Origin of the sequence: Corticimicrobacter sp. (assembly GCF_040137905.1) — a bacterium.
In the GTDB taxonomy this organism is placed as follows: Bacteria; Pseudomonadota; Gammaproteobacteria; order Burkholderiales; family Burkholderiaceae_B; genus Corticimicrobacter.
This window is the reverse complement of the sequence record NZ_JBEFDG010000038.1, coordinates 1-42,071: the sequence shown is the minus strand read 5'-3', so window position 1 is coordinate 42,071 and position 42,071 is coordinate 1. Positions and strand designations below refer to the sequence as shown.

Genomic DNA, 42,071 nt, shown 5'->3' with positions numbered 1-42,071 from the left:
TATTCGACACGGCTACGACGCTGTGGGATGCGTTGACCCGGATTGCGCGTGTAGGCCGTGCCATGCCGATGTATTACGCGGGCGTGATCGACTTCATCCGCAACGAGCCGAAGTCAGTCAAAACCCAGATGTACACGCCGGGGAACATTGTCACGTCTACGTTTTCGATTGACTACGCCTTTCCGCCGCACGACAGCCCGGATCACGTCATCGTGGAGTTCGTCAACGAGGAAACGTGGCAGCCAGATGAGGTGCTGTGCGCACTGCCGGATAGCTTGAAGATGAGGCCTTTCCGGCTGCAACTGCCTGGCGTGACGAATCGGGAACAGGCGTGGCGTGAAGGTATTTCTCTGGCTGCGCAGAACCGGGATCAGCGCCGGTTTGTGTCGTTTCAGACTGAGTTGGAAGGCATGATCCCGCGCTATGCAGATCTGGTCGAGATCAGCCACGATGTGCCCAAATGGGGCCTGTCGGGGTTCATTGAATCCTACGATCCGGATACCAAGACCCTTGTCACGTCCGAGCCGCTGGAGTGGTGGGCTGGCGAGAATCACTACATCAACTTGCGCAAGCGTGATGGTTCGCCGGATGGTCCGTACCGGGTTGTCGCTGGTGGCCATGATCGGGAAATGGTGATCGAAGACGCCATCGACGGTCATTCAGTGTTTGTTTCGGATGGCCAGGGCGAGGAATTCACCCTGTATCAGTTCGGGCCTGGTGAGCGCCGTGCGTTGCTGGCGCAGGTGGTGGCGGCCACGCCGGACGAAGAAGGTCATGTCGCTATCGAGTTCGTGAACTATGCGCCATCGGTGCATTCTGCAGAACACGGCGGGGTGGTGCCACCACCCACGCCGCCATCGCTGCTGCCGTCGAATCCGAACGCGCCGGTTGTGGACAGCGTGACTGTATATGCAGCCGCAGTGCCTGGCCAGCAGGTCGTGTCTGCCACGCCGGCACGAGGTGCCGACCGCTATGAGTTTCGGGCCAGCGAGGACGCTGGCGCAACCTGGATTGACCTGGGTACGCACTTGTCCTCGACGATCACCAGCACGCTGCAGGCAGGCGTGTGGCGCGTCCAGGCCCGTGGAATCGGAACGATGCAGGGGCCGTGGGCAACATGGCAGGGCATTGTGTCTGCCACGATGGTGCCGCCGCCTGCGCTGGAGTCGCTGACAGCCTCACCGGAAATCATGGCGATTCGCTTGGACTGGACGCTGCCTGCTGCACCCTGGATTCGATCTGTGGAGATATGGTATTCGACTGATGACGACTTCCTGAATGCATCGCTGCTGGGCGAGTTCAGGCCTACTCAGCGGTCGCACACCCTGTACGGACTTGGGTATGGTACGCAGATGTGGTTCTGGGCGCGGATTAGGGATGAAGCGGATCAGGCTGGTCCGTGGTATCCGGACGTGACGGGGCCCGGCGTGTCGGGTACATCCTCGACTGATGCCACCGCATTGCTCGAATACCTGTCTGGCAAGATCAATGAGGGATCTCTCGCTCCAGGTCTTGCTGAGCAGATCGCCGAGAAAGCGGCAGAAGGGATTGCTGAGGAGATCGTTGGCGACCTGACTGGCGACGATGTGCTTGATGAAAAATGGTATGCCGGTGACGACGATGAGCAGGGTGTGTTTGTCGGAACAGTCACGACGACGAGTGCGACCAACGAGGGTGACTACTACCAGGCCAAACGCACGACGAGCTTGATTGCGCAAGTCGATGACTCGCTTGCTGTAATCCGCGAGGTGCAGATTGTCCAGGCGAGCGAGACATCAGCGCTGGCCAATCAGGTGACGACCCTGGCAGCGCAGGTCGGGCCGCTTGAGGCTGTCGTGCAAGAGTCGATAGAGACGGTTGCCGAACTTGATGGCGCTCTGCGTGCGACTTACCAGATGAAGGCACAGGTTCGTGCTGCCGATGGCCGGGTTGCATGGGTGGGTTCGGCAATGGGAGCTGCGATCAACGCAGATGGCACGGTGCGCAGCGAGATCATTCTTGCTGCTGATCTGATCGCACTCGCAGCAACGGCAGAGGGGCCGCTGGTCTATCCGTTTATCTTCGATACCGTCCAACAGACTGCCGTTTTGAATGCTGCAATTATTGGCAACGGCACCGTCTCGTTCTTGAAAGTCGGTGATGACGTTCAATCGACAGACTACATCCCCGGTCAGCGCGGATGGCGGCTCGCAAAGGGAGGGGCTATCGAGTTCAACGGGCCTGTCGCAGGAGGAGGTCGCTTGACGATGAGCAATCAACTGATTCAGGTATTTGATCCAAACAATGTGTTGCGTGTGCGGCTGGGGATTTGGTGATGGCGCAAGGATTGCAGGTTTTTGATGCGCAGGGCAACCCTATCCTTGATACGTCAAATACGGTTTTGCGTGTGCTTGGGAATATCTCCGTGACATCGAGCGGGAGTATGGCCGTCTCTTTGCCACCGTTTAGCCGTTTTTTTTCGTACATGATGCCGACATTTGCAGGGTCGTACCCGGAAGGCAGCTTCCCTCCCTCTTCGACAGTTGGGTTTCAGGGCGGCGTTATGTCTTGGGATGTGCTTAATATAGGACGCGCCTCCCTGGCCAATTATCGACTCAATATTTTTTATGGATGCTACTGATGCCTGCCGGATTTGAGTCGCTAAACGATGGTAACTACTGGCTGATCGACGGGGCTACCCCGAACATGGTTTTTTTGCTGAAAGGGACGGCAACGGACTCTGTGACTTTTCAATCGCCGTCTTATCCTGTTGTTTTTGTTCGGCCTTCCGCCGGGCATCTCATGGGATTGGTTGATAGCGGTGGAGGGGCCTACACGTATTTGTGCAAGGGATCATTCCAGTACTGGGTTTTTGCGAATAAAACCAACCCAAACTCTCAGAACTACGGACTTCAAGTGTTTGGGCCGGGCGGGGGGCTGCTATACGGATCTTTCGAGCGCCCCTTGAAGATTCATTCTCTCAGTACATATTCCCGTGGGCGGATTCCAAAACCTGGAGCGTGGCATCCGGAGGATACCTACCAGCGGGCATTTGGGACCCCTGTTGCCAGTGTTGTAGTGCCGGACTCTGCCGGGCGGGTACTGGCTTATGCGCCAAACTCATGCATGCTTCGAGAGGTTTTTGTTTCGGAAAACAACTCATACACATGGGGTCGTTGGTGGGCGTACATGGAGACATTTACCGCAACGAGCAATGGGTACCAGATAGGTGAGACGCGACTATTCAAGGGTACGCTCGCGTCTTATACCGAGGCCACAGCCTATGAGGGCGCTCGCGCCTACTGGGGCTGCACTCAGCAGCCCAGCCCGGTTGATGAGTGGTATGGGCAGGGTCCTACGCCTACACGGCTGTCTAATCAAGCGAGTGTTTTGGTCGCCGATGTGACCGGCTTGTGAAAATCATCTTCCCGCCTTGAGCGGGATTTTTTATGCCTGGAGAAATTATGTCGCAGCAAATCAAAAATGAAATCACCCAACTGCTGAGCCGCAATGTCGGCAACCGGCTGACCGAAGATTTGATCATCGGATTGTCAGTGAAGATTGGGTCGATTATCGAACCGCCGTTGCGTGATCTTGAGCGCTTGCGCCAAGAGCAGCAGCAACCGCAGGAGCAGGCCAATGGCTGATCTTGATCTGTACAAAGTGGATCTAAACACCCCACAGCCGGGCGGGCGTGTCGGCGAATCGCCGAGGGCTGCATTTACGAAGTACAACGATGCGTTGGATGCCCTGCGTAGCGTAGTTGAGCACGTTGGCGCATCTGCACCGCCCAATCCGGTTGCGTACATGCAATGGCTTGATACGTCTGTCAGTCCAGCTATGATCCGTCGCCGCAACGCTGCGAATACGGATTGGGTTGCGATTATGCCTGCATTGCAGGCATTGGGTACGGCTGCGTTTGCTAATCTGACAACGAGCGTGACGGATACTACGGCGGGACGAGTGATCAGGGTAGGCGACTTCGGGATTGGTGGGCGGGCTGCAGTGATCCCTGGCGCAAACTTTGATACCATTTCTGCTGTAGCCGGTTTTTTTGGTATTCCCGCAAATGCCAATTCCCCGTTCGGGGCTTCTGCCAACGTTGTTAATTTTGGCGGTTTTAATGACTACGAAGCACAACTCGGAATTGTTCTGGCTCAAAAAATTGCAATGATTCGCCAGAAAATCGGCGGGGTATGGGCGGACCCGTATGAGCTTTTCCATACAGCTAACTGCACCGTCACTGGAAACGCAAACGGGGTGTCCTACCGATTTCCGAATGGCTTGCAGATTTGCTTTTCAGTATTGCCTGCGGTCGTAGCAACTACGGCGCAGGGAGCACTCTTTGCATCGCTTAACCAAACTTGGGATTTCCCCCAATCTTTTATTGCCGCCCCTGCGACTAGCGCCGTTTCTGGAACGATCAACGGATGGGCGAACGGGACGGGTCAGACCACAACTTCTGCGAATTTTCGACGGTGGAGCATTACCTCTCACAACGTCGAAATGCCGATCCTAGTGTCAGCTACTGGACGATACAAATGATCCTCACACTTACCCCCCGTGGTCAGTCTATTGATGAGGCCAACCCGCTGCCCGCGCTACATCTTGATCGCCAGGGGCAAACTCTCGTCATCAACGGGCAGGCCTTCGACTTCTCGGTCATCCCCAACGGTGCGACGCTCCCGGACGGTCAAGCCGCAACGGGATGCCCCTTTATAGCTGGCGACATTGAGCGCGACGACGCGGGCAAGCTGCGTATCTCGCTCGTACTGCCACATGCCGAAGGCAACCTCGCGCCACAGGAGGCGCGTTTCCCGCAGCCGATAATCGACCCGGCAGACGGTCCGGTACCGCTGCCTGAAACCGCCTGGCCACCGCCAGCGCCGGACATTCCCGAATCTGAACAGGAGGAACCCCGTGAGCAAGATTGATCTGTCCGGACTGCGTACCGCAGAGCAGAAAGCAGCGGAGTCCGCACGCATTGAGCAGCAGCGCATCAATGCCGAGGCCCGCGCCTACCTCGCATCGACAGACTGGTATGTGACACGCTGGCGCGAGACAGGGCAGGAGGTACCGCCCGATATCGCGACAGAGCGCCAAGCTGCGCGAGATCGCGTGATCGACATCGACTGACCGGCCCAGAGCCGGTTTTTTTACGCCCCTTCGGGGGCTTTTCTATTTGGAGGCAGCCATGCCCCGAAGGACATCAATCATGCAGGACGATGCGATCCACGCACCGCTGGCAACGGGTTCTGCAGCGCTCATCTACGGGTGGACGCTGCAGGAGGTCGTGCTGATCTTGTGGGCGATTTACGTGATCGTGCTGATCACGATCAAGGTGCCGGACTTTGCTGCGGCGGTGGCGCGTATCCGTGCGTGCCTGGTGCGTCAGTGGGAAAAACTGAAGAGGTGGAAAGATGGACCTGAAAACTAAGGTGGCAGGCGGCGTCATGGCCGCAGCAGTCGCTCTGGTTGCGACATGGGAAGGGCGGTCGCTTGTTGCATACGTCGATCCGGTGGGCATTCCGACGATCTGCGAGGGCTACACACATGGCGTCAAGCTGGGTGACGTGGCCACGCCGGCGCAGTGCGACGATCTGACGCGGCAGGAGGTCAGCCAGGCGCTGGCAGTCGTGGATGCGTCCGTCGCGGATACGCTGCCAGACGGCACCAGGGTTGCGCTGGCGAGCTTCATCTACAACGTGGGAGCAGGGGCATACCAGCGATCAACGCTGCTGCGTAAGCTGCGTGCAGGCGACATCGAGGGTGCATGCCGGGAGCTGCCGCGCTGGTCATATGCGGGCGGCAAAAAGCTGCTAGGCCTGGAGCGCAGGCGCAACGCGGAGATGCAGCTATGTCTATCGGATCTGTCGTGATACCCGCGTGGCTGCGATACGGGGCTGTCGCATTGCTTGCCGCTGGCGCTGCCTGGACAGCCCAGGGCTGGCGCTACGGTGAGCGAATTGCGCTGATCGAACGTGATCAAGCGCAGGCACAAGCAAACACGGCTCGGGCATCTCTGGATCAACTGCTGGCCGATATCGACACTGTGGCTGCCGCTGGTCGGCGTGCCGCCGCTGTCGGGCCGTCACTGACAGCAGAAATCAACAAACTCACTGGAGCGCTGAAAAATGCACCGCCTTTGCCTGACGGCTGCCGCCCTGATCCTGTCCGGGTGCGCAGCCTCACCGACGCAGTACGTGCCGCGAATCGTGCCGCCGCTGGACAGCAGCCTGGCGCAGCCATGCCCGCAGATCACTGACCCGCCACAAGATCCTGATGACTACGACGCATGGCAGGCCTGGGTGCAGGATCAGGTGCTTGTGGCGTATGGAGTGTGTGCTGCCCGGCACAGGGAGATAGCGAAAGTGTTGCCTGTATCGAGGGAATAGCGTCTCGGGCGACTATGATGGATGGGAAAGGCTAAGGCTGCCTTCCATTTGGTAATCAAAAGATCCTTTTCCATCTTGGTTGTCCTGTCTCCAATAGCCCTCAATAACCAAGTCGGTATCAATTTTTTCTGCTGTGATTTCTACAAATATCAGGCGGTCAAATTGATCTTGACGCGGCACGTCATCAAGATAGCCTCCGTTACCAAGATACACACCGGGCTTGTCTCTTTTGGCATGCATTCCCCCGGAAAATTTGTACCCATCTTTGCTGCCTGTGAACTCAATAATAATTATGTCACTGTGGAGAATGCACTTGTGGACAATATACGTCCACTCATTCCTTGAGCCAGACTCATCGATGTACCAAGTGTGTATGAGGCCGCTGTAGAGTTGACGGTTCATGATTTTTTTGGCGTTATGGTTGTTTAGCTTGCCTTATGCGCCATAGCGCGGCGTTTAGTTCTGCTTGGCTAAATAAGCTAGAAAATTCTGGCAATAGCATTATTCCTTCCATGGTAAGGTCTATCCTGCCTTTTCTGGCCCAGTGTTTTAGTCCTGATTGTATCTCTCCGCTGGTTACCAGTTTTTTTGCCACTGAAACGGCATCGCTAGACGAAAGCATTGTCCTTATTGCGATTGGGTTGTAGCCTAGGTTAATCGACTCTTCAATGGCTGCGTTTATTTTTTGATAAAAAGAATTGCGCGGCATTTTCACCCCTTTTTTTGATTTTAAAAAATGATATTTTATATTTTTTATTAAGGAATGCATAGAGGGTTATCGATTTATTTTATTATGTTTCAGCGCAACCCAGAGTGGTATTCCTATTCCATCAGCAAGTTTGATTGCTGCGTATAGAGTCGGGCTTGAACGTGTTCCATTTTCCAGCGCTGAGATATAGGATTGTGACAGACCAGCTTTGCGTGCAAGAGCAGCACCCGTGAGGTGTTGGCGTTGACGTTCTTGTTTCAACCACTCTCCGAACCTCACGGATGCCTCCAGGTCTAGTTATTCGGCGGGCCAGTATAGGTTGGGGGGAGAAGGGCGGTCGGCAACTGATCGTATCTGGCGCAGCATTTCTGTGACCAGTTCAGGAGGGGCTTGGCCACCAGATACCTCATTCGCAATTGCAGCAGCGCCAAGCAGGCGTAGCCTGGCGACGCAGATGGCGTGCAGATCAGCAGTCGGCATGTCTGATTTCATCGCTGCAGCAAGCCAGGCTGCATGGGCGGGGCTATCGAGGGTTTGGTCTTGCTCTGTGATGCGATCCATGATGTGCAATCCAAAGATTGCATCCGAGCATGCCGGGCTCTGGCCTGCAATACGCCGACGCAAAAAAAGCCCGCACAGAGGCGGGCAGGAAAAGGCAAAGACAACATTTCGCCAACAATGTATGATTCAGCCCTTGTGGTTGCTGGTTTTTATAGGGGTTCGAGTCCCCTCCCTCGCACCATTTAATCTCAATAAAATCAATGACTTAAATTATACGCCTGGTGTGGAAGGCCTGTTCTGGTGCGCGCCCTGGAAATAAGTCGGGCTATTTTGCCGGATGTGGCCTATGCTGTGCCGTGGTCACGGCGTTTTGCTGAGACTGCCCATTGACCAATGGAGGTCGTTATGGACAAGAAAGGTAAAGCACCCAAAAAGGCCCGGCCTCAACCCGCTGAGTCTGCTTTGAATGGCGCGGCAGGGTGGCCTGCCCGGCCAGCCAACGAAGGCATCAAAAGAGCAAGCGCAGCTCATGATCGGAAGCCCGTCGGGAGAGGTGCTTCAAGAGGCCGGTAATAGTCTATGGGGGGATGGCAGTGCGTATCATTCAAATCGCCTTGTTCGCCGGATGCGCTTTGGTACTCAGTGCCTGCGCTCAGATCCATCCTCCCGAAACCCTCGGCGAACGCGCCGAAACGCCTGAATGCATCCACTATCGCAACATGATGACGGCACCGATGCCGCCTGCTGCAATGGAAAGACTGCGGCAGGCCTGCCGTGAGTCGGGTCCGGATATTCGGGCGCATGCCGAGCGCACGCTGATCATCATGTACGACGGCACCCGGCAGGACAGCGCTCAGCAAGTGCTGGCTGCGGCAGAACAGTACGGTGCCGAAGTGCTTTATCAACTGAACGTCGTCAAGGCGATTGCGTTACGCATGCCGGAGGGACAGGATGTGGATCAGGCCATGGCGCATTTCCGGCAATTGCCAGGTGTGCTGTCCGTCGAGCGCGATCAGGTGATGCAAGTGCAGCCTGTACCGGCTGGCCCGGCGTCCTGAGCGATGTCATAGGGCAAGGGGGCGCTCAGCCTGCCTGGCAACGCTCGCGGCAGGCGCAACCGGCGTGAAATGACAGCGCCACGTTCGCATTGTATGATTGCGCCCCGCTTTTCCATGCGGCTGCAAAACGTACCCGTCCTGCCTGCGGCCGTATGTCTCTTCAATACGGCATATCCATGAAATCTCTCGAAATCCTCATCGAACGCATCATCCTGTCCAGCCGCTGGCTGCTGGTGGCGTTCTACATTGGCCTGGTGGCGGCGCTGGCGCTCTATGCCTTCTCGTTTGCCCTCAAGTTCGTCAAGGTGGCGCAGAATGTATTCAGCTACGACGAAGCTGACATGATCCTGGCCATGCTGGGGTTGATCGATGCGGCACTGGTGGCCAGCCTGATTGTCATGGTCATGATCTCGGGCTACGAAAATTTCGTCAGCCGCTTCGACAATACCAATGCCGACGTATCCTTTCTCGGCAAGCTGGATGCCGGCAGCCTGAAGATCAAGGTGGCGTCGTCGATCGTGGCGATTTCCTCGATTCACCTGCTGCAGATTTTCCTCAATGCCAACCAGTACGATAACGTCAAGCTGATGTGGTACACGCTGATTCACCTGACTTTCGTGGTGTCGGCCGTGATGCTGGGCTTTCTCGAGCGTCTCATGTCCAAGGACAAGGCCGAGCAGGGCGCAAAACTCTGATTGGGACAAATCCCAGATACACGCACGGCGGCTTGCCCTACACTGGCGACGATGGCCGAGGCCCGGTAGGTCTCGGTTGCTGCGGATGCCCCGTCCGCAGATTTCACACGACAGGAGCAGACGCAATGATCGGAACCCGATTTTTTCTTTTTGCTGGGCTGGCCATGACGGCAGGCGTGGTCCAGGCGGCCAATCCCGCCTGCGATATGAAGGCTGCCGAAGTCGAAGCCCAGATTGCCCATGCGCGCCAGAATGGCAATGAGCATCGCCAGCGTGGCCTTGAACGGGCGCTGGCCAATCTGCGAGCCAATTGCACCGATGCAGGCCTGATCCGCGATATTCAGGAAGATATCGATGACCAGCGCGAAGATATTCGTGAGCTTGAGGAAGACCTGGCCGAAAAGCGGGCCGAGGGCCGCCAGGACAAGGTGGCGCGAATCGAGCGCAAGCTTGAGGAAGAACGGGCCGAACTGGGTGATCTGGAGGGTGAGCTGCAATACCTCCAGGGGATTGCAGCCAAGCCATGACAAGTGCCACTCCCATGATCGCGTTGCATCGTCACCACGGACATTGCCTGTGTGGTGCCGTCAAGCTGACACTGGATATTGAACGGCCTACCCTGAGCGCATGCCATTGCAGCATGTGCCGCCGCTGGGGTGGTGGCCCGCTGCTGTCGGTTGACAGTCATGGCGCGCCGGTCCTGGAGGGCGAGGAGCACATCACCCTCTATGCCTCTTCGGCGTGGGCCGAGCGGGGATTTTGCAATCGCTGTGGCAGCCATCTGTTCTACCGCCTGCTCAATGGCAACTGGTATTCGGTATCGCCGGGACTGTTTGATGACAGTGCCACCTGGCCGTTCGAATTGCAGGTGTTCGTCGATGACAGGCCTGATAACTATGCCTTTGCCAACAAGACCCTGGAGATGACAGGTGAGCAAGTGGTCGCCCTGTTCGCGAAATAGCGGCGAATAGCAGCGGGAGTTGCATGGCAATTGACCAAGAAAATGGCCCGGCAAAAGCCGGGCCATTCTTGTGTCGTGTTCTATCTGCAGACATGCGACCAACAGGCCGCACTTTTTGCGTCAGGTCAGACGTAGGTGTTGACGTTGCGCCCCAGACTGCCTTCGGTGGCCAGAGAGGGCATGGACTTCATGATGTCCGTGACGATCTGCGTTTGCAGGTCCAGGGTTTTGCGCAGCATCAGCGTTTGAACTTCCTGCTGTGTGCTGGCGGCGTTGAGAGTCTGTGCGGCGTTGACAGTTGAATCGATCGACATGCTCATGTACGGCTCCTCATGGGTCGGTTCTGCTACCCGCTCATTCTATGCGCCACCGCGAGGGGATGCAAGGCAGCGTTGCAGCCATCAGCCAGAGTGTTGTATCGGATTATTGCCGGATCTGGCTGGTCGGACTGTTGTCCTGCTGCTGGCCGTAGCGTTGCTGCATATAGCGGATCAGCTCTTTTTCCAGCGAGGCAATCAGATGGGCGGATGCAGCATGCGGGTCCTTGGAAGACGATGTGGCCAGGGCAGAGTCTGTGCGATTGCGATAGGCGTGCATGATGTGTTCCCGTCAAAATATATGACATATTGTATGGAGTCTCCTTACATCCTGGCGAGTCAAGGAGTGCAAAGTGCCATCCCACTCTCAGGTAACATGACGGCCGCTGGCTTGCATTTCGCAGGCCATGATTCTTTCTGTGGCGGAACCTCATTCATGACCAACCCCAAGCAAGGGCAGCAACGCGTCTTCATCGGGCTGCTGATTCTGGTGTCGCTGGCTTTTGTCTGGCTGCTGCTGCCTTTCTATGGTGCCATTTTCTGGGGCGTGATCCTGGCCTTGATCTTCCTGCCGCTGCATCGCTGGCTGATGGCGAAGCTCAATGGCCGGGCGACGCTGTCGGCGCTGCTGACGCTGCTGCTGGTGCTGTTCCTGGTCATCATGCCGCTGAGCGGCATTGCGGCTTCGCTGATCAACGAAGTCATCAATCTGTATCAGCAGATCAAATCGGGCGACCTCAATTTCGGCCTGTATTTCGAGCAGGCCGTCGCGGCCTTGCCGCCGTCGGCGCATCGCCTGCTGGGCATGCTGGGGATAGACGGCATTGCCGAGCTACAGGCCAAGTTCTCTGCACTGATCACCGGTGCCAGCCAGTTCCTGGCCACCCAGGCACTGAATGTCGGGCAGAACACGGTGGATTTCATCATCAGCTTCTGCATCATGCTGTACCTGCTCTTTTTCCTGTTGCGCGATGGCGTGGCGCTGTCCGACCGCATCCGCAAGGCCATTCCCCTGGATGAGCATCAGAAGCAGCACCTGCTGCTCAAGTTCACCACGGTGGTGCGCGCCACCGTCAAGGGCAACGTTGCAGTGGCAGCGGTGCAGGGTGCCCTGGGCGGCCTGATCTTCTGGGTGCTGGGCGTCAACGGGGCGTTGCTCTGGGGGGTGATCATGGGTTTCCTGTCGCTGCTGCCGGCAGTGGGGGCCGCCTTGATCTGGGCACCGGTCGCCATCTATTTCCTGCTGACGGGGGCCTATTTCGATGGCATCGTGCTGGCGCTCTTCGGTGCGCTGGTGATCGGCATGGTGGACAACGTGCTGCGTCCGATCCTGGTCGGCAAGGATACCCGCCTGCCTGATTACATGATCCTGATCTCGACGCTGGGCGGGATGACCCTCTTCGGGATCAATGGCTTTGTGATCGGGCCGCTCATCGCAGCGCTCTTTGTTGCGGCCTGGGACCTGTTCTCCGGGCGTGAGGAAGAGCCCCGGTGACTTTTTCCGGTAGAATAACTCGTTTGCACATCTCAGATCTTCCAATCTACTCACTAACGGAATAGGTTTTACATGCAACCCGTGGTTGAAACTCTCTCCGGCCTCGAGCGCCGTGTCGAACTGTCGATTGCCCTGGCCGATATCGAAAAAGAAGTTCAGGCTGAACTGAAGCGCGCTGCGCGCAAGGCCAAGGCCCCTGGGTTTCGCCCCGGCAAGGTGCCCATGAGCATCCTCGAGCGCAGTCATGCCCCCGGCATTCGCTACGATGTGATCAACAGCAAGGTCGGCCAGGCTTTCGAAGCCGCTGTCGATGCCGCCAAGCTGCGCGTGGCCGGCATGCCCAGCCTCGAGCCCAAGACCGACGGTGACGACAAGGACACCCTGGCATTCGTGGCCACCTTCGAGGTCTATCCCGAAGTGATCGTGCCCGAAATCGGTGGCCTCAAGGTGACCCGTACGGTCAGCAACGTGGGTGATGCCGAGATCGAGCGCACCGTCGAGATCCTGCGCAAGCAGCGCGCCCGCTACGAAACCAGCGCCGACCGTGCTGCCCAGGATGGCGATCGCGTGATTCTCGATTTCGCCGGCACCATCGACGGCGTGGCCTTCGAAGGCGGCCAGGCACAGGACTTCCCGTTCGTGCTGGGCCAGGGCCGCATGCTGCCCGAGTTCGAAACCGCCGTGCGCGGCCTCAAGGCTGGCGAAAGCAAGGTGTTCCCGCTCGACTTCCCGGCCGACTACGGTTCGGCTGAAGTGGCCGGCAAGCAAGCCGAGTTCACCATCACCGTCAAGGAAGTGGCCGAAGCGCAACTGCCCGAACTGGATAGCGAATTCGCCAAGCAACTGGGCCAGGCCGATGGCGACATCGACAAGCTGCGTGCCGACATCCGCGAAAACATCGAGCGCGAAGCCAAGTCCCGCTCGCTGATGCGCACCAAGGGCAGCGTCATGGACGCCCTGGCAGGTGCCGCCACGTTCGACATCCCGCGTGCCCTGGTCGATCGCGAAACCCAGGATCGCGTGGCTGCCGCCCGTGAAGAACTCAAGCAGCGTGGCCTGCCCAACGCCGAAAGCATCGACATCCCCAAGGATGCCTTCGCTGCCGAAGCCGAGCGTCGCGTGCGCCTGGGCCTGCTGGTGTCCGAGCTGGTCAAGGCCGAAAACCTCAAGGCTTCGCCCGAGCAGGTGCGTGCCCGCATCGAAGAGTTCGCACAGAGCTACGAGCAGCCCGAGCAGGTCGTGGCCTACTACCTGGCCGATCGCCAGCGTCGCGCCGAGATCGAAGCCATCGTCCTCGAGGACAATGTCGTCGATTTCGTGCTGAACAAGGCTGACGTCACCGAAGAAGACGTGCCCTTTGAAAAACTGATGGGAAGCAACTGACCATGCAGCGTTTTACCGATTTCTACGCGAGCATGCACGGCGGCAGCGCCGTGGTGCCGACGGGACTGGGTTATATCCCCATGGTGATCGAGCAGTCGGGCCGCGGGGAACGCGCGTTCGACATCTACTCGCGCCTGCTCAAGGACCGGGTGATCTTCCTGGTCGGGCCGGTCAACGACCACTCGGCCAACCTGCTGGTGGCCCAGCTCCTGTTCCTGGAATCGGAAAACCCTGACAAGGACATTTCGCTCTATATCAATTCGCCGGGCGGTTCGGTCTACGCCGGCATGGCGATCTACGACACCATGCAGTTCATCAAGCCCGAAGTCAGCACGCTGTGCACGGGCCTGGCGGCCAGCATGGGGGCCTTCCTGTTGTCGGCCGGCACCAAGGGCAAGCGCTTTGCGCTGCCCAACTCGCGCATCATGATCCACCAGCCCTCGGGCGGTGCCCAGGGGCAGGCCAGCGACATCCAGATCCAGGCTCGCGAGATCCTGGACCTGCGCGAGCGACTGAATCGCATCCTGGCTGCCAACACCGGCCAGCCGATCGAGCGCATCGAGCTCGATACGGAACGCGACAATTTCATGTCGTCCGACGACGCGGCCAAATATGGACTGATCGACAAGGTCCTGACCTCGCGATCAGCAGAAAACTGAGTTTCGACTCGTCCAACCTAGACCATCAGATATATGTCAGACAAGAAGGGATCGGCCGACGGCAAGGCGCTGCATTGTTCATTCTGCAACAAGAGCCAGCATGAAGTCCGCAAGCTGATCGCAGGGCCGTCGGTCTTCATCTGCGACGAATGCATCGAGCTGTGCAACGATATCGTGCGCGAAGAACTCCAGGCGGGCGTGCAGGAAGCCGTCCGCAAGGAACTGCCTGCACCGGTCGAGATCAAGCAGTTCCTCGACCAATACGTGATCGGTCAGGATGCGCCCAAGCGCATGCTGGCGGTAGCCGTCTACAACCACTACAAGCGCATTCGTCATCGCGATGCCAAGGGTGATGATGTCGAGCTCTCCAAGAGCAACATCATGTTGATCGGTCCGACCGGATCGGGCAAGACCCTGCTGGCGCAGACGCTGGCGCGCATGCTTGACGTGCCGTTCGTGATGGCTGATGCCACTACGCTGACCGAGGCCGGCTATGTGGGTGAAGACGTCGAGAACATCGTGCAGAAGCTGCTGCAGAACTGCAACTATGATCTCGACAAGGCGCAGCGCGCCATCATCTATATCGACGAAATCGACAAGATCACGCGCAAATCAGACAACCCGTCGATTACCCGCGACGTGTCGGGTGAGGGCGTGCAGCAGGCACTGCTCAAACTGATCGAAGGCACAGTGGCATCGGTGCCGCCGCAAGGTGGCCGCAAGCATCCCAACCAGGATTTCGTGCAGGTCGATACCACCAATATCCTGTTCATCGTCGGCGGTGCCTTCGATGGCCTCGAAAAGGTGATTCGCAACCGTACCGAAAAATCCGGTATCGGTTTCGGTGCGGCCATCCAGTCCAAGTCGGAGCGTTCGGCCGGCGAGTTCTTCTCCGAAGTCGAACCCGAGGATCTGGTCAAGTTCGGTCTGATTCCCGAGCTGGTCGGTCGCCTGCCGGTCGTGGCCACGCTGTCCGAACTCGATGAGCCGGCGCTGGTCAAGATCCTGACCGAGCCGCGCAATGCCCTGGTCAAGCAGTTCCAGAAACTGTTCGACATGGAAGGCGTCGAGCTGGACGTCGAACCCGAGGCGCTCAATGCCATCGCCCGCAAGGCGCTGCGTCGCAAGACCGGTGCTCGCGGCCTGCGTTCCATTCTGGAAGGTGCATTGCTCGATGTCATGTACGAGCTGCCGTCTCTGCAGAATGTGGACAAGGTCGTGCTGACGGTCAAGGCCGTCGAGGAGCCGGGGGCCTGCAAGCCGTTGCTGGTCTACAAGGAAGCAGGCGCGCAGGTGGAGCCGCCGCCTGATGGCGATGCCAATCCGGCACCGCTTCGACCAAGCGGTACTGCCGACTGATGCATGCCAGCAAGCCTGTCTTTTTTTGTGAAGACAGGCTTGATTTGTATGCGGGCGCCCTCATATGCTTCACATGCGTCCACCCATGGCTGTATGCCGCACAGGGTTATAGTGGCATCGGCCACAGGCCTCAGGTATTCTTGACAGCCTGATTTACCAAGGAATTCACATTATGTCAGCGAACCAGAACCAGACTCCGGAACTGACCACCTTGCCGCTGCTGCCGCTGCGCGACGTGGTGGTGTTTCCGCACATGGTCATCCCGCTGTTCGTGGGACGCCCGCGCTCCATCCGCGCACTCGAGGCGGCCATGGAATCGGGCAAGAGCATCATGCTGGCCGCCCAGAAGTCCGCCACCAAGGATGATCCGACTCCCGAGGATGTCTACGAAATCGGCTGCATCGCCAGCATCCTGCAGATGCTCAAGCTGCCCGACGGCACCGTCAAGGTCCTGGTCGAAGGCAGTCAGCGTGCCCGTGTGCGCAGCATCGACAATGCCGAAGACTATTTCCGCTGCGTGGTCGAACCGGTCGAGGTCGATAGCGAGCCTCAGGCCGAGATCGAGGCCCTGCGCCGGACCGTGCTTGCCCAGTTCGATCAGTACGTCAAGCTCAACAAGAAGATCCCGGCTGAAGTCCTGACCTCGCTGTCGGGCATCGACGAGCCCGGTCGCCTGGCCGACACCATTGCTGCGCACCTGCCACTCAAACTCGAGCGCAAGCAGGCCATCCTCGAGATCGTGCCGGTGACCGAACGCCTTGAGGCCCTGCTGTCGCAACTCGAGACCGAGATCGACATCATGCAGGTCGAAAAGCGCATTCGTGGTCGCGTCAAGAAGCAGATGGAGAAGAGCCAGCGCGATTACTATCTGAACGAGCAGGTCAAGGCCATCCAGAAGGAACTGGGCGAAGGTGAGGAGGGGGCCGATCTCGAGGAACTCGAGAAAAAGATCGCCGCCGCGCAGATGCCCAAGGATGCCCGCAAGAAGGCCGATGCCGAGCTCAAGAAGCTCAAGCTGATGTCGCCCATGTCGGCCGAGGCTACCGTGGTGCGCAACTACATCGACACGCTGATCGATCTGCCGTGGCGCAAGAAGAGCCGGGTCAACAATTCCATCGGCAATGCCCAGACTGTCCTCGACTCCGACCATTATGGTCTGGAAAAGGTCAAGGAGCGCATTACCGAATACCTGGCCGTGCAGCAGCGCGTGGACAAGGTCAAGGCCCCCATTCTGTGCCTGGTCGGCCCTCCGGGCGTGGGCAAGACCTCGCTGGGTCAGTCGATTGCCAAGGCCACCAATCGCAAGTTCGTGCGCATGGCCCTGGGTGGCGTGCGCGACGAGGCCGAGATCCGTGGCCATCGTCGTACCTATATCGGTTCCATGCCGGGCAAGATCCTGCAGAACATGAGCAAGGTCGGCGTGCGCAATCCGCTGTTCCTGCTCGACGAGATCGACAAGCTGGGCATGGATTTCCGTGGCGATCCTGCTTCGGCGCTGCTCGAAGTGCTGGATCCGGAACAGAATCACACGTTCCAGGATCATTATGTCGAGGTCGATTTCGACCTGTCCGACGTGATGTTCGTGGCGACCAGCAATACGCTCAACATCCCGCCGGCATTGCTGGACCGGATGGAAGTCATCCGCCTGTCGGGTTATACCGAAGATGAGAAGATCAATATCGCCCGCCAGCACCTGCTGCCCAAGCTGCTGAAGAACAACGGCGTGCGTGAAGACGAACTGACGATCGAGGACAGCGCGCTGCGCGATATCGTGCAGTACTACACTCGCGAGGCGGGTGTGCGTGCGCTCGAACGCGAAGTCGGCAAGGTCTGCCGCAAGGTCGTCAAGGAATTGCTCCTGCTGCAGGAAGAAAGCAAGGGCAAGGACAAGCCGGCAGCGGCCCGCGTAGTCGTATCGGCCGAGAACCTCGAAAAGTACCTGGGCGTGCGTCGCTACACCTTCGGTATGGCCGAAAAGGAAAACCAGGTTGGCCAGGTTACCGGTCTGGCCTGGACGGAAGTCGGCGGCGACCTGCTCACCATCGAGGTTGCCGACATGCCTGGCAAGGGCGTGATCCAGCGTACCGGCTCGCTCGGTGACGTGATGAAGGAATCGGTCGAAGCGGCCCGCACCGTGGTGCGTTCGCGCGCCAAGCGGCTGGGCCTGGCCTCCACGCTGTTCGACAAGCGCGACATGCACGTGCACGTTCCGGAAGGCGCCACGCCCAAGGATGGCCCGTCTGCCGGTATCGCCATCACCACAGCCATCGTGTCGGCGCTGTCGGGTATCCCGGTGCGTGCCGATGTGGCCATGACGGGTGAAATCACGTTGCGCGGTGAAGTGCTGGCCATCGGCGGACTCAAGGAAAAGCTCCTGGCGGCCCATCGCGGCAGCATCAAGAAGGTGCTGATCCCCGAAGAGAACGTCAAGGATCTGGCCGAGATTCCGGACAACGTCAAGAATTGCCTGGAAATCGTGCCGGTCAAGTGGATCGACCAAGTGCTGGAGCAGGCGCTCGAGCGTGTCCCCGAGCCCCTGAGCGACGAGGCCGAGGCGGCTGCTGTGGCTGCCGCTGCCGAAGCTGCGCGCGCCGCCTCCAGCGAAGCCGGCAACGCGATCAAGCACTGAGCGCCATGATCCGCGATATCGTCAGGATGGGCGAGCCGGTTCTGCTGCAGCAGGCTCGCCCGGTCGAGGTGTTCGACAGCCCCGACTGGCGGGCGCTGGTGCGCGATATGTTCGACACCATGCGCTCGGCGGGCGGGGTGGGTCTGGCCGCACCGCAGATCGGTATCAGCCTGCAACTGATGGTCTATGGCTTCGAGGGCAGCGAGCGTTATCCGGATGCGCCGGCGGTGCCGCTGTCGGTGCTGTGCAACCCCGTGATCACGCCGCTGTCAGAAGACATCGAAGAAGACTGGGAAGGATGCCTCTCCATTCCCGGCCTGCGCGGCAAGGTGCCGCGCTTTGCGCACATTCATTACCAGGGCAGGGATGCCGAGGGGCGCGTGATCGAAGGTGAGGCACATGGTTTTCATGCACGGGTGATCCAGCATGAGCACGATCACCTGATTGGCCGCCTGTATCCATCCCGTATCCGCGATTTCGATCATTTCGGCTTTACCGACGTACTCTTTCCCGACCGACGCGACTGAAGGATTCTTACCATGCGCAGCATGAGCAGAATGGTGCGGGCTCTGCTGCCCGCCGTATTGGCGGTGGCGTCTGCCCCCGCCTTGGCCGACGACATGGATACGGCTGCCTGCCTGCAGCAGTTGCGGCCCCAGGCAGTGGCCAACGGCGTTTCCCTGGCGGATTTCGACCGCTACACGCAAGGGGCCACGCTGCTGGCCTCGACAGTCAGTTCGGCCCGCCGCCAGCCTGAAGGGCGTGAAGCCTGGTGGGATTATCTGGCCAAGACGGTCGATGACGAGCGTATCGCCGATGGCCGTGCCGTGCTGCAACGTCCCGACCTGACGCAGCCGCTGCAGGATATCGGCCAGCGTTATGCCGTCGATCCGGCTGCACTGGTGGCGATTTTCGGTATCGAGAGCAATTATGGTCGGCAGATGGGCCGTACCAAGGTGTTGGATGCCTGGCTGACCCGGGCGTGCACCGAGCGCAATCCGCTCTGGAAAAAGAACGTCTATGCCTCCATCCGTCTGTTGCGCGATGGCATCGTGCCCGAGGAGGGCTTTGTCGGCTCCTGGAGCGGGGCATTCGGCATGACTCAGTTCATCCCGACCTCGTTCTATGAGTTGGCAGCCGATGGCGATGGTGACGGCCATATCGATCTCTACAATTCGTTTGCCGATGCGCTGGCCTCCAGCGCCAGTCATCTGCGCAAGCGGGGTGTACGCTGGGCGCACAACGTGCCACCGGTGATCGAGGTGAGCCTGCCGGCTGCGCTGGCACAGACCTTGCCCGAGCGTCCGGATGCCGAAGTCCTGAACAAGGAATTCCGCACCCTGGCCCAATGGCGCGATGCGGGCGTGACGCAGGCAACCGGTGCCGATCTGCTGCAAAGCGCCTGGCATACGGGAAGTGAAATCTCGGCCAGTACGCTGGGCGCAGAGCCGGCCAATCTGTTTGCGCCGGCCGGGCGCAATGGGCCGGTCTTTCTGACGACGGGCAATTTCAACTCCATCCTGCACTACAACCAGTCGCGTCGCTATGCGCTGGCGGTCAGCCTGCTGGCCAACAGCCTGCAGGGCCAGCAGGTGCTGGTACACGACTGGCCGACCGACGATGGCGGCCTGTCGCGTGCCGAGATCCGTCAGTTGCAGCAGTGGCTGCTCGACCGGGGCCACGATGTGGGTACCCCTGACGGTATTCCCGGCCTGAAGACACGCGAGGCCATCAGTGCAGAACAACAACGTCTGGGATTGCCGGAAGATGGCCGCGCAGGGCGGCGCGTTTACAATGCGCTGGCGCCACAATAACGGATATCCAAAACATGACGGAAAGGTTGTACATCGAGTCCCTGGACCTTGAGGCCCGGGGCATCGCCCATCGCGACGGCAAAGTGATCTTCGTCGAGGGCGCATTGCCCGGCGAGACGGTCGAGGCCAGCATCACCCGCCGCAAACCCTCCTACGAAAACGCCCGCACCGAAGCCGTGCTGCGTGCCTCCTGTATGCGCGCGGCACCCCGTTGCCCGCACTTCGGCGTCTGTGGTGGCTGCGTGATGCAGCACATGGAGCCCGAGGCCCAGATCGCCATCAAGCAGCGGGCGCTCGAAGACGCCTTCTGGCACGTCGGCAAGCTGCGTCCGGCCCAGGTACTGCCGCCCATGCAGGGGCCGGCCTGGGGCTATCGCTATCGTGCCCGGTTTTCGGTGCGCAATGTGCCCAAGAAGGGTGGGGTGCTGGTCGGTTTTCACGAGCGCAAAAGCAGCTACGTGGCCGATATGCGTGAATGCCATGTGGTGCCGCCCGCCGTGTCTGCGCTGCTGATGCCGCTGCGCGCGCTGATCGGCAGCATGTCCACACCGGATCGCCTGCCGCAGATCGAGGTGGCGGTGGGCGATGACGTGATTGCTCTGGTGCTGCGCCATCTGGAGCCCTTGACCGATACCGATATCTCCAGCCTGCGTGTCTTTGCCGCCGCGCACAAGGTGCAGTGGTGGCTGCAGCCCAAGGGGCCGGATACTGTGCATCCGCTGGAGCGCGAACACGCTGACAGCCTGAGCTACAGCCTGCCCGAATTCGGCCTGCGCATGCCGTACCGGCCCATTGATTTCACGCAGGTCAATTTCGGCATCAATCGGGTACTGATTTCGCGTGCCCTGGGCCTGCTGGGTGTTCAGCCGGAGGATCGGGTACTGGATCTGTTCTGTGGCCTGGGCAACTTTACCTTGCCGCTGGCCACACGCGCCCGCGAGGCCGTGGGGGTCGAGGGCAGCGCCACGCTGACAGCGCGTGCCGGCGATGCCGCCGCGCGCCACGGGCTGGCCGGCAAGACGTCTTTTGCCACGCTCAACCTGTTCGAGATCAATGTGGACTGGCTGCGTGATCTGGGTCACTTTGATCGTATGCTGATTGATCCGCCGCGTGAGGGGGCAGAAGCGGTATCGCGTGCCCTGGTGGCGCTCGAGCCGGAAGAGCGGCCCAAGCGGATTGTGTATGTCTCCTGTAATCCCGCGACCCTGGCTCGTGATGCTGCCATTCTGGCGCACGAGGGTGGTTATCGTCTGCTCAAGGCGGGGGTCGTGAATATGTTCCCGCATACGGGGCATGTGGAGTCGATTGCGGTGTTCGAGCCGGGGGGCACGAAGCGTGTTTTGCCGGTTGAGGGTGATGAGGCAGTGGTGGAGGTTTCTGAGGCGGCTTAGGTTTTTTTGAGCTGCTGCTCTTGCTGCGAAGACGCCGAGGGTGGTCAGCCCCTATCCGGTCGCCTGCGCAATGGTCTGGCCGCTGTGCGGCCAGACTTCCCGGAGATCCGCGATGCAGGCGGGCGGCGGAAAACTCGGGCTGCGCCCTCAGACAATTCCGCCTTGTTTCCCGCCTGCATCGCAGATCTCCGGCATTGCACAAAGCGACCGGATAGGGGCTGACCACCCTCGGCTCATGGCTGCGTTGAGCGTTGGCGAGGATGTATTTTTGAAAATATGGGAGCGATGGGGCGGGAAGTCAAAATTATTCTGATCTACGTCGTGTCTTCGGGGTAAGCGAGGACAGCATGACGTATGTTAAGGCGCTGGGATTCGTATCTAAATGGCTGTGAGAAAAGCTCACTGGACAGGCCTAATGCTTTGGTTGCAATGCCTTGAGCACGGAATTTTTGGAAGGCTAGTATATTCTTCCTGTGCAGGGTGAAGATGTATATCATCATATCCACTCTGAAGCTGTGCCGATAAACGCTATCTTTAACCAATCCGCCTTATCAATCCTTGGGCGCTTCAGTGGCTAAAATAGCATTTTCTGATAGGGTGTTCGGCAGATTTTTCACTAGCTTTTCTTGCTATTGTCTTTTATTCAGGCTTAACCTTAAAATAATGTATACAGATTCCTTTCTATCGGCTGTTCAAACCCGTGCGGCTCGTATTTCAGTTAGTGCGTCAGCTGTTCGCAAACAGGGTGAAGGAATTGTTGACCCAGCGCGAGAATTTTTCAATGGTCTTGATCTAAAGCAATTCGCAGTGCAAAAACAGGAAATTTTTCAGAAGTGTTTGGATGAGGCGACTGATGCCTTGAGAAATAGGCTCCCAAATCCGCAAGAGGGATGGGGGATTGCACGAAAGCTGACGAATATCTTTCTCCGTGATGCGCTATATACGACATACCTTCGAGATAAATTTGAACTTCACTTATCCGAAGCGTTTCTGGAGGTGCCTCTGGATTCGATTTCTGCAAGGCGTATATACGAATGCACTGCAGCGCCCCGCGAACTACAGAAGTGGAAAGGTGTGAAATACAATAATCCAGAAAATAATCTTGCCTATCAATTGGTGGCTAAGCGCATTGCAGACAAAGCACAAGTTGCACGTGTTCACCTCGACACCTATTGGTGGGGCATGAGAATTGCTGCCCACGAGTAAAGCCTAAAATGCCAATCGGCACAGGCACTTCATAGGTGGGTTTCATCAGTTTAGCAGTCCGAAGATTATATTCAATATTTTTTAGAGGCTGAATAATGGAAGAAAGAAATGAGGTGGTGCCGGTAACTAATGCTGAAATCATGCGAAAGCCGACTGAAGAACGGAACTTAGAACTTCTTGCTGCACTCGCCTCGAATCTTGCTCAGCCTTTCGCGGAAAGCCAGAAAGTGGTAGCGACAGAAGCTACAAAACGGCATGAGATTTCAGCAAAGGCTGGAAGTCGGATGATATTTGGAGCCTTCTTGATTGGCGTTTTGATTATCGATCTTGCTTATATGTCTCTGTATCAAGGAAACGCTGGTCTGGCCGAGAAGATTGTAGTGGCTGTAATTGGTTTTCTTGCAGGGCTTGGCGTTGGAAGAACAACTTCAAAATTATAAGGTGAGCATCATATTTCACTTAATGAATTGCCAAAGGCTGGGGACTTTGATCGTTAAAAAATATTCGAACCAATCTCTGCTAATTTTGTAAAATCCATGTGGCCCATTCTCATCCTCGTCCGAGGTCATCCATGAGCCAATTGAATTTCAGTGAGACAGAATACGCCGGCAAGTGCAAGTAGACATGTCGCGAGAAATTTCTGTCGGAGATAGCGTGTACGATTCCGTGGAGATATTTGGCAGGAGAGGTGGCCAAGCACTACCCAGAATCAGGCAAGCGAGATTGCCAGCAGTGGCTGTTAAGATATATGACGTGCCGGTATCTGTTCTGCAGATTGTGGAGGACGCGCTTTCATACGAGCTGCGGCCAGCATTAGGGAAGATAGGTGGAAACAACACGTGAGCGTGGATACGATAACAATTTGTTCAGACCGTCCATTAATTCATGATTGGATTTTTAATTCATTATCCCTAGAAATAAAACCTCTCAAAAAAATGGCCTGCGTATTTTGTACGCAGGCCATTTTTTTACATCAACTACCGCAGGACAAGGGAAATCCCCTTGCAAGTTTGAAATCAACCCTTGCCGTGCAACTCCAGAATACGCTTGGCCTCAAAGCGCACCCGCTCCGGAGCCGTGCCACCGATGTGCTTGCGCGCAGCGACCGAGCCTTCCAGCGTCAGTACGGCGTGTACATCGGACTCGATGGCAGGGTGGAAGGCGCGCAGTTCATCCAGGCTCAGGTCGGCCAGGTCGCAGCCGCGCTGTTCGCATTCGCGTACGGCCAGGGCCACGACTTCGTGGGCATCGCGGAAAGGCGTGCCGCGCTTGACCAGGTAGTCAGCCAGGTCGGTGGCGGTGGCGTAGCCCTGCAGGGCGGCGGCGCGCATGGCTTCGGGCTTGACGCTGATGCCCGGCACCATGTCCACGAAGATGGTCAGCGTATCGCGCAGCGTGTCGACCGAGTCGAACAGGCCTTCCTTGTCTTCCTGGTTGTCCTTGTTGTAGGCCAGCGGCTGGCCTTTCATCAGGGTCAGCAGGGCCATCAGGTGGCCGTTGACCCGGCCTACCTTGCCGCGTGCCAGTTCAGGGACGTCGGGATTTTTCTTCTGCGGCATGATCGAGCTGCCGGTGCAGAACCGGTCGGCCAGCGTGATGAAGCCGACGCGCGGGCTCATCCACAGGACCAGTTCTTCGGACAGGCGCGAGATATGCGTCATGACCAGCGCAGCGGCGGCGCAGAACTCGATGGCGAAATCGCGGTCGGATACGGCGTCGAGCGAATTGCGGCAGACTTCTTCGAAACCCAGGGTACGGGCTACGCGCTCACGGTCAATGGGGTAGCTGGTGCCGGCCAGGGCGGCGGCACCCAGCGGCAGGCGGTTGACGCGGCGGCGGCAGTCCTGCAGGCGCTCGGCATCGCGGCCAAACATCTCTGCATATGCCAGCAGGTGATGGCCGAACGTGACGGGTTGCGCCACTTGCAGGTGGGTAAAGCCGGGCAGAATGGTGTCGGTGTGTTGCAGTGCAGTGGTAGCCAGCGCGTGGCGCAATTCGCCCAGCAGCCCGATCAGGACGTCGATCTCGGCACGCAGCCACAGGCGGATGTCGGTGGCGACCTGGTCGTTGCGCGAACGGCCGGTATGCAGGCGCTTGCCGGCATCGCCCACCAGTTCGACCAGGCGTTTTTCGATATTGAGGTGCACGTCCTCGAGATCGAGCAGCCATTCGAACTGGCCTGCCTCGATTTCGGAGAGGATCTGCGCCATGCCGCGCTGGATATCCTGCAGGTCCTGCGTGGAGATCACGCCGACGGCCGCCAGCATGTCGGCATGGGCAAGCGAACCCTGGATATCATAGGGAGCCAGGCGCTTGTCGAAGAAGACCGAGGCGGTGTAGCGCTTGACCAGATCCGAGACGGGTTCGGAGAAGCGGGCCGACCAGGCCTGGGCCTTGTTGGCAAATTGATTCTGGTTGGATGCAGGCGTATTGGACATGCGGGGATGGATAGCAATTAAAATGGCGCGATTCGCGAAACCACGATTCTAATACGGTTGGCTGCATGGAGTCCCTGAAATCAAATATGGTCGAGCTGGAAACATGGATCCAGTCGCTGACCGCCCACCTGCCCGAGGCCCACTGGATGCAGGCTTTGCTGGCGCTCGGCCTGATCGTGCTGGTGTCTTTCACGATCCGGGTGGCAGGTGCCTATATCCTGTCTGCCGTTGCAAACCGGCTGTTGACCCTGGCAGGGCATCGCAACTGGGACCGCGCCTTCCGGCGTGCCCGCAGCTACCGCTATGCAGCCATTACCGCCGGCTGGCTGGCCGTTGCCGTGATGAGCATTCTTCTGCCGCATTACGCGCAACTGGAAACACTGCTGCATCGCGTCAGCCTGGCGCTGTTCTGGATCTATGTGATCAAGACCCTGCGCACGGTCCTGAGCGCCTGGCAGGAAACCTACGCCGCCACCACCCGGGCGCAGACGCGTTCCATCAAGGGCTATCTGCAACTGGGCAAGATCGTGCTGCTGGGCGTCGGTGCGGTACTGGTGATCTCGGTGCTGACCGACCGCTCGCCGATCCTGATGCTGTCGGGGCTGGGTGCGATTTCGGCTGTGCTGATGCTGGTGTTCAAGGATACGCTGCTGTCTCTGGTGGCCAGCACGCAACTGACCAGCAACGACATGCTGCGCATCGGCGACTGGATCGAAATGCCGCAGTCCAATGCCGATGGCTTCGTCATCGATATCGCGCTGCATACGGTCAAGGTGCAGAACTGGGACAAGACCGTCACCACCATCCCGACCTACAAGCTGTTTTCTGAACCCTACCGCAATTGGCGCTACATGTTCGAGTCGGGCGGGCGGCGCATCAAGCGCACGGTGCGCATCGATGCGACCAGCATCCGTTTCCTGACTGATGCCGAATGCGACGATCTGCAGCGTTTCAGCCTGCTGGAATCCTACCTGGGCGACAAGCGCCGGGCGGTCGAGCAGACCAACCTGACGCTGGGCGAGCGCGCCCATGTGCCGGCCAACCGCCGGCGCCTGACCAATATCGGTACTTTTCGGGCCTATGTGCTGGCCTATCTGCAGCGCCACCCGGAAATCAAGCATCACGATGTCATCACCATGGTGCGGATGATGGAGCCGCAGTCCGACGGCGTACCCGTCGAAATCTACTGCTTTACCGCGCTGACGGCCTGGGTCGACTACGAGCGCATCCAGGGCGATATCTTCGATCACATCCTGGCGCTGTTGCCCGAGCTGGGCCTGCGCCTCTACCAGACGCCGACCGGGCATGACATGCGCGGCATGGCGGATGGCATATCCCAATCGCAGGCGTGGCGGCACGCACTGCATGACGAACAGGAGAACCCGGCATGACGCATGCCATCACAGTGGCGCTGGCGCAGATCAATCCGGTATTGGGCGATCTGGCCGGCAATGCGGCCCGTATTCTCGCGGTTGCCCGGCAGGCCCACGGGGCAGGCGCACGGGTATTGCTGACCCCCGAACTGGCACTGACCGGCTATCCCCCCGAGGATCTGTTGCTGCGCCCGGAATTCCTGCGACGTTGCGAGGCGGTTCTGGCCCAATTGACTGCCGATCTGGCAGGGTTGCCCGATCTGAGCGTGGTGGTGGGTACGCCGTTGCGAGTGGACGACAGGCTGTTCAATGCCGCTGTCGTCTTGCGCGAGGGTGCGCGTACCGGCTGGTATGGCAAACAGGCCTTGCCCAACTATGGCGTATTCGATGAGCAGCGCTATTTTGCTGCCGGCACACAGGCCTGCCTGTTCGAGGTGGGGGAGCTGCGCTTTGGCGTCAACGTCTGCGAAGACCTCTGGGCGGGCGGCGCACCGCGCCAGGCGGTGGCGCAGGGCGCACAGGTTCTGCTGGCACTCAATGCCTCGCCTTTCGATGCAGGCCACTGGCAGGCACGCCGCGAACATGTGATGCAACCCGTGGCGGCGCTGGGCGTACCGCTGGTCTATGTCAACCTGGTGGGTGGGCAGGATGAACTGGTCTTCGATGGTGCTTCGTTCGTGCAGGATGCTGCAGGCACGCCGCATATGGTGCTGCCGGCATTCGGCGAGGCGCTGGGGCTGGTGGATTTCGATGCGCAGGGGCACGTGCAGGGGGGCCGCGTGCTGGCGCTGGACGGCGAGGACTGGTCCGCTGCCGCCGCAACGGCAGTGGCCGTGCTGCAACCCGGTTCAAAACTGCCGGACTACCGTGCTGATTCGACCACTACCCGTCAGGCCGCAGAAAAACAGTCTTCCGGCAAGACCGATGCATACTGGCCCGATGACAACGGCGTTGCACTGTCCGCAATCTGGCAGGCGCTGGTGCTGGGCGTGCGCGATTATGTCGAGAAAAATGGCTTCAAGGGCGTGCTGCTGGCGTTTTCAGGAGGCATGGACTCTGCGCTGACGCTGCTGCTGGCGGTGGATGCGCTGGGGCCGGAGCGTGTGCGTACCTACATGATGCCGTCGCCCTATACCTCGGACATGTCGCTGGACGATGCCAAGGATATGGCACGGCGGGTGGGCGTGCACTACGGCGTGTTGCCTATCGCGCCGATGATGGATGCCTTTGAGTCAGTGCTGGCCCCGGAGTTTGCCGGCCTGACCCAGGATGCCACGGAAGAGAACATCCAGGCACGCTCACGCGGCGTGCTGATGATGGCACTGTCCAACAAGACCGGCTGGCTGGTGCTGACCACCGGCAACAAGTCCGAGTTCAGTACCGGCTACTGCACGCTGTATGGCGACATGGCCGGGGGTTTTGCCGTGCTCAAGGACGTCCCCAAGACCCTGGTGTACAGCCTGGGGTGGTGGCGCAATGGTCTCGACGGCCCGCCGCCGATCCCGGAGAACATCCTCACGCGTGCGCCTTCGGCCGAACTGCGCCCGGGACAGACCGACCAGGACAGCCTGCCGCCCTACGAGGTGCTGGATGGCATGATTGCCCGCTACATGGAGCAGGACGCCTCGGTGGACGACCTGCGCAAGGCCGGTTATGTCCAGGCCGATATCGACCGCTTTACCCGGTTGCTGCACCTGAACGAATACAAGCGCCGCCAGTCCCCGCCGGGACCGCGCATCACGCCACGCGCCTTCGGTCGCGACTGGCGTTACCCGATCACCAACCGCTTCCGCGATAATGGCCAGGGCTGATCGGGGCCATCCCGGCCCTGATCGTGTCAAAATAAGATATTCATTTCCAGAGACAAGCGAGCATCAATGAAACAGCTGACCGCCATCATCAAGCCCTTCAAACTCGACGAAGTCCGCGAGGCCCTGTCGGAGGTCGGCATCATGGGTCTGACCGTGACCGAGGTCAAGGGCTTTGGCCGGCAGAAAGGCCATACCGAGCTCTATCGCGGTGCCGAGTATGTGGTCGATTTTCTGCCCAAGATTCGCGTGGACGTGGTCATTCCCGACAGCATGGTCGATGGTGCCATCGAAGCCGTGTTGCGTGCGGCCCGCACGGGCAAGATCGGCGACGGCAAGATCTTTGTCACGCCAGTGGAGCAGGCGATCCGCATCCGTACCGGCGAGAGCGGCGACGACGCGCTCTGATACAGCAGTGATCTATAAAACAATTGAGTCGAGACACGCAGTATGGGTATCGACAGAAAATTCGTTTGACAGGATCAGGGCGAATTTCATCAAGAAAAAGGGCGGCTCCGGATTCGAGAAAGATTTCAGGATACGGAACCGCTTCGTGGATGAAGATCATGCTGTTTCCCTTTGGCTGCCAGAGGGAAATATGGCCGGCTTCGAGTACATGGTGGAAGATGTCCTGGCCGCATGTGAAAAACGCATGAGGCCCGCGCAGATTACATATATCTTTGCGCTGGAGGACTTTGACTACGATGCTGGCATACAGGAAAACGAAGTGCTGACATTCCTGGGAAATCTGAACTTGCGCTTCAGGATAAGGGACTGGGCAGCGGAAAGAAGTATGTGCCAAGGCGGCTGAAACACATTCCAAACCGCGCTCTTTGGCTCTTCGACCGTTGCCGCAATCAGCCTTCGCGCAGCAATTGCAGCAGCATGGATCTGCCTTGGGCCATGCCGGCCTCAGGCATTCGTTACGCTGGCTTCACCACGAAACACATGCCGATGCCCGTCCTCCTGCGCATCCAGCGTAAAGCGTGCCACCACCTCATCGAGCTGGCTGGCCTCTTCGCTGAGCGATTGGGCAGCAGCAGTCACTTCCTCGACCTGTGCGGCATTCTGCTGGGTAGCCTGGTCCATTTGCGAGACGGCCAGCGCCACTTCTGAGATGCCCTGGGTCTGCTCCTGGCTGGCGACGCTGATTTCGCCCACGATGGTACGCACCCGTTCCACGCCGGTAACCAGACCGTCGATCTGCTGGCCCGCTTCACTGACCAGGGCGCTGCCGGCTCGAACCCGTTCGACGGATTCCTCGATGAGTGTCTTGATTTCCTTGGCTGCCGAGGCGCTGCGCTGGGCCAGTGCCCGCACTTCGGTTGCGACCACGGCAAAGCCGCGTCCCTGATCACCGGCACGTGCGGCTTCGACCGCAGCATTGAGCGCCAGAATGTTGGTCTGGAACGCAATGCCGTCGATGACCCCGACAATGTCGGCTACGCGGCTGGATGAGCTGTCGATGGCCTGCATGGTTTCCACCACCTTGTGCACGGTGGCACCGCCCGAAGCTGCTGCCTCGGCGGCCTGGGAGGCCAGAGAGTCGGCGCTGCGGGCATTGTCGGCATTCTGGCGCACGGTGGCGGTGAGTTCTTCCATCGCTGCCGAGGTCTGCTCCAGCGAAGAGGCCTGAGCCTCGGTGCGGTTCGACAGGGACAGATTTCCCTGGGCAATTTCAGCGGCAGACAGCCGGACCGAGTGGCTGGTGCTGCGGATATCGCGCAACGCAGCGGCGATCTTGCCGGTAAAACGGTTGAAGGCTCCGGCGATGCTGGCGAGTTCGTCATGGCCGCTGGCGTCAAGGCGGCGACTCAGGTCGCCGTCGCCCTGGGCGATGTCATCAAGCGCATCGCGTACCTGATTCAGGCGTTGCAGTGCCCGGGTGATGACCCAGCCCAGCAGCGCAATCGCCAGTGCCAGTGCGATCACGACGGTCAGGGCGGATACCTTGAGCAGCGTGCCGATTGATGCCAGTGCCTGGCTGCGATTGACGGCGATGACCAGTTGCCAGTCGGTGCCTGCGATTGCATGGCTGTAGAGCATGTAGTCGGTGTTGTCGATGCTGACCTGGATGTCCGCATCCGATTGGCTGGCTTCCTGGATGAGGGCAGGGGTCAGGGAGGCCGACAGGGTGGATGCCGGCTTGAGTGTCAGTGCTGCATCGGCATGGGCCAGAATCAAGCCCTGGCGATCTGCCAGGAAAGCGAAGCTGCCTGGGGTGGGTTTGATGGCATTGACGGTGCGCACCACGGAGGTCAAGAGTACGTCTGCACCTACGACAGCGACTGGGTTGCCGGCCGGGCCGACCGGCTCGGCAAAGGTCACGCCCAGTTTCTTTTCCGTCGCAAACATATAGGGCGCAGTCAGGATGGGTTGGCCAGCCTGCACGGCCTGTGTGTACCAGGGGCGTTCTGTGGCGGCATAGCTTGCAGGCATTTCGCGAAGGAACACGATGCGCCTGTCGGCATAGCCGATGTAGGCATCGGAAAAACCACCCCCGTCGCGCAGCGCCTGAACGATGGCCTGTGCCTGTGGTTTGGGCAGATCGATGGCCTGTGCCAGTGAGTGTGTCAGCAAGCGTTTGTCTGCGACCCATTCAGCCAGCGTGTTGGCCTGGGTGGCGGCCAACTGCTGGCTTTGCGCATCCACGGTGGCGATGACGTGCCGCTGTACAGTCAGGAAATTGGCCGTGGTCAGGGCCAGCATGGCAACCGTGACGACCACGATGCTGAGAACGATAAGGCGAGTGCGCAGGGAGAGTTTCATGATGCCCAAGTGGATATGTGTATTGCTTTCGTGATCATGTGAAAATGATACAAAATAATACTGTACTGCGTTTTGATGACAAATTATGGACACTGCTGCCATGACTGCAAAAGAAATCGCCGCGTGATGGCTGGCATATCGCATGTATCTGCCAGTTGCAGGTTTGGTCTATGATAGCCAGCCGCCCGTCTGTATCTACATCACTTTTCGGTATGTCGACATGCATGCACGCCTAGCCCGCCCAGCCTATGTTGCCAGCTTGCGCGCGACTGGAATCTCGACGTCGTTTGTCCAGGCTTTCCTTGGTGAGCCTGGCTTCGAGAATGCACTGTTCTCTTCCTTCTGGAACCAGGAACGTGCACACCCCTGGCCACCGTGCTTCATCCCGTTGCTCAAATATCGACATGGCATGGAAGCCTATGGCGCGCTGCTGCATCCGTTGCATCCCGAGCGGCCGCTCACGTTCGTGCGGTTGATGCTCGAAGAGGGCTATGTGGTCGAAGTGGCGCGCAACGAGGTGCAGTTCCTGGATCTGATTGCACTCGAATCCTCGATCAGCAGTCATGAGGATATCCAGCTTGATCCAGCCGCCGTCAATCTGCTGCGCGTATCGGGGTCGGCTGACCATCTTGCCCATATCAGGGCTGCCGCCGAGTTCACGGGCATATTGGAAGAGGGCCTGGTCGGAAAGGTTCCAGGCTTTGTTCCCGACTGGCCGCTGGCCTGCTACGAGTATCAGGGGATAGACAGCTACACCGGGCATTTCCCGGTTTCTGTGGCATCGCAACCGGCATGTCCCTACGAGCGGGATTTCCTGTTTGCTGCCGAGTTGGCGGAGCGGATGGATGAGCCGGCAACTGTACCTCGGACACCTGCCGAACAATGGATGGCATTGCAGGCATCAGGTACTTCCATCGCGGTGGCGCGCGAGATTCTTAAAAAACTGCAAGCTGATTGCGATCATTCACTGTTATCTGCCTGGCTGCTGGCAGCAGATAAGGCAGAGGGCAATTTTTGATGCCTGCTGCACCTTGTGACAATCAACTGTTATGCCCTGTTTCAGGGCGTAAATCCTGATTGAAAAGCATTTGACACTCGAAGGTGTCCGGTAAACTCTGGCAGTTTCCATTCTTTTCAGGAACTGCCATGTCCATGTCTGCTGTTGCACGGCGTTGCCTTTGGCCTGCGATGCTGTCGCTGTTGCTGGGCCAGGGATATCTCATGCAGGCGCAGGCACAGCAACTGCCAGTGACGCCCAACACGACCCGTATCACTGTGGGCCAGCTTCTGGCCGAGATGGCAGAACCGTCGCAATCGCGCAGCGATGCCATTGACATGTATCTCCTGGGTATTTTTGATCAGACCGAAGGGACGGTCTGGTGCGACTATCGGCAATTCAAGATCGATACGCTGCGTGATGCAGTCTATGGTCAATTGCGGGAGTTGCAGGGCGAAGCCCTGTCCCAGCGTGCGGCACCTGCCGTCAGTGCCGTGCTGGCCCAGCGTTTTCCATGCAGGGGTTGAGCGGCGTGTCGTTTTTGTCTGTCTGCATGTACATACTCGCACAGCATCGGTTGCTGCTGATGTTTGCCCTGCCATTGGCATGCCTGGTTTTTGCGGTGCTGCTGCATATTTACCGAGGCAAGCGCTGGGGATATTTCCTGATTCCAATGGTCTTCACGCTGGCCATGATCAATATTTTCACAGGTCAGTGGGTCAATGCAGGTTTCCTGAACTGGTTCGGCACACCCGGTACGGCGATTATCGTGGACAAGCGTGATGCCGGATGGCTGCTCAATGAACAGCGGGTCAATGAATATGATGTGCTGGTGCGTATGGCTGACGGAAGGGATGTGGTCGCGCAGTTCGACGACATGAGTGCATCCATCTGGCCACCTCGTAACCTGATCCTGATCCCGGCGCTCAATGACCCATTCGTCGTCAAGTATGTGCCCGGCTTTCCGCGCAACATCGTGATCATGAGCGACGAGTCAGCCTATGGCAAACGATGGTTGCTGAATGATGCACGTCGTCCTGTCGAGCGCGCGCGCAATCTGCATGATGCCAGCCCTGACAATGCCATGTTTGCACAGGAGTATCGACAGGCATTGCAGGATTTCCTGGCCGCGTACGGTGAAGTGCTGTCGGCTTCGGATCGTGAACAGTATGAAAAAAAGCTGGAGGCGATTGCCGCTCCGGCTCCATGAGCCCGGTTTGATGAGGTTAAGTCCGGATCGTAAAACGTAGAAAAGAGGAGGTTTCCATGGTGACGATATTGGCCTTGCTGGCTTCGCTGGTCACGCCGGCAGCGGATCTGCCCTGCACGTACCTTTCAAAATCGCAGCAGGAATTACACCAGGTGCAGGCCTGCGCATCTTTGGAAAATGGGCAGCCTGTATTGAACGCCGGCGTTTTGGCCGATCTGCAGTTTGATGGAGCAGAGGGTGGTCTGGCTCAGGTACATGTGAATCGACGCTGGCATTGGGTACGGCCGGATGGCCATATGCAGGAGGTTCTGACCTTCGATAATGGTGCCGATCCCTTCTCGGAAGGACTGACACGCGGGCCGGGCACAAAGGGCGTGGCATATTACGATCGCAGTCTGCAGCGAATTCTGGATTTGCCGTATGCCTGGGGCATGCCGTTTCAGGACGGCCGTGCGCTGGTGTGTGCGGATTGCGTGGAATCCACTGGTGCCGACGAACACAGGGCGCTGGTGGGAGATACCTGGGGAGTGATCGATCGGGCAGGGAAGGAAGTGCTGGCACCCGGGCTGAGCTTGCAGGAAGCGGTCAGCCGCCGCGATCTTTTGCCATGATGCCGAGGTCAAGATGGCTCAGGTTTCCAGGTCGTAGAACGTGACTTTCAATTGTTGCGTGAACGCGATGATCTGTTCCAGCCTGGAATCGGCCGATTTGGCTGCACGGCAGGCCGATTCCAGATTTTCTATGTTGCGTAGCTGTTCCTGGCTCAGGTCACTCATCGAATCGTAGGCTTCATGGGTGCACAGGCGAAGCATGTCAAGCAGTCGTGCGCCGAAAGCCTCACTGTTGGATGGTATGAAATGGCCCGGGATATGGGTTGTCGCCCCTTTCAATAAAAACCCCCGATACTGGCTGGCCTGATCCAGCAAAAGGTACAGGTCATCGGATACCTGTGTCGTATGGGAAATGGATGAGGCGTCCGAGGTGACCGTCAGTGTGTCGTCACCAACGGTGTAGATGGCTTCGTCCTGCATGGCGACATCGTGGATGAAGCGTTCAAGGCAACTTGAGAGTGCCAGGTTTTCAAGGGTGTCGGTATCGATCTCCGATCCGTTTGGCGAGACTTTGATCGTGGATGGAACGGTCAGCATCAGGAATGAAATCTCGCCTGTCGCCTTGTCCGTCAGCAGCCAGTCCAACGTGTCCAGTGCGCTGAAGTTGCTGCTGCCGACGTTATTGCCTATATCCGCCTCCAGCGCATACAGGTCTGCATATCGGCTTTTGAGACAGATATTGAAGCCAGGCAAGTCCCAGAAAATTTTGCTTTTCATTTTTTTGACAATGTCTAAAGCAACAATGATGCTCAGGGCGGGCTTTGAATGTGCACCGTGCCCACCTTGTGCGGACCTTCGTAAATATCGAATGCGGTATGGCTGTCAAATTTGTGTCTTGGCGCATCCGGCATCAGGAACTCGACGGTTCCCGAGCTGAAATCATGACCTTCTACCGTTTCATGGCGGGAAAGCTGAAACACAACGCTCCAGGCATGATCCTGCCACTTCGAGTCATCGGGGAAGCGGGCGACTGAAAAGTACTTGCCAGCAGGAGGGGGGTATTTTCTGCCGCCTGCATCAGTGCTTTGCCATTTTATTTTGATTGCTGGCATCTTTATGGCTTTGGGATCAATGTCCAGAAACCCGCCAGGAAGCACTCGGCGACCACCAGTCCCGCGCCCGCCCGCCAGAATACAGATCGCCGGGCCCACAACGGCATTTTTCCGGGAGGCCCCAGTTCGATTTTCGGCGAATTTGTACTCATTGCAACCCCATGTAACTCGGATCGTCCATCCAGACGGGCTACGGCAAAGCCAGAACGGGTTACCGTCGGATCGTGATACAGCATGTCCGCCAGCGGCCGGTTCTTCAGCCGTCGCATGGCCTGCCAGATCCCCCTGGAATGCTGCAATGGGGTACAGCTTCTGGCCGCCACGCAAGGGACACCATCGATGCACATCAATATTTCACGCACCCAGATAGGCGCATGCGGGTGAACGCCCAATGCGCTGGCTTCTTCGGCAGGGGCTGGCTCCACGCATTCCCTCAGTACGCTCAGCTCTACTGCGCCCAATTGGCGCAGACCGGCAGTCAGTGCGCCGGGGCGGGTCAACCAGCGACGGTGGGACAGGGGAAGGGAGGGGGCCGGGTGTGGACGCCACAGATCGGCGAAAACAGGTGCATTCACGTTCTTCATGGGGTTACATTATCGCCCATGGAAAAAATCAGAGTATCGAAAATCCTGGCCGACCGGGGGCTGTGTTCCCGCCGCGAGGCCGATGCCTATATCGAGAAAGGGCTGGTCAAGGTCGATGGCGTGGTGGCGACGCTGGGCGAACGTGCACTGCCGACGCAGAAAATCGAGCTGGATACCCAGGCCCGCCGTACCCAGGCACGACAGGTCACCATTTTGCTGAACAAACCAATCGGCTATGTGTCGGGTCAGGCCGAGCATGGCTACAAGCCGGCCGTCACGTTGATCGTGCCGGAGTATCGCTGGCGTGCCGACCAGGCCAACTGGCGCTTCGAGCGTGGTCATCTGCGCGGGCTGGCGGCCGCCGGACGACTGGATATCGATTCACAGGGCCTGCTGGTACTGACGCAGGACGGTCGCATTGCCCGGCAACTGATCGGTGAGGACTCCACGACCGACAAGGAGTATCTGGTGCGTGTGCAGGGAAGGCTGTCGCCCGAAGGCCTGGCGCTGCTCAATCACGGTCTGTCGCTGGATGGCAAGGCACTGCGCCCGGCGCAGGTGGCCTGGCAGAATCAGGACCAGTTGCGCTTTGTACTGCGGGAGGGCAAGAAGCGCCAGATCCGGCGCATGTGCGAGCTGGTCGGCTTGAAAGTGGTGGGACTCAAGCGCATTCGCATCGGCAAAGTGATGCTGGGCGATCTGCCGCAGGGACAATGGCGTTACCTGCGGCCCGAAGAGTCTTTCATCTGAGCCGTCGGCGAAATCAGGCCTGTTGCGCTGCCATGCTGTCGAGCGCGTCGGTCACGATGCCATCCACGCCCCAGCGCGCCAATGCGCGGGCCTGCTCGGGGTCGTTGACGGTCCAGGCTACGGCGCGCAGGCCGGCGGCATGGATATCGGCAATCACGCGGGCGTCCAGCCACTGGGCATCGAGATGGATGGCGATGCATTCCAGTCGCGCGGCGCGCAGGCGCCAGTCTGCAGGCAGATTTTCCAGCAGCAGGGCACGGGGCAGGGTGGGGGCTTCGGCGCGGGCAGCTTCCAGGGCTGTCTCGGCAAAGGACGACAACAGCGGCGGCGGCGTGGCACCATCCCACAGGCGCAGCGCCTCGCGGGCGACCAGCGTACCGGTTTCGGTCTCGCGGCCCGGGCAGGGCTTGATCTCGATGTTGCAGGCGATGCCGTTGGCCAGATTGTGGCGCGCAATCCATTCGAGCAGCGGTACCGGCTCGCCGGCGAATTCGCTGGCAAACCAGGCCCCCGCATCGAGTCGCGCAAGGTCGAGGTAATCAACCTGGGCGGCCGGGCGTGCATCGCCTGCGGTGCGTGCCAGAGTGTCGTCGTGCAGCAGGATGACGCGGTCGTCCCGGCTGAGCTTGGCATCGAATTCCACCATGCAGTAGTCGAGGCGTGCTGCGGTGCGCATGGCCGCCAGTGTGTTTTCGGGGGCCAGGCGGCCGCCGCCGCGATGTGCTATCCAGAAGGGGTAGGGCCAATTAGGCAATGGTCTCATGGCGTGTTGATGATACACTCAGCGAAGTTTTTTTCTACCGGACCCAAGTCTCGAATCCATCCATGTTTGACATCATACGCAATCATCAGCGCTGGCTGCAGTTCATCCTGCTGATTCTGATTCTGCCGTCCTTCGTTTTCGTCGGCGTCCAAGGCTACACCACGTTTATTTCAAACGATGTCGAGCTGGTCAAGATGGGCCAGCAATCCATCACGCAGGCCGAGTTCGACCAGGCTCGTCGCGTCGAGCTGGATCGCTACATGAATCGGCTGGGCAACCAGTTCGATCCTGCCCTGATCGACACGCCGCAGATGCGCGAAGCCCTGCTCAACCGCATGATCGACCAGCGCCTGGTGGCCATGCTGGCTGCAGATGCCAAGCTCAACGTGTCCGACGAGGCCTTGCGTCGCGAAATCGCATCGCTGCCGTTCGTGCAGGGCGACGATGGCCGTTTCTCGCCCGAGCGTTACCGTGATGCGTTGGCCCAGCAAGGCATGACGCCGCAGGCCTTCGAAAACGGCATGCGTTCCACGCTGGCCCTGGCCCGTGTGCTGGATCCCGTCAGCGCCAGCGCCGAGGTGCCGGCCGATGTGGCGAGTCGTGTCGAGAAGGCCTACCGCGAACAGCGCAATGTGCAACTGCACCGGATCGCGGCAGCGGATTTCGTGGGCAGCAGCGAGCCGACCGAAGCGCAGATCAAGGCCTGGTATGATGCCAACCAGGATGCGCTGCGCCAGCCCGAGCAGGTTGCCATCGAGTACCTTGTGCTGGATGAGCCGGCTGCCACGCAGGGCGTGAAGGTGACCGATCAGGACATCGCCGACTACTACGCGCAGAACAAGTCGCAGTTCACCCGTCCCGAGCGCCGTCGTGCCAGCCATATCCTGGTGGCGCTGCCTTCGGGAGCCGATGAGGCAACCAAGGCCAAGGCGCGTGCCGAAGCCGATACGCTGCTGCAGGAAGCACGCGCCAATCCCGAGGGCTTTGCAGACCTGGCCCGCAACCGTTCGCAGGATCCGGGTTCGGCCGGGCAGGGCGGCGATCTGGGCTGGATTGCACGCAACACTCTGTTCAATTCGGTCGAGGATGCGGTCTATGGACTTCAGCCAGGCGAAATCTCCGGCGTGGTCGAAAGCCCCTTCGGCTTCCATATCGTCCGCCTGACTCAGTATGAGCCCGAGCAGGTCAAGCCGCTGGAAGAGATCCGCGCCGAGATCGAGCAGGACATCCGCCAGCAGGTCGCTGCTCAGCGCTTTGCCGACATGGCCACCACACTGACGCGCCTGATCTACGAGCAGCGTGACAGTCTGCAGCCTGCGGCCGATGCGTTGCAGTTGCAGATCCGCAAGGCCGATGGCCTGGCCCGTACCGAATTGCTCGAAGGCAATACGGTGCCTGCGGCAGATCGTCCGCTGCTGGACAATCCGCGTGTACGCCAGGCGCTGTTCAGCCAGGAAGTGCTGCGTGAAGGCTCCAACTCCGGCTTGATCGAGATTTCTCCCGACACCATGGTGGTGGTGCGTGTGAACGAACTCAAGCCCGAACACGTCCCGGCACTGGATGAGGTGCAGGATCGCGTGCGCGCCACGCTGGTTCAGGAACAGGCAGTCCAGGCAGCCCAGGCGCAGGCCCAGAAGCTGCTGGCCGAACTCAAGGATGGCAAGGCGCAGGCCGAGGTGTTTGGCGAAGCAATCGATATTACCCGCCAGGGGGGTCGCGATGCGTCTGGCAATGCGCTGCCGGGTGCGGTGTTGCAGGCCGCCATGCTGGCCCCGGCGACCGACGCGCTGCCGGTCTATGCCAGCGTGCAGGACGGTGATGATCAGGTGCTGGTGCGCGTCAATGCCGTGGGCGAAGCGCTGATGTCGGACAATGATGTCGCGTTGCTCAAGAATGAATTGCGTGATGCCTGGTCGCAGGCCCAGGATCAGGCACTGCTGCAGGCGCTGCGCAAGCAGTACCAGGTAGAAGTGCTGCCGGCAGCCAGTGACGCCATCGAAGGCCAGGACGACGATACGGTCTGACCTTCGAATCGCTGAACAATGTCAGTGCCCGGCCGGTGTCAGCAGAGGATGCAGCGCCGGCCAGACATTGTCCAGCAGACGGGGCTGGGCTTCCCGGGTAGGATGAATGCCGTCGTCCTGGAACCAGCGCCGCTCGGTGGCGATGCCATCAAGCAGAAATGGCACCAGTGCGGCATCGGTCTGCGTGGCGGTATCACGAAACAGCTGCCGGAACTGGGCAGCATACTCCGGGCCGAAATTGGGCGGGATTTCCATGCCCACTACCACAACCTGTGCGCCTGCGGCCTGGGCCTGTTTGCTCATGGCCATGAGGTTATCGCGGGTGCTGTCCAGCGGCAGGCCGCGCAGGGCGTCATTGGCACCCAGTTCCACGATCACGACCGCAGGCTGGTGGCGCTGCAGCAATGGCGGCAGCCTGCTGACCCCGGATTGCGTGGTGTCACCGCTGATGCTGGCATTGACCACGCGATAGGCTGGAAAATCAGCCTGCAATCGTTCTTCCAGCAATGCTACCCAGCCGGTGCCGCGTGCAATGCCATATTCGGCCGACAGGCTGTCGCCCACCACCAGAATGGTCGGCCCGGGCGTGGTCTGGGCGTGCGAAGCGGGCAACCAGGCCATGCACAGCAGCCAGATAGACATGATTCTTGACAGGAAACGCATGAATACTCCGAAAGACAACAGTTGGGGCGAAACGCAGCGTACGGCCGGCCAGCCAGTATTGCAGGTCTCTGCATTGCGGCGCACGATCCAGGAGGCAGGCCAGCCGCCGCTGGACATATTGGCAGATATTTCCTTCTCGGTAAACGCAGGCGAGTCCCTTGCCGTGACGGGCTGCTCGGGTTCCGGCAAGTCCACGCTGCTGGGGCTGATGGCCGGCCTGGATGTGGCGACGGCGGGTCGGATCACACTGGCCGGGCATGATCTGACGGGGATGGACGAGGAGGCCCGCGCGCGCCTGCGGGCACGTCATGTCGGCTTCGTTTTCCAGTCCTTTCAGCTCCTGCCCAACCTGACAGCGCTTGAAAATGTCATGCTGCCGCTCGAGCTGCTGGGGCGGTCGGCCCGGGGCGAGGCCGAAGCCATGCTCGAGCGCGTGGGGCTGGAACACCGCCTGGGGCATTATCCTTCCACGCTTTCGGGCGGCGAACAACAGCGTGTCTCGCTGGCGCGCGCCTTTGTGGTGCAGCCCGATATTCTTTTCGCCGATGAGCCCACCGGCAGTCTCGACAGCGAGACCGGCTCCCGTGTGATCGACATGCTGTTCGCGCTCCAGGCCGAACGGCACACCACGCTGGTGCTGGTCACCCACGATCTGGGACTGGCCCGGCGCTGCGACCGGCAACTGGTACTGGAAGCCGGGAGACAGGTGCAGGGCTAGCCACATATGCCCTTGGCCGCAGCGCGTGTCTAACAACCCATACCCTGCTAAAATCGGCCCCGTCCATTACAGCAACAACCTCATGTCTTCTACCTGTTCCGATCATCTGGCCGCGCCCGACGCGACCGCCGGCCTGGATGCATGGCTGGGCTATCTTGAATCATTGCACCCAAAAGCCATCGAACTCGGGCTGGAACGTGTAAGGCAGGCTGCGCAGGCGCTGCAGCTCGACCTGCCATGCGTGCGCATCATCGTGGGTGGCACCAATGGCAAGGGTTCCACCTGTGCCATGCTCGAATCCATTCTGCTGTGCGCAGGCTACCGGGTCGGGCTCTATACCTCGCCGCACCTGCTGAACTTCAACGAACGCGCCCGCATCAACGGCGAGACGGTCAGCGATACAGCCCTGATCGAACAGTTTCGCGCCGTTGAAGCCGCGCGCGGCGACATTTCACTGACCTACTTCGAATTCACGACGCTGGCGATCCTGCGTCTGTTCTCGCAGTCCAATCTGGACGCCGTCGTGCTGGAAGTCGGCCTGGGCGGTCGCCTGGATGCCGTCAATATCATCGATGCCGACTGCGCCATCATCACCAGCGTCGATATCGACCATACCGACTGGCTGGGTTCGACCCGCGAAGCCATCGGGCTGGAAAAGGCGCACATCTATCGACCTGGCCGGCCCGCAATCTGTGCCGACCCGGTTCCGCCGGATTCGCTGGTCCAGCATGCCGAAGCCATCGGTGCAGACCTGTGGCGCTTCGGGCACGATTTCAATTATTCGGGTGACCGCCAGCAATGGCGCTACGGTGGCCGCCAGCAGCGGCGCAATGCACTGGCCTATCCGGCGCTGCGCGGGGCCAATCAGTTGCTCAATGCCTCGGCTGCGCTGGCTGCGCTGGAATCCCTGCAGGACCGCCTGCCCGTGCCTCAGCAGGCGGTACGCCAGGGCTTGCTGCAGGCGGCACCGCCTGGACGTTTCCAGATCCTGCCGGGGCAACCCCTGGTGATCCTGGATGTCGCCCACAATCCGCATGCCGCTGCCGTGCTGGCCGAAAACCTCGACAATATGGGCTTTCATCCCTATACCCATGCGGTGATCGGAATGCTGTCCGACAAGGATGCGCGTACCGTCCTGCAGCGTATGGACAAGCGGATCGATCACTGGCATTGCGCCACGCTGGGTGGGCCGCGCGGCATGAGCGGCGAAAAACTGGTGGAGATGCTTCAGGATGTGTCTCCGGCGACGCAATCAGGCAATACTGAGGATCATTCCGTTACTGCACATGACGACGTGGCCTCGGCCTGGAAGGCGGCTGTAAAAGCGGCTGGCGAGGGTGATAGAATCGTTGTGTTCGGTTCTTTCCTGACCGTGGCTGCCGTGCTCGAATTGCTGGGCCGCAAGGCGTAGGCCAGCATGCAGGTTCGGGTTTTACGGATGGCTGCGGCATCCAGCCAGTAAGGGATATACATGGGTTTTTTCAGTCGTCGAGGCGCAGCACCCGAGGATGGCCGTGATGGCACGCCCCGGCGCGTGCCGATGTCCAGCGAAGTGCAGGCCAATGAGTTGCGGATCAAGGCACGACGGCGCCTGATCGGCGCGGTCACGCTGGTGCTGGCGGCCATTATCGTGCTGCCCATGGTGCTCGATTCCGAGCCTGTACCCATTCCTGACGATATCATCGCGATTCCCGAGCGCGGCACCGGGTTGCCGCCCCTGGCGAATGCAGGGACGGCTGCTACGGCCGGCCTTGGCATGC

Annotated in this window: 47 protein-coding genes and 1 pseudogene; 36 read left to right on the top strand and 12 right to left on the bottom strand. The window is 59.4% G+C overall.

The genetic code is table 11. The annotated features are described in order from the left end of the window. From ABN482_RS06365 to ABN482_RS06330, 8 genes are all read left to right on the top strand, one after another. A partial coding sequence (locus ABN482_RS06365) for a host specificity factor TipJ family phage tail protein (RefSeq protein WP_349503199.1) occupies positions 1 to 2,315 on the top strand: 2,315 nt, incomplete at its 5' end. A 1,128-nt stretch (positions 2,316 to 3,443) separates the two neighbouring features. After that, positions 3,444 to 3,626: a hypothetical protein gene (locus ABN482_RS06360; protein WP_349503198.1), complete on the top strand. Its 183-nt coding sequence runs from the start codon at positions 3,444 to 3,446 to the stop codon at positions 3,624 to 3,626. Then, positions 3,619 to 4,524, top strand: a complete 906-nt coding sequence (locus ABN482_RS06355) for a hypothetical protein (protein WP_349503197.1) — start codon at positions 3,619 to 3,621, stop codon at positions 4,522 to 4,524. Before ABN482_RS06360 ends, ABN482_RS06355 begins: the two co-directional genes overlap by 8 nt. Further along, positions 4,521 to 4,913, top strand: a complete 393-nt coding sequence (locus ABN482_RS06350; protein ID WP_349503196.1) for a hypothetical protein — start codon at positions 4,521 to 4,523, stop codon at positions 4,911 to 4,913. The genes ABN482_RS06355 and ABN482_RS06350 overlap by 4 nt, the downstream gene beginning before the upstream one ends. Beyond that, positions 4,900 to 5,115: a hypothetical protein gene (locus ABN482_RS06345; RefSeq protein ID WP_349503195.1), complete on the top strand. Its 216-nt coding sequence runs from the start codon at positions 4,900 to 4,902 to the stop codon at positions 5,113 to 5,115. Before ABN482_RS06350 ends, ABN482_RS06345 begins: the two co-directional genes overlap by 14 nt. Positions 5,116 to 5,194: 79 nt before the next feature. Next, positions 5,195 to 5,416: a hypothetical protein gene (locus ABN482_RS06340; RefSeq protein WP_146193397.1), complete on the top strand. Its 222-nt coding sequence runs from the start codon at positions 5,195 to 5,197 to the stop codon at positions 5,414 to 5,416. Beyond that, positions 5,400 to 5,858: a lysozyme gene (locus ABN482_RS06335; protein ID WP_349503194.1), complete on the top strand. Its 459-nt coding sequence runs from the start codon at positions 5,400 to 5,402 to the stop codon at positions 5,856 to 5,858. Before ABN482_RS06340 ends, ABN482_RS06335 begins: the two co-directional genes overlap by 17 nt. Further along, positions 5,837 to 6,244: a hypothetical protein gene (locus tag ABN482_RS06330; RefSeq protein WP_349503193.1), complete on the top strand. Its 408-nt coding sequence runs from the start codon at positions 5,837 to 5,839 to the stop codon at positions 6,242 to 6,244. The genes ABN482_RS06335 and ABN482_RS06330 overlap by 22 nt, the downstream gene beginning before the upstream one ends. 142 nt (positions 6,245 to 6,386) lie before the next feature. Here ABN482_RS06330 and ABN482_RS06325 read toward each other — a convergent pair whose 3' ends face one another. The 3 genes from ABN482_RS06325 to ABN482_RS16470 are packed head-to-tail and all read right to left on the bottom strand — an operon-like array spanning position 6,387 to position 7,362. Then, positions 6,387 to 6,776, bottom strand: a complete 390-nt coding sequence (locus ABN482_RS06325; protein ID WP_349503192.1) for a hypothetical protein — start codon at positions 6,774 to 6,776, stop codon at positions 6,387 to 6,389. A 13-nt stretch (positions 6,777 to 6,789) separates the two neighbouring features. Further along, positions 6,790 to 7,143, bottom strand: a complete 354-nt coding sequence (locus ABN482_RS06320) for a hypothetical protein (RefSeq protein ID WP_349503191.1) — start codon at positions 7,141 to 7,143, stop codon at positions 6,790 to 6,792. Positions 7,144 to 7,149: 6 nt separating this feature from the next. Continuing rightward, positions 7,150 to 7,362: a helix-turn-helix domain-containing protein gene (locus ABN482_RS16470; protein ID WP_502877249.1), complete on the bottom strand. Its 213-nt coding sequence runs from the start codon at positions 7,360 to 7,362 to the stop codon at positions 7,150 to 7,152. Positions 7,363 to 7,561: 199 nt separating this feature from the next. On the opposite strand from ABN482_RS16470, the gene ABN482_RS06315 reads away from it, so the two are divergent. From ABN482_RS06315 to ABN482_RS06295, 5 genes are all read left to right on the top strand, one after another. After that, positions 7,562 to 7,903 carry a hypothetical protein gene (locus tag ABN482_RS06315; RefSeq protein ID WP_349503190.1) on the top strand — a complete coding sequence of 114 codons (342 nt, stop codon included), beginning with the start codon at positions 7,562 to 7,564 and terminating at the stop codon, positions 7,901 to 7,903. 274 nt (positions 7,904 to 8,177) lie between these two features. Further along, positions 8,178 to 8,642, top strand: coding sequence for a S8 family serine peptidase (locus tag ABN482_RS06310; protein ID WP_349503189.1), 465 nt, complete (start codon positions 8,178 to 8,180; stop codon positions 8,640 to 8,642). Between the two features lie 176 nt (positions 8,643 to 8,818). Further along, entirely contained in the window at positions 8,819 to 9,337 is a 519-nt protein-coding gene (locus tag ABN482_RS06305; RefSeq protein ID WP_349503188.1) for a TIGR00645 family protein, read from the top strand. Between the two features lie 125 nt (positions 9,338 to 9,462). After that, positions 9,463 to 9,864, top strand: coding sequence for a DUF1090 domain-containing protein (locus ABN482_RS06300; RefSeq protein WP_349503187.1), 402 nt, complete (start codon positions 9,463 to 9,465; stop codon positions 9,862 to 9,864). After that, positions 9,861 to 10,298, top strand: coding sequence for a GFA family protein (locus ABN482_RS06295; protein ID WP_349503186.1), 438 nt, complete (start codon positions 9,861 to 9,863; stop codon positions 10,296 to 10,298). The genes ABN482_RS06300 and ABN482_RS06295 overlap by 4 nt, the downstream gene beginning before the upstream one ends. 125 nt (positions 10,299 to 10,423) lie before the next feature. Here ABN482_RS06295 and ABN482_RS06290 read toward each other — a convergent pair whose 3' ends face one another. Together ABN482_RS06290 and ABN482_RS06285 are read right to left on the bottom strand one after the other, a co-directional pair. Next, entirely contained in the window at positions 10,424 to 10,618 is a 195-nt protein-coding gene (locus tag ABN482_RS06290; protein ID WP_109060691.1) for a putative motility protein, read from the bottom strand. 103 nt (positions 10,619 to 10,721) lie between these two features. Next, on the bottom strand, positions 10,722 to 10,895 hold the full coding sequence (locus tag ABN482_RS06285) for a hypothetical protein (protein ID WP_349503185.1): 174 nt from the start codon (positions 10,893 to 10,895) through the stop codon (positions 10,722 to 10,724). A gap of 156 nt (positions 10,896 to 11,051) precedes the next feature. Here ABN482_RS06285 and ABN482_RS06280 point away from each other — a divergent pair, with 156 nt between their 5' ends. From ABN482_RS06280 to ABN482_RS06235, 10 genes are all read left to right on the top strand, one after another. Continuing rightward, positions 11,052 to 12,110 carry an AI-2E family transporter gene (locus tag ABN482_RS06280; protein WP_349503184.1) on the top strand — a complete coding sequence of 353 codons (1,059 nt, stop codon included), beginning with the start codon at positions 11,052 to 11,054 and terminating at the stop codon, positions 12,108 to 12,110. 72 nt (positions 12,111 to 12,182) lie between these two features. Next, entirely contained in the window at positions 12,183 to 13,493 is a 1,311-nt protein-coding gene (tig, locus tag ABN482_RS06275) for a trigger factor (protein WP_349503183.1), read from the top strand. 2 nt (positions 13,494 to 13,495) lie between these two features. Next, positions 13,496 to 14,152 (top strand): ATP-dependent Clp endopeptidase proteolytic subunit ClpP, encoded by a 657-nt coding sequence (gene clpP, locus ABN482_RS06270; RefSeq protein ID WP_349503182.1) that lies wholly within the window; start codon positions 13,496 to 13,498, stop codon positions 14,150 to 14,152. A 33-nt stretch (positions 14,153 to 14,185) separates the two neighbouring features. Further along, entirely contained in the window at positions 14,186 to 15,511 is a 1,326-nt protein-coding gene (clpX, locus tag ABN482_RS06265; protein WP_349503181.1) for an ATP-dependent Clp protease ATP-binding subunit ClpX, read from the top strand. Positions 15,512 to 15,683: 172 nt separating this feature from the next. Further along, positions 15,684 to 18,140: an endopeptidase La gene (gene lon, locus ABN482_RS06260; protein WP_502877248.1), complete on the top strand. Its 2,457-nt coding sequence runs from the start codon at positions 15,684 to 15,686 to the stop codon at positions 18,138 to 18,140. A gap of 5 nt (positions 18,141 to 18,145) precedes the next feature. Continuing rightward, a complete protein-coding gene (gene def / locus ABN482_RS06255; protein WP_349503180.1) occupies positions 18,146 to 18,667 on the top strand; it encodes a peptide deformylase in 522 nt (173 codons plus the stop codon). Positions 18,668 to 18,679: 12 nt separating this feature from the next. After that, a complete protein-coding gene (locus ABN482_RS06250) occupies positions 18,680 to 19,954 on the top strand; it encodes a lytic murein transglycosylase (protein ID WP_349503179.1) in 1,275 nt (424 codons plus the stop codon). A 14-nt stretch (positions 19,955 to 19,968) separates the two neighbouring features. After that, positions 19,969 to 21,345 carry a 23S rRNA (uracil(1939)-C(5))-methyltransferase RlmD gene (rlmD, locus tag ABN482_RS06245; RefSeq protein ID WP_349503178.1) on the top strand — a complete coding sequence of 459 codons (1,377 nt, stop codon included), beginning with the start codon at positions 19,969 to 19,971 and terminating at the stop codon, positions 21,343 to 21,345. 663 nt (positions 21,346 to 22,008) lie between these two features. Continuing rightward, positions 22,009 to 22,551 (top strand): hypothetical protein, encoded by a 543-nt coding sequence (locus tag ABN482_RS06240; RefSeq protein WP_349503177.1) that lies wholly within the window; start codon positions 22,009 to 22,011, stop codon positions 22,549 to 22,551. A 95-nt stretch (positions 22,552 to 22,646) separates the two neighbouring features. Next, positions 22,647 to 22,991, top strand: a complete 345-nt coding sequence (locus tag ABN482_RS06235; protein ID WP_349503176.1) for a hypothetical protein — start codon at positions 22,647 to 22,649, stop codon at positions 22,989 to 22,991. 576 nt (positions 22,992 to 23,567) lie between these two features. On the opposite strand, the gene argH is transcribed toward ABN482_RS06235, so the two are convergent. Next, entirely contained in the window at positions 23,568 to 24,989 is a 1,422-nt protein-coding gene (gene argH / locus ABN482_RS06230; RefSeq protein ID WP_349503175.1) for an argininosuccinate lyase, read from the bottom strand. A gap of 65 nt (positions 24,990 to 25,054) precedes the next feature. On the opposite strand from argH, the gene ABN482_RS06225 reads away from it, so the two are divergent. The 4 genes from ABN482_RS06225 (at position 25,055) to ABN482_RS06210 (ending at position 28,981) form a co-directional block, all read left to right on the top strand. Then, a complete protein-coding gene (locus ABN482_RS06225; protein WP_502877247.1) occupies positions 25,055 to 26,380 on the top strand; it encodes a mechanosensitive ion channel family protein in 1,326 nt (441 codons plus the stop codon). After that, positions 26,377 to 28,173, top strand: coding sequence for an NAD+ synthase (locus ABN482_RS06220; protein ID WP_349503174.1), 1,797 nt, complete (start codon positions 26,377 to 26,379; stop codon positions 28,171 to 28,173). The genes ABN482_RS06225 and ABN482_RS06220 overlap by 4 nt, the downstream gene beginning before the upstream one ends. A 66-nt stretch (positions 28,174 to 28,239) precedes the next feature. After that, the gene (locus ABN482_RS06215) at positions 28,240 to 28,578 is read left to right on the top strand and encodes a P-II family nitrogen regulator (protein ID WP_109060705.1); all 339 of its coding nucleotides are present in this window, start codon (positions 28,240 to 28,242) and stop codon (positions 28,576 to 28,578) included. Positions 28,579 to 28,723: 145 nt separating this feature from the next. Continuing rightward, positions 28,724 to 28,981 carry a hypothetical protein gene (locus ABN482_RS06210; protein ID WP_349503173.1) on the top strand — a complete coding sequence of 86 codons (258 nt, stop codon included), beginning with the start codon at positions 28,724 to 28,726 and terminating at the stop codon, positions 28,979 to 28,981. A 101-nt stretch (positions 28,982 to 29,082) separates the two neighbouring features. Here ABN482_RS06210 and ABN482_RS06205 read toward each other — a convergent pair whose 3' ends face one another. After that, entirely contained in the window at positions 29,083 to 30,939 is a 1,857-nt protein-coding gene (locus tag ABN482_RS06205) for a methyl-accepting chemotaxis protein (protein WP_349503172.1), read from the bottom strand. 220 nt (positions 30,940 to 31,159) lie between these two features. Here ABN482_RS06205 and ABN482_RS06200 point away from each other — a divergent pair, with 220 nt between their 5' ends. From ABN482_RS06200 to ABN482_RS06185, 4 genes are all read left to right on the top strand, one after another. After that, positions 31,160 to 31,957, top strand: coding sequence for a hypothetical protein (locus ABN482_RS06200; protein WP_349503171.1), 798 nt, complete (start codon positions 31,160 to 31,162; stop codon positions 31,955 to 31,957). A gap of 134 nt (positions 31,958 to 32,091) precedes the next feature. Continuing rightward, positions 32,092 to 32,463, top strand: a complete 372-nt coding sequence (locus ABN482_RS06195; protein ID WP_349503170.1) for a Rap1a/Tai family immunity protein — start codon at positions 32,092 to 32,094, stop codon at positions 32,461 to 32,463. Between the two features lie 26 nt (positions 32,464 to 32,489). Beyond that, positions 32,490 to 33,146: a hypothetical protein gene (locus tag ABN482_RS06190; RefSeq protein ID WP_349503169.1), complete on the top strand. Its 657-nt coding sequence runs from the start codon at positions 32,490 to 32,492 to the stop codon at positions 33,144 to 33,146. A 56-nt stretch (positions 33,147 to 33,202) separates the two neighbouring features. Continuing rightward, positions 33,203 to 33,757, top strand: coding sequence for a hypothetical protein (locus ABN482_RS06185; RefSeq protein WP_349503168.1), 555 nt, complete (start codon positions 33,203 to 33,205; stop codon positions 33,755 to 33,757). 18 nt (positions 33,758 to 33,775) lie between these two features. Here the strand turns inward: ABN482_RS06185 and ABN482_RS06180 are convergent, their stop codons facing one another. Genes ABN482_RS06180 through ABN482_RS06170 form a run of 3 tightly spaced genes read right to left on the bottom strand, consistent with a single transcriptional unit; the run spans position 33,776 to position 35,384 of the window. Next, on the bottom strand, positions 33,776 to 34,474 hold the full coding sequence (locus ABN482_RS06180; RefSeq protein ID WP_349503167.1) for a hypothetical protein: 699 nt from the start codon (positions 34,472 to 34,474) through the stop codon (positions 33,776 to 33,778). A 32-nt stretch (positions 34,475 to 34,506) separates the two neighbouring features. Next, the gene (locus tag ABN482_RS06175; RefSeq protein ID WP_349503166.1) at positions 34,507 to 34,809 is read right to left on the bottom strand and encodes a hypothetical protein; all 303 of its coding nucleotides are present in this window, start codon (positions 34,807 to 34,809) and stop codon (positions 34,507 to 34,509) included. A gap of 2 nt (positions 34,810 to 34,811) precedes the next feature. Then, complete coding sequence (locus tag ABN482_RS06170) at positions 34,812 to 35,384, bottom strand: chorismate--pyruvate lyase family protein (protein WP_502877250.1); 573 nt, start codon at positions 35,382 to 35,384, stop codon at positions 34,812 to 34,814. A 27-nt stretch (positions 35,385 to 35,411) separates the two neighbouring features. Between ABN482_RS06170 and ABN482_RS06165 the strand changes: the two genes are divergently transcribed. Continuing rightward, complete coding sequence (locus ABN482_RS06165) at positions 35,412 to 36,143, top strand: pseudouridine synthase (RefSeq protein WP_349503164.1); 732 nt, start codon at positions 35,412 to 35,414, stop codon at positions 36,141 to 36,143. A 13-nt stretch (positions 36,144 to 36,156) separates the two neighbouring features. Here ABN482_RS06165 and ugpQ read toward each other — a convergent pair whose 3' ends face one another. Then, on the bottom strand, positions 36,157 to 36,906 hold the full coding sequence (gene ugpQ, locus ABN482_RS06160) for a glycerophosphodiester phosphodiesterase (protein WP_349503163.1): 750 nt from the start codon (positions 36,904 to 36,906) through the stop codon (positions 36,157 to 36,159). A 62-nt stretch (positions 36,907 to 36,968) separates the two neighbouring features. On the opposite strand from ugpQ, the gene ABN482_RS06155 reads away from it, so the two are divergent. After that, positions 36,969 to 38,930 carry a SurA N-terminal domain-containing protein gene (locus ABN482_RS06155; protein WP_349503162.1) on the top strand — a complete coding sequence of 654 codons (1,962 nt, stop codon included), beginning with the start codon at positions 36,969 to 36,971 and terminating at the stop codon, positions 38,928 to 38,930. A gap of 21 nt (positions 38,931 to 38,951) precedes the next feature. On the opposite strand, the gene ABN482_RS06150 is transcribed toward ABN482_RS06155, so the two are convergent. Continuing rightward, on the bottom strand, positions 38,952 to 39,593 hold the full coding sequence (locus ABN482_RS06150) for an arylesterase (RefSeq protein WP_502877246.1): 642 nt from the start codon (positions 39,591 to 39,593) through the stop codon (positions 38,952 to 38,954). Here ABN482_RS06150 and ABN482_RS06145 point away from each other — a divergent pair. The 3 genes and pseudogenes from ABN482_RS06145 to ABN482_RS06135 all read left to right on the top strand — a co-directional run. Further along, complete coding sequence (locus ABN482_RS06145; protein ID WP_349503161.1) at positions 39,592 to 40,311, top strand: ABC transporter ATP-binding protein; 720 nt, start codon at positions 39,592 to 39,594, stop codon at positions 40,309 to 40,311. The genes ABN482_RS06150 and ABN482_RS06145 overlap by 2 nt on opposite strands. A gap of 82 nt (positions 40,312 to 40,393) precedes the next feature. Next, a complete protein-coding gene (folC, locus tag ABN482_RS06140; protein WP_349503160.1) occupies positions 40,394 to 41,722 on the top strand; it encodes a bifunctional tetrahydrofolate synthase/dihydrofolate synthase in 1,329 nt (442 codons plus the stop codon). Positions 41,723 to 41,782: 60 nt separating this feature from the next. After that, positions 41,783 to 42,071: pseudogene (locus ABN482_RS06135) on the top strand (SPOR domain-containing protein); the annotation flags it as partial.

Coding starts and splice junctions, on each gene's coding strand:
- def (WP_349503180.1), top strand. CDS start 18,146: ATGATCCGCGATATCGTCAGGATGGGCGAGCCGGTTCTGCTGCAGCAG.
- ABN482_RS06315 (WP_349503190.1), top strand. CDS start 7,562: ATGTCTGATTTCATCGCTGCAGCAAGCCAGGCTGCATGGGCGGGGCTA.
- lon (WP_502877248.1), top strand. CDS start 15,684: ATGTCAGCGAACCAGAACCAGACTCCGGAACTGACCACCTTGCCGCTG.
- ABN482_RS06335 (WP_349503194.1), top strand. CDS start 5,400: ATGGACCTGAAAACTAAGGTGGCAGGCGGCGTCATGGCCGCAGCAGTC.
- ABN482_RS06205 (WP_349503172.1), bottom strand. CDS start 30,939: ATGAAACTCTCCCTGCGCACTCGCCTTATCGTTCTCAGCATCGTGGTC.
- ABN482_RS06215 (WP_109060705.1), top strand. CDS start 28,240: ATGAAACAGCTGACCGCCATCATCAAGCCCTTCAAACTCGACGAAGTC.
- ABN482_RS06325 (WP_349503192.1), bottom strand. CDS start 6,776: ATGAACCGTCAACTCTACAGCGGCCTCATACACACTTGGTACATCGAT.
- ABN482_RS06200 (WP_349503171.1), top strand. CDS start 31,160: ATGCATGCACGCCTAGCCCGCCCAGCCTATGTTGCCAGCTTGCGCGCG.
- ABN482_RS06225 (WP_502877247.1), top strand. CDS start 25,055: ATGGAGTCCCTGAAATCAAATATGGTCGAGCTGGAAACATGGATCCAG.
- ABN482_RS06150 (WP_502877246.1), bottom strand. CDS start 39,593: ATGCGTTTCCTGTCAAGAATCATGTCTATCTGGCTGCTGTGCATGGCC.
- ABN482_RS06280 (WP_349503184.1), top strand. CDS start 11,052: ATGACCAACCCCAAGCAAGGGCAGCAACGCGTCTTCATCGGGCTGCTG.
- ABN482_RS06290 (WP_109060691.1), bottom strand. CDS start 10,618: ATGAGCATGTCGATCGATTCAACTGTCAACGCCGCACAGACTCTCAAC.
- ABN482_RS06340 (WP_146193397.1), top strand. CDS start 5,195: ATGCAGGACGATGCGATCCACGCACCGCTGGCAACGGGTTCTGCAGCG.
- tig (WP_349503183.1), top strand. CDS start 12,183: ATGCAACCCGTGGTTGAAACTCTCTCCGGCCTCGAGCGCCGTGTCGAA.
- ABN482_RS06145 (WP_349503161.1), top strand. CDS start 39,592: ATGAATACTCCGAAAGACAACAGTTGGGGCGAAACGCAGCGTACGGCC.
- ABN482_RS06355 (WP_349503197.1), top strand. CDS start 3,619: ATGGCTGATCTTGATCTGTACAAAGTGGATCTAAACACCCCACAGCCG.
- ABN482_RS06250 (WP_349503179.1), top strand. CDS start 18,680: ATGCGCAGCATGAGCAGAATGGTGCGGGCTCTGCTGCCCGCCGTATTG.
- ABN482_RS06305 (WP_349503188.1), top strand. CDS start 8,819: ATGAAATCTCTCGAAATCCTCATCGAACGCATCATCCTGTCCAGCCGC.
- ABN482_RS06285 (WP_349503185.1), bottom strand. CDS start 10,895: ATGCACGCCTATCGCAATCGCACAGACTCTGCCCTGGCCACATCGTCT.
- ABN482_RS06295 (WP_349503186.1), top strand. CDS start 9,861: ATGACAAGTGCCACTCCCATGATCGCGTTGCATCGTCACCACGGACAT.
- ABN482_RS06360 (WP_349503198.1), top strand. CDS start 3,444: ATGTCGCAGCAAATCAAAAATGAAATCACCCAACTGCTGAGCCGCAAT.
- ABN482_RS06175 (WP_349503166.1), bottom strand. CDS start 34,809: ATGCCAGCAATCAAAATAAAATGGCAAAGCACTGATGCAGGCGGCAGA.
- ABN482_RS06240 (WP_349503177.1), top strand. CDS start 22,009: ATGTATACAGATTCCTTTCTATCGGCTGTTCAAACCCGTGCGGCTCGT.
- ugpQ (WP_349503163.1), bottom strand. CDS start 36,906: ATGAGACCATTGCCTAATTGGCCCTACCCCTTCTGGATAGCACATCGC.
- ABN482_RS06180 (WP_349503167.1), bottom strand. CDS start 34,474: ATGAAAAGCAAAATTTTCTGGGACTTGCCTGGCTTCAATATCTGTCTC.
- folC (WP_349503160.1), top strand. CDS start 40,394: ATGTCTTCTACCTGTTCCGATCATCTGGCCGCGCCCGACGCGACCGCC.
- ABN482_RS06185 (WP_349503168.1), top strand. CDS start 33,203: ATGGTGACGATATTGGCCTTGCTGGCTTCGCTGGTCACGCCGGCAGCG.
- clpX (WP_349503181.1), top strand. CDS start 14,186: ATGTCAGACAAGAAGGGATCGGCCGACGGCAAGGCGCTGCATTGTTCA.
- ABN482_RS06350 (WP_349503196.1), top strand. CDS start 4,521: ATGATCCTCACACTTACCCCCCGTGGTCAGTCTATTGATGAGGCCAAC.
- ABN482_RS06220 (WP_349503174.1), top strand. CDS start 26,377: ATGACGCATGCCATCACAGTGGCGCTGGCGCAGATCAATCCGGTATTG.
- ABN482_RS06190 (WP_349503169.1), top strand. CDS start 32,490: ATGTACATACTCGCACAGCATCGGTTGCTGCTGATGTTTGCCCTGCCA.
- ABN482_RS06235 (WP_349503176.1), top strand. CDS start 22,647: ATGGAAGAAAGAAATGAGGTGGTGCCGGTAACTAATGCTGAAATCATG.
- rlmD (WP_349503178.1), top strand. CDS start 19,969: ATGACGGAAAGGTTGTACATCGAGTCCCTGGACCTTGAGGCCCGGGGC.
- ABN482_RS06195 (WP_349503170.1), top strand. CDS start 32,092: ATGTCTGCTGTTGCACGGCGTTGCCTTTGGCCTGCGATGCTGTCGCTG.
- ABN482_RS06165 (WP_349503164.1), top strand. CDS start 35,412: ATGGAAAAAATCAGAGTATCGAAAATCCTGGCCGACCGGGGGCTGTGT.
- clpP (WP_349503182.1), top strand. CDS start 13,496: ATGCAGCGTTTTACCGATTTCTACGCGAGCATGCACGGCGGCAGCGCC.
- argH (WP_349503175.1), bottom strand. CDS start 24,989: ATGTCCAATACGCCTGCATCCAACCAGAATCAATTTGCCAACAAGGCC.
- ABN482_RS06300 (WP_349503187.1), top strand. CDS start 9,463: ATGATCGGAACCCGATTTTTTCTTTTTGCTGGGCTGGCCATGACGGCA.
- ABN482_RS06330 (WP_349503193.1), top strand. CDS start 5,837: ATGTCTATCGGATCTGTCGTGATACCCGCGTGGCTGCGATACGGGGCT.
- ABN482_RS06155 (WP_349503162.1), top strand. CDS start 36,969: ATGTTTGACATCATACGCAATCATCAGCGCTGGCTGCAGTTCATCCTG.
- ABN482_RS06320 (WP_349503191.1), bottom strand. CDS start 7,143: ATGCATTCCTTAATAAAAAATATAAAATATCATTTTTTAAAATCAAAA.